The sequence below is a fragment of the Pedobacter sp. P26 genome, assembly GCF_050632135.1.
In the GTDB taxonomy this organism is placed as follows: domain Bacteria; phylum Bacteroidota; class Bacteroidia; order Sphingobacteriales; family Sphingobacteriaceae; genus Pedobacter.
The window spans coordinates 5,593,778-5,651,448 of sequence record NZ_CP192574.1 but is presented as its reverse complement, the minus strand read 5'-3'; the positions used below and the strand labels follow the sequence as shown (position 1 = coordinate 5,651,448).

General features: G+C 38.1%; 53 protein-coding genes and 7 pseudogenes (1 of these 60 cut by a window edge). 28 read left to right on the top strand and 32 right to left on the bottom strand.

Annotated features, from left to right (window positions below):
* From ACQ86H_RS26235 to fumC, 5 genes are all read right to left on the bottom strand, one after another.
* Positions 1-419: the 5' portion of a hypothetical protein gene (locus ACQ86H_RS26235; RefSeq protein ID WP_431292997.1), read on the bottom strand. The gene continues 22 nt to the left of window position 1, outside the view; the window shows 419 of its 441 coding nt (coding positions 1-419); the start codon lies at positions 417-419; its stop codon lies beyond the left edge, outside the window.
* Between the two features lie 121 nt (positions 420-540).
* The gene (locus tag ACQ86H_RS26230; RefSeq protein WP_431292996.1) at positions 541-1,347 is read right to left on the bottom strand and encodes a S1/P1 nuclease; all 807 of its coding nucleotides are present in this window, start codon (positions 1,345-1,347) and stop codon (positions 541-543) included.
* A gap of 2 nt (positions 1,348-1,349) precedes the next feature.
* On the bottom strand, positions 1,350-1,865 hold the full coding sequence (locus ACQ86H_RS26225; RefSeq protein ID WP_138819706.1) for a fumarate hydratase: 516 nt from the start codon (positions 1,863-1,865) through the stop codon (positions 1,350-1,352).
* Positions 1,858-2,220 (bottom strand): hypothetical protein, encoded by a 363-nt coding sequence (locus ACQ86H_RS26220; RefSeq protein WP_138819707.1) that lies wholly within the window; start codon positions 2,218-2,220, stop codon positions 1,858-1,860. The genes ACQ86H_RS26225 and ACQ86H_RS26220 overlap by 8 nt, the downstream gene beginning before the upstream one ends.
* Before the next feature lie 123 nt (positions 2,221-2,343).
* Positions 2,344-3,741, bottom strand: a complete 1,398-nt coding sequence (fumC, locus tag ACQ86H_RS26215) for a class II fumarate hydratase (RefSeq protein WP_431292995.1) — start codon at positions 3,739-3,741, stop codon at positions 2,344-2,346.
* Between the two features lie 185 nt (positions 3,742-3,926).
* Here fumC and rsgA point away from each other — a divergent pair.
* From rsgA to ACQ86H_RS26145, 14 genes and pseudogenes are all read left to right on the top strand, one after another.
* Positions 3,927-4,848: pseudogene (gene rsgA / locus ACQ86H_RS26210) on the top strand (ribosome small subunit-dependent GTPase A).
* 195 nt (positions 4,849-5,043) lie between these two features.
* Positions 5,044-5,997, top strand: a complete 954-nt coding sequence (locus ACQ86H_RS26205) for a Smr/MutS family protein (RefSeq protein WP_431292994.1) — start codon at positions 5,044-5,046, stop codon at positions 5,995-5,997.
* Positions 5,998-6,210: 213 nt separating this feature from the next.
* Complete coding sequence (locus ACQ86H_RS26200) at positions 6,211-6,510, top strand: hypothetical protein (RefSeq protein WP_138819711.1); 300 nt, start codon at positions 6,211-6,213, stop codon at positions 6,508-6,510.
* Positions 6,511-6,649: 139 nt separating this feature from the next.
* Positions 6,650-8,536: pseudogene (gene secA / locus ACQ86H_RS26195) on the top strand (preprotein translocase subunit SecA); the annotation flags it as partial.
* Between the two features lie 174 nt (positions 8,537-8,710).
* A pseudogene (locus ACQ86H_RS26190) lies at positions 8,711-10,126 on the top strand (SEC-C metal-binding domain-containing protein); the annotation flags it as partial.
* Between the two features lie 227 nt (positions 10,127-10,353).
* Complete coding sequence (locus ACQ86H_RS26185) at positions 10,354-10,557, top strand: PEGA domain-containing protein (protein WP_431292993.1); 204 nt, start codon at positions 10,354-10,356, stop codon at positions 10,555-10,557.
* Positions 10,558-11,133: 576 nt separating this feature from the next.
* Entirely contained in the window at positions 11,134-11,577 is a 444-nt protein-coding gene (locus ACQ86H_RS26180; protein WP_138819714.1) for an SPOR domain-containing protein, read from the top strand.
* Positions 11,564-12,746 (top strand): annotated as a pseudogene (locus ACQ86H_RS26175) (M20 metallopeptidase family protein). The gene ACQ86H_RS26180 and the pseudogene ACQ86H_RS26175 overlap by 14 nt, the downstream one beginning before the upstream one ends.
* A gap of 117 nt (positions 12,747-12,863) precedes the next feature.
* A complete protein-coding gene (locus tag ACQ86H_RS26170; RefSeq protein WP_138819716.1) occupies positions 12,864-13,805 on the top strand; it encodes a hypothetical protein in 942 nt (313 codons plus the stop codon).
* Positions 13,806-13,864: 59 nt separating this feature from the next.
* Positions 13,865-15,433, top strand: a complete 1,569-nt coding sequence (locus ACQ86H_RS26165; RefSeq protein WP_138819717.1) for a serine hydrolase — start codon at positions 13,865-13,867, stop codon at positions 15,431-15,433.
* 18 nt (positions 15,434-15,451) lie between these two features.
* Entirely contained in the window at positions 15,452-16,111 is a 660-nt protein-coding gene (locus tag ACQ86H_RS26160) for an SGNH/GDSL hydrolase family protein (protein ID WP_431292992.1), read from the top strand.
* Between the two features lie 182 nt (positions 16,112-16,293).
* A pseudogene (dnaG, locus tag ACQ86H_RS26155) lies at positions 16,294-18,273 on the top strand (DNA primase).
* Between the two features lie 192 nt (positions 18,274-18,465).
* On the top strand, positions 18,466-18,831 hold the full coding sequence (locus ACQ86H_RS26150) for a YraN family protein (protein WP_138819720.1): 366 nt from the start codon (positions 18,466-18,468) through the stop codon (positions 18,829-18,831).
* The gene (locus ACQ86H_RS26145; RefSeq protein WP_431292991.1) at positions 18,809-19,891 is read left to right on the top strand and encodes a glutaminyl-peptide cyclotransferase; all 1,083 of its coding nucleotides are present in this window, start codon (positions 18,809-18,811) and stop codon (positions 19,889-19,891) included. The genes ACQ86H_RS26150 and ACQ86H_RS26145 overlap by 23 nt, the downstream gene beginning before the upstream one ends.
* Positions 19,892-20,174: 283 nt before the next feature.
* Here ACQ86H_RS26145 and ACQ86H_RS26140 read toward each other — a convergent pair whose 3' ends face one another.
* From ACQ86H_RS26140 to ACQ86H_RS26120, 5 genes are all read right to left on the bottom strand, one after another.
* Positions 20,175-20,705 (bottom strand): DUF4251 domain-containing protein, encoded by a 531-nt coding sequence (locus ACQ86H_RS26140; protein ID WP_431292990.1) that lies wholly within the window; start codon positions 20,703-20,705, stop codon positions 20,175-20,177.
* Positions 20,706-20,801: 96 nt separating this feature from the next.
* Entirely contained in the window at positions 20,802-21,098 is a 297-nt protein-coding gene (locus ACQ86H_RS26135; protein WP_431292989.1) for a hypothetical protein, read from the bottom strand.
* A gap of 17 nt (positions 21,099-21,115) precedes the next feature.
* Positions 21,116-21,436: a hypothetical protein gene (locus tag ACQ86H_RS26130; RefSeq protein WP_431292988.1), complete on the bottom strand. Its 321-nt coding sequence runs from the start codon at positions 21,434-21,436 to the stop codon at positions 21,116-21,118.
* Positions 21,437-21,526: 90 nt separating this feature from the next.
* Positions 21,527-21,868 (bottom strand): TfoX/Sxy family protein, encoded by a 342-nt coding sequence (locus ACQ86H_RS26125; RefSeq protein WP_431292987.1) that lies wholly within the window; start codon positions 21,866-21,868, stop codon positions 21,527-21,529.
* Positions 21,865-22,416, bottom strand: a complete 552-nt coding sequence (locus tag ACQ86H_RS26120) for a hypothetical protein (RefSeq protein WP_431292986.1) — start codon at positions 22,414-22,416, stop codon at positions 21,865-21,867. Before ACQ86H_RS26120 ends, ACQ86H_RS26125 begins: the two co-directional genes overlap by 4 nt.
* A 133-nt stretch (positions 22,417-22,549) precedes the next feature.
* Here ACQ86H_RS26120 and ACQ86H_RS26115 point away from each other — a divergent pair, with 133 nt between their 5' ends.
* The 4 genes from ACQ86H_RS26115 (at position 22,550) to ACQ86H_RS26100 (ending at position 26,620) form a co-directional block, all read left to right on the top strand.
* Entirely contained in the window at positions 22,550-23,158 is a 609-nt protein-coding gene (locus ACQ86H_RS26115; RefSeq protein WP_431292985.1) for a ribonuclease HII, read from the top strand.
* 22 nt (positions 23,159-23,180) lie between these two features.
* Positions 23,181-24,383: a glycosyltransferase gene (locus ACQ86H_RS26110; RefSeq protein ID WP_431292984.1), complete on the top strand. Its 1,203-nt coding sequence runs from the start codon at positions 23,181-23,183 to the stop codon at positions 24,381-24,383.
* 357 nt (positions 24,384-24,740) lie between these two features.
* Positions 24,741-25,820, top strand: coding sequence for a glycine cleavage system aminomethyltransferase GcvT (gene gcvT, locus ACQ86H_RS26105; RefSeq protein ID WP_431292983.1), 1,080 nt, complete (start codon positions 24,741-24,743; stop codon positions 25,818-25,820).
* Positions 25,821-25,939: 119 nt separating this feature from the next.
* Positions 25,940-26,620, top strand: coding sequence for a 2-phosphosulfolactate phosphatase (locus ACQ86H_RS26100; protein ID WP_431292982.1), 681 nt, complete (start codon positions 25,940-25,942; stop codon positions 26,618-26,620).
* Here the strand turns inward: ACQ86H_RS26100 and ACQ86H_RS26095 are convergent.
* The 4 genes from ACQ86H_RS26095 to gldB all read right to left on the bottom strand — a co-directional run bounded on the left by ACQ86H_RS26095 (position 26,617) and on the right by gldB (position 30,635).
* Positions 26,617-27,534: a hypothetical protein gene (locus ACQ86H_RS26095; RefSeq protein WP_431292981.1), complete on the bottom strand. Its 918-nt coding sequence runs from the start codon at positions 27,532-27,534 to the stop codon at positions 26,617-26,619. The genes ACQ86H_RS26100 and ACQ86H_RS26095 overlap by 4 nt on opposite strands.
* A 71-nt stretch (positions 27,535-27,605) precedes the next feature.
* Positions 27,606-28,166 (bottom strand): M12 family metallopeptidase, encoded by a 561-nt coding sequence (locus ACQ86H_RS26090; protein WP_431292980.1) that lies wholly within the window; start codon positions 28,164-28,166, stop codon positions 27,606-27,608.
* 546 nt (positions 28,167-28,712) lie between these two features.
* Positions 28,713-29,483, bottom strand: a complete 771-nt coding sequence (locus tag ACQ86H_RS26085; protein ID WP_108197491.1) for a patatin-like phospholipase family protein — start codon at positions 29,481-29,483, stop codon at positions 28,713-28,715.
* A 117-nt stretch (positions 29,484-29,600) separates the two neighbouring features.
* Complete coding sequence (gene gldB / locus ACQ86H_RS26080) at positions 29,601-30,635, bottom strand: gliding motility lipoprotein GldB (protein ID WP_138819731.1); 1,035 nt, start codon at positions 30,633-30,635, stop codon at positions 29,601-29,603.
* Between the two features lie 30 nt (positions 30,636-30,665).
* On the opposite strand from gldB, the gene ACQ86H_RS26075 reads away from it, so the two are divergent.
* Positions 30,666-31,340 carry a porin family protein gene (locus tag ACQ86H_RS26075; protein WP_431292979.1) on the top strand — a complete coding sequence of 225 codons (675 nt, stop codon included), beginning with the start codon at positions 30,666-30,668 and terminating at the stop codon, positions 31,338-31,340.
* Between the two features lie 49 nt (positions 31,341-31,389).
* Positions 31,390-33,030, top strand: coding sequence for an NAD+ synthase (locus ACQ86H_RS26070; RefSeq protein ID WP_431292978.1), 1,641 nt, complete (start codon positions 31,390-31,392; stop codon positions 33,028-33,030).
* A gap of 205 nt (positions 33,031-33,235) precedes the next feature.
* Here ACQ86H_RS26070 and ACQ86H_RS26065 read toward each other — a convergent pair whose 3' ends face one another.
* The 6 genes and pseudogenes from ACQ86H_RS26065 to rsmI all read right to left on the bottom strand — a co-directional run bounded on the left by ACQ86H_RS26065 (position 33,236) and on the right by rsmI (position 37,878).
* Positions 33,236-33,652: an OsmC family protein gene (locus tag ACQ86H_RS26065; protein WP_138819734.1), complete on the bottom strand. Its 417-nt coding sequence runs from the start codon at positions 33,650-33,652 to the stop codon at positions 33,236-33,238.
* 89 nt (positions 33,653-33,741) lie between these two features.
* Positions 33,742-34,260, bottom strand: a complete 519-nt coding sequence (gene lspA, locus ACQ86H_RS26060; RefSeq protein ID WP_246862691.1) for a signal peptidase II — start codon at positions 34,258-34,260, stop codon at positions 33,742-33,744.
* 5 nt (positions 34,261-34,265) lie between these two features.
* Positions 34,266-34,727 carry a DinB family protein gene (locus ACQ86H_RS26055; RefSeq protein ID WP_431292977.1) on the bottom strand — a complete coding sequence of 154 codons (462 nt, stop codon included), beginning with the start codon at positions 34,725-34,727 and terminating at the stop codon, positions 34,266-34,268.
* Entirely contained in the window at positions 34,720-36,174 is a 1,455-nt protein-coding gene (gene lnt / locus ACQ86H_RS26050) for an apolipoprotein N-acyltransferase (RefSeq protein ID WP_431295480.1), read from the bottom strand. The genes ACQ86H_RS26055 and lnt overlap by 8 nt, the downstream gene beginning before the upstream one ends.
* Before the next feature lie 299 nt (positions 36,175-36,473).
* A pseudogene (locus ACQ86H_RS26045) lies at positions 36,474-37,126 on the bottom strand (PH domain-containing protein).
* Between the two features lie 38 nt (positions 37,127-37,164).
* Positions 37,165-37,878, bottom strand: coding sequence for a 16S rRNA (cytidine(1402)-2'-O)-methyltransferase (rsmI, locus tag ACQ86H_RS26040; protein WP_431292976.1), 714 nt, complete (start codon positions 37,876-37,878; stop codon positions 37,165-37,167).
* Between the two features lie 98 nt (positions 37,879-37,976).
* On the opposite strand from rsmI, the gene serS reads away from it, so the two are divergent.
* Complete coding sequence (gene serS, locus ACQ86H_RS26035) at positions 37,977-39,248, top strand: serine--tRNA ligase (RefSeq protein ID WP_431292975.1); 1,272 nt, start codon at positions 37,977-37,979, stop codon at positions 39,246-39,248.
* A gap of 180 nt (positions 39,249-39,428) precedes the next feature.
* Here serS and ACQ86H_RS26030 read toward each other — a convergent pair whose 3' ends face one another.
* The 6 genes from ACQ86H_RS26030 to ACQ86H_RS26005 form a co-directional block, all read right to left on the bottom strand.
* Positions 39,429-39,743, bottom strand: coding sequence for a hypothetical protein (locus ACQ86H_RS26030; protein WP_138819741.1), 315 nt, complete (start codon positions 39,741-39,743; stop codon positions 39,429-39,431).
* Between the two features lie 97 nt (positions 39,744-39,840).
* Entirely contained in the window at positions 39,841-40,527 is a 687-nt protein-coding gene (locus tag ACQ86H_RS26025; protein WP_431292974.1) for an SIMPL domain-containing protein, read from the bottom strand.
* 514 nt (positions 40,528-41,041) lie between these two features.
* A complete protein-coding gene (locus tag ACQ86H_RS26020) occupies positions 41,042-41,494 on the bottom strand; it encodes a cold-shock protein (RefSeq protein ID WP_029277369.1) in 453 nt (150 codons plus the stop codon).
* Between the two features lie 525 nt (positions 41,495-42,019).
* Positions 42,020-42,556 carry a GNAT family N-acetyltransferase gene (locus ACQ86H_RS26015; RefSeq protein WP_431292973.1) on the bottom strand — a complete coding sequence of 179 codons (537 nt, stop codon included), beginning with the start codon at positions 42,554-42,556 and terminating at the stop codon, positions 42,020-42,022.
* Positions 42,557-42,709: 153 nt separating this feature from the next.
* The gene (fabV, locus tag ACQ86H_RS26010; protein WP_431292972.1) at positions 42,710-43,903 is read right to left on the bottom strand and encodes an enoyl-ACP reductase FabV; all 1,194 of its coding nucleotides are present in this window, start codon (positions 43,901-43,903) and stop codon (positions 42,710-42,712) included.
* A 151-nt stretch (positions 43,904-44,054) separates the two neighbouring features.
* On the bottom strand, positions 44,055-45,380 hold the full coding sequence (locus tag ACQ86H_RS26005; RefSeq protein ID WP_431292971.1) for a hypothetical protein: 1,326 nt from the start codon (positions 45,378-45,380) through the stop codon (positions 44,055-44,057).
* A gap of 135 nt (positions 45,381-45,515) precedes the next feature.
* Here ACQ86H_RS26005 and ACQ86H_RS26000 point away from each other — a divergent pair, with 135 nt between their 5' ends.
* Positions 45,516-46,226, top strand: coding sequence for a DUF2490 domain-containing protein (locus tag ACQ86H_RS26000; RefSeq protein WP_138819746.1), 711 nt, complete (start codon positions 45,516-45,518; stop codon positions 46,224-46,226).
* An 85-nt stretch (positions 46,227-46,311) separates the two neighbouring features.
* Positions 46,312-47,202 (top strand): hypothetical protein, encoded by an 891-nt coding sequence (locus tag ACQ86H_RS25995; RefSeq protein WP_246862692.1) that lies wholly within the window; start codon positions 46,312-46,314, stop codon positions 47,200-47,202.
* A gap of 184 nt (positions 47,203-47,386) precedes the next feature.
* On the opposite strand, the gene ACQ86H_RS25990 is transcribed toward ACQ86H_RS25995, so the two are convergent.
* From ACQ86H_RS25990 to ACQ86H_RS25965, 6 genes and pseudogenes are all read right to left on the bottom strand, one after another.
* Positions 47,387-48,184, bottom strand: a complete 798-nt coding sequence (locus ACQ86H_RS25990; protein ID WP_431292970.1) for a hypothetical protein — start codon at positions 48,182-48,184, stop codon at positions 47,387-47,389.
* A gap of 63 nt (positions 48,185-48,247) precedes the next feature.
* Positions 48,248-48,694 carry a DUF1572 family protein gene (locus ACQ86H_RS25985; RefSeq protein ID WP_431292969.1) on the bottom strand — a complete coding sequence of 149 codons (447 nt, stop codon included), beginning with the start codon at positions 48,692-48,694 and terminating at the stop codon, positions 48,248-48,250.
* Positions 48,695-48,703: 9 nt separating this feature from the next.
* Positions 48,704-49,432 (bottom strand): hypothetical protein, encoded by a 729-nt coding sequence (locus ACQ86H_RS25980; protein ID WP_431292968.1) that lies wholly within the window; start codon positions 49,430-49,432, stop codon positions 48,704-48,706.
* A gap of 502 nt (positions 49,433-49,934) precedes the next feature.
* Entirely contained in the window at positions 49,935-50,666 is a 732-nt protein-coding gene (locus ACQ86H_RS25975) for a head GIN domain-containing protein (protein ID WP_431292967.1), read from the bottom strand.
* 102 nt (positions 50,667-50,768) lie between these two features.
* A complete protein-coding gene (locus ACQ86H_RS25970; RefSeq protein WP_431292966.1) occupies positions 50,769-52,475 on the bottom strand; it encodes a M1 family metallopeptidase in 1,707 nt (568 codons plus the stop codon).
* A 59-nt stretch (positions 52,476-52,534) separates the two neighbouring features.
* Positions 52,535-54,349 (bottom strand): annotated as a pseudogene (locus ACQ86H_RS25965) (CocE/NonD family hydrolase).
* 403 nt (positions 54,350-54,752) lie between these two features.
* On the opposite strand from ACQ86H_RS25965, the gene ACQ86H_RS25960 reads away from it, so the two are divergent.
* The 5 genes from ACQ86H_RS25960 (at position 54,753) to ACQ86H_RS25940 (ending at position 57,649) form a co-directional block, all read left to right on the top strand.
* Positions 54,753-55,580, top strand: a complete 828-nt coding sequence (locus tag ACQ86H_RS25960; protein ID WP_431292965.1) for a DUF6515 family protein — start codon at positions 54,753-54,755, stop codon at positions 55,578-55,580.
* Between the two features lie 220 nt (positions 55,581-55,800).
* The gene (locus ACQ86H_RS25955; protein WP_431292964.1) at positions 55,801-56,706 is read left to right on the top strand and encodes an esterase-like activity of phytase family protein; all 906 of its coding nucleotides are present in this window, start codon (positions 55,801-55,803) and stop codon (positions 56,704-56,706) included.
* 2 nt (positions 56,707-56,708) lie between these two features.
* Positions 56,709-56,960 carry an esterase-like activity of phytase family protein gene (locus ACQ86H_RS25950; protein WP_431295479.1) on the top strand — a complete coding sequence of 84 codons (252 nt, stop codon included), beginning with the start codon at positions 56,709-56,711 and terminating at the stop codon, positions 56,958-56,960.
* Positions 56,961-56,984: 24 nt separating this feature from the next.
* Complete coding sequence (locus tag ACQ86H_RS25945; RefSeq protein WP_431292963.1) at positions 56,985-57,161, top strand: HAD family hydrolase; 177 nt, start codon at positions 56,985-56,987, stop codon at positions 57,159-57,161.
* Positions 57,107-57,649 (top strand): HAD family hydrolase, encoded by a 543-nt coding sequence (locus tag ACQ86H_RS25940; RefSeq protein WP_431292962.1) that lies wholly within the window; start codon positions 57,107-57,109, stop codon positions 57,647-57,649. The genes ACQ86H_RS25945 and ACQ86H_RS25940 overlap by 55 nt, the downstream gene beginning before the upstream one ends.
* Positions 57,650-57,671: the final 22 nt, after the last annotated feature.

Genomic DNA, 57,671 nt, shown 5'->3' with positions numbered 1-57,671 from the left:
ATATAAGTAACGGTATAAGGTTTTCCTTCCTTATCAAAAGTATATTTTTGGGTGATATAATTGCCGTTTAAATTTACAGTTTCTGAGTTTCCAAACCCGGTATTTAATGTGATTTCATTTCCGTTTTTCGTCCATTTTGCATTCTGAAAGGAAATCATGTCGCACAAGGAACCTGTAGAGGTAAAAGCATAAGATCCGCCTGGTGAAAAGTTTAATGCATAATTATTGCTTAAACAGGCATCAGGACCAGAAAGTGTCATAAAATTACTGCTCGGTTTTCCGTTTACCGTTAAAGCAGGATTCACAGTTGCCGATTGCAAAGGCCAGTTATACCTTGTAATGTCGTCAATGTTAACGTTTTCTTTCTTTTTACAGGCAAATGCCAGGCAAAGTGTGAAGATAAATAGTAATTTTTTCATCAGTTTATAATTGGTTTTGGTTTGTTACTGATAAAACGGATCCCGTAGTTGAATTGCTACAGTATTACAAAAAAATGCCCAAATGCTGTTTAGCGTTGAGGCACTGGAAATATCAGAAATGTTATCCGTAAATGCCGTTTAATATTTTAGCTAAACGCACGCCACCTTTTAATAATTGCTCGTTAAGGGTATCCACCCAGTCAAAATTGTAACGGTAGCTCAATTTAGCATCTGGTTTCGTGTTTGCGTAAATTTTGTTACAGATACCGTACGATTCATAAATGCAATCTTTCAGGCTGGTGTTCTGCCAGTTGTAAAGCTGCACAGCTGAAGCATGGTTAATGGCTTTTGCATATTCGGTATAGCTTAACTGTTGGTACTCAATCAGCTGTTCATCCCAAACCCGGTGGATATTCGATTTCTCGTTAAACCATAAGACCGAAATGCGATTACCACCCAAATCATCTTTACGGGCAACATGCATCGGCTGGCATAAATCGCCCGCCAGATGCACCAACATGCGTAAAGCCAATTTCTTTTCGGCTGGGGTGCTGCTTGTTTTCTTTAATACAGCAATTAGATCAGGTATTTTGTTGTAAAGGTTAGGCGATTTTTCTGTTTCAAGAAAGTTGTAAACGCCATCTTTGTTCAATCCTGCCGGAAGATTAACAAAATGCCAGTTATACATATAATTATAAGTAGAATCTGATTTAATGAAATCGCCCCAATTGGCCGACATGGCCAAAGTTTCGTAACCTAAAATACTTTGAATAGCCTTGCGTGTTTTTGCCTTTAAATAACTATCAGCAATTTCACCAACCACACGATGGCCGATCGTACCCCAAGCATTTGCCTGAATAGGGAGATATGCTAATAAACCGATAGCTAACGCCGTGGTTAATTTCTTTTTTATTGATGTTAAAATCATTTTTATAATTCTTTTGGTATGCAGGTAATTCTTTGTTTGAGGATTAATTTAATTTCGCGCTGGTCGCTTAAACTCTCTAAGGAGAGGGTATCTGCCGATCGCTTTTTGATCAGGAAATTTTTTTCATATCTGCCGATGCGGTAACAGCCAGATATTTTTTGTTTGTAATTGGCATGTGTAAAAGTAGCGCCAACAAACAGCGTATCGCCTCTTACTACATAAACACCCTTTGCATATTCTTTCCAGATACCGTTATGATAACATGAATCTTCATATAAATTCACTTTACTGTGGGTAATCATATCCATGTAAACCGAATCGCAGGTAAACTTGAAATGATGTTGTGTGTAATTGCTTAATTTATTACTAAAAGCGACTGAATCTTCATTCCAAACACCTTGCATAAAATCTTCGCCTTTACCCTGTATGTTGGGCCGCGGACTACATGCCAGCTGTAAAACAGATAATGTAAAAAGAAAAATGTAACAAAGTCTTAATCCTAATTGCGGTTTACTCATGGTTATAATCGGTGCCTTTAGGGAATTGATTCTGGACTACTGCCTGTTTTTTAACAGTGTTGATAACCAGAATTAAAAGACCCGCTGCAAAACAAAGGCTGGCTATAAAACTGATAATACCTACAACAGCATAATATTTTGAAACTTCTGTATAAGCTAAATTTTGAGATGAAATTAGTAATGGCATCAAAAAGCTGTAAAACAGGGTAATGAGCAGACCAATTCCTGAGCCAATGGTCATTAAAATGGCCTCAACTGAAGATTTTTTTACTAAAAAATAGCAGCAGGTTCCAAATACAATACAAGGCGAAATAATGGATATTAAGCTTAAAAGGTTAGAAAGTATTGAGTTCATATTACCTGTGTTTTTTTATTAACCATATTGTAAAATCGGAACATCATGCTGAACTCGTTTCAGCATCTTAAGTACTGAAAAGATCATGAAATAATTCAGCATCACGACCGTTATGTAATGAGCTTATTTTAAACTTCCAACCATATCTTCAGGGCGTACCCACTCGTCAAACTGCTCACTGGTTAATAATCCCAATTCTACAGCTGCTGCTTTTAAAGTTTTATTTTCTTTATGGGCTTTCTTTGCAATTTTAGCTGCATTTTCGTAACCCACATGTGGATTCAAAGCCGTAACCAACATTAAAGAATTTTGTAGGTGTTTTTCAATTTCAGGTAAATTAGCGGTGATTCCTTCAGCACACTTATCAGTAAAAGAAACGCATGCATCGCCAATTAAACGTGCCGATTGTAATACATTGGCTGCAATTAAAGGTTTAAATACATTAAGTTCGAAGTGGCCATTCATACCACCCACTGAAACCGCAACATCGTTACCAATTACCTGCGCACAAACCATGGTTAAAGCCTCTGGTTGAGTAGGATTAACTTTTCCTGGCATAATAGATGATCCCGGTTCATTATCTGGAATCACAATTTCGCCAATGCCACAACGTGGGCCGGAGCTTAACATTCTTACATCGTTCGCTATCTTCATTAAAGCAACTGCAGTACGTTTTAATGCGCCAGAAAGTTCGACCATGGCATCATGTGCAGCCAGCGCTTCAAATTTGTTTGGAGCCGTAACAAAAGGCAAGCCGGTTAAATCTGCAATTTTTTTAGCCACTAAAACATCGTATCCTTTTGGCGTATTTAAGCCTGTACCCACAGCAGTTCCTCCCAAAGCCAGTTCTGCAACCATAACCAATGCATTTTTAATTGTCCGGATACTGTTATCAATCTGTTGTACATAACCGGAAAATTCCTGCCCTAAAGTAAGTGGGGTCGCATCCATAAAGTGTGTACGGCCGGTTTTTACAATCGTACTAAATTCTTCCACTTTTTGGGCTAAGGTATTTCTTAGTTTTTCTAAACCTGGAATGGTATTTTCCACCGTAAGTTTATAGGCTGCAATGTGCATTGCAGTTGGATAAGTATCGTTTGATGATTGTGATTTATTCACATCATCATTAGGGTGAAGTACTTTTTTATCGTCAGCTAATGAGCCGCCGTTTATTACATGAGCACGGTTTGCAATCACCTCATTGCCATTCATGTTACTTTGGGTACCCGAACCCGTTTGCCAGATTACCAATGGAAATTGATCATCCAATTGGCCAGCAATAATTTCATCACAAGCTTTAGCAATCAAATCAGCTTTTTCTGCAGATAATACACCAAGTTCTGTATTGGCAAGCGCTGCTGCTTTTTTCAGGTATCCAAAAGCATGAATAATTTCTTTTGGCATCGAACCTTCCGGACCGATTTTAAAGTTATTGCGTGAGCGTTCGGTTTGTGCACCCCAGTATTTGTCGGCTGGTACCTGCACCTCGCCCATGGTATCGTGTTCTATTCTGAAACTCATTATATTTTTGATTTTGTTGTCGCAAATTTAGGTTTTTTGCCTTTTAAAGCGTTGTATTTATGTAAGATATTTGGTAGATAACAAAGAATATAGTTAAAAGTGCTTGTTCTTTTGCGTCTACGCAAACTTTTATCCGGCAAGGCCACTTCTACCAATGAAATCATATTCATACCTTTACCGCAAATATGCAGGGATTAGTTATTAAATCTACAGGGAGCTGGTATAGTGTTTTGGCCGATAATGGCGAACGCTACGATTGCCGGATTGTAGGTAAATTCAGGATTAAAGGACTTAAAACTACCAACCCGATTGCGGTTGGGGACAGGGTGAAATTTGATCTGGAAAAGGATAGCGATCAGGGTTTGATAAACGAAATGCTGCCGCGTAAAAACTACATCATCCGCAAATCGATTAACCTGAGCAAACAGGCGCAGATACTGGCCGCTAATCTGGATATGGGCCATGCTGGTGGTTACACTGGCCTCACCTCGTACCTCGTTGGGTTTTATCGACCGTTTTTTGGTTACTGCCGAAGCTTATGATGTTCCAGCTGTACTGGTGTTTAATAAACTGGATCTGTTTAGTAAAGAGGGATTAGAAATTCTTCAGGAGTTTAAAGATATCTACGAAAATATCGGCTATGCCTGTTACGAAGTTTCAGCTTTAAAAGGCATTAACATTCCGGTTATTCAGGAATTGATTACAGATAAAATTACCTTAATATCGGGTCACTCGGGAGTAGGAAAATCAAGTTTGATCAATGCTTTAATGCCCGATCGGGATTTAAGAACTGGTGAAGTTTCAGACTGGAGTGATAAGGGTCAACATACCACTACGTTTGCCGAAATGTTCGAACTGCCGCAGGGAGGTTTTATTGTAGATTCACCAGGTATCAGGGAACTGGGTGTAATCGACATTGAAAAAGAAGAACTAGGTCATTTTTTTAGAGAAATCTTTAAAACTTCGCACGATTGCCGCTTTAATAATTGCAGGCATATTAACGAACCTGGCTGTGCTGTTATTGAAGCTGTAAACGAAGGTGAAATTGCGGTTTCGAGATATGAAAGTTACCTGAGTATTTATCACGGAAACGATACAAGGCATTAATTGAGTCAGAAGTCGAAAGTCTGGAGTCCGAAGATATGATGTGTAATAGTACATTTCTTGATTGTACCAGCGAATTAGATCGAAAACCCCTGCCAAAAAGCTGAAAGACTAAAGGAGTAAATAGCTTCATGCACGACATTTTAACGCAAACAGCTTAAAAATCTTTGTGTACTTTGTGCCTAAAAAATAATAGAAATGAAATTTAAACTGGGAGATTTTGTGCGTTTTGTTGATGAAAAACGTGAGGGTTATGTAACTAAAATTATCGATACGCAAACTTTGGGCGTTACCGATGAAGATGGTTTCGAAATTCCTGTTTCGGTAAGTAATTTAACTTCTGTACATGGTCATGGTTTGGTTGCCGAAGAATTGGATGCGCCAAAACCCATCCAGGTAAATATTCCAAGCATTAATAAAATCGAAAATGGCATTTATGTTGCCGTTGCTACAGATGATAAGGCCGGTAATGTGGTGCATTTTCACCTGCAGAACCATTCGTCAAATATTTTATTGGTCAGCCTAACCACCGAGCGTAAAGAAAAATATGCAGGTGCTTTTCATGGGATAATCGAATCTTATGGCTCCACTTTAGTTTATTCCGCATCATTGGCTGATCTTGATCTTTGGCCGGAATTTAACTTTCAGGTTTTGGTATTTAGCAAAGCTGATGTGAAACCTATCAATCCATTGGTAATCCGTAAGAAGTTTAGGGCAAAAGATTTTAGTATCGAACAAAAGGAATTGCCTCAGTTGAGGAATAAAGGTTGGTTCATCCGTCTGGATGATCTCGTTCCGGTATCCATCGATCCACAGAAATTAAAAGAAAGTTTCTTTAAAACTGCAGATGAAAAACGAACAGTTGAGGCACCCCAAAAAGAAATCGATCTGCACATCGAAAAACTAAGGGACGATCATCATTTCCTGGAAGCAGACGAGATGTTGCAGATACAGATCAATCACTTCCAAAATGCGATGGATGCTGCGGTGGTGCATCATTTCGATAAGATCATTTTTATACACGGTTCGGGGAATGGTACTTTAAGAGATAAAATCCATAAACTGATCAGTAAAAATCCACATGTAAAAACGTACATGGATGCCAGGAAAGAAAAATTTGGCTATGGCGCTACTGAAGTAGTGTTTAAATAACATTCAGTTGTCATCCTGAATGCAATGAAGGATCTCTATTGTGTTGGAAGCATTACGAATGTAGGCAATGATTTTAGTGTATTGGTTAAGGTTATGATATTCCTCGATGCAGGATTCTTCACTGCGCTCTGAATGACAGGAAGATTGAGGTACGCTTTTTGCTAAACTGTAATTTCTTTTTATAAAAGATTAAAACTAGCTTTGCCGCTATTAATGAAACACTTCGTTACCATATCACTTGTATTCTTTAGCTTAACACATTTGGCAAAAGCCGAACGCGTTGAAGGGCTAAGGATATTAAATGAATATTGTAATGAGCACAATATAGGTGTAAACGCTACGGGTAAAAGCTCGGTCCAGCTTAACGAAGACCGTAACCCTTATTTATTATCCTACACCAGGCTGGCTTTAATTGGAACGCAGGCTCCGGTAAAAGTTGCAAAATATGTAAGCGTAAATCAAATTATTGCCGATTTAACAATCAGGAAAAAACCAAAGAATAACAGCCCCTAGTTATCCTTTCCTCAAAAGATCTTTTTACAAGATTTAAGCCCCCATTTATACCAATAACTGCCAAACTGACTTAAGGAAGACAATGGCTTGGTTGTTGTAACACACCATTTTTTTAATAATAAATACGATTTAAAATATAATGTTAGGATTTTTAGCGAAGATTTTCGGAAGTAAATCAGAAAGAGATATAAAGGCTATTCAACCATTGGTTGTCAAAATTAACGAGCACTACAGTAAGCTGTCTGTATTAAGCAACGATGAATTACGTGGTAAAACCATAGAATTTAAAAGCAGGATTTCTGATTTCTTAACCGAGATTGATGGAAAAATTGCCGCTTTAAAAGCTGATGCAGAAAGTGAAAGTTTAGATCTTCACGAAAAAACGGCTATTTACGATCAGGTTGATGCCTTAGGTAAAGACCGCGATACAGAATTGGAAAAAGTGCTTTTGGAAATCCTTCCGGAGGCATTTGCTGTAATTAAAGAAACTTCACGCCGTTTAAGCGAAAACGATTATTTAGAGGTTACTGCAACACAATTTGATAGAGATTATGCTGCAAGAAAAAACAATGTTAAAATTGTTGGCGATAAGGCACAATGGGCCAATAAGTGGGATGCTGCAGGAACTGAAGTAGCCTGGAATATGGTACATTACGATGTACAGTTAATTGGTGGTATTGTATTGCACAGTGGTAAAATTGCTGAGATGGCTACGGGTGAGGGTAAAACCCTCGTAAGTACATTGCCGGCTTATTTAAATGCATTGGCCGGACAGGGTGTACACATTGTAACGGTGAATGATTACCTGGCCCGTCGTGATAGTGAGTGGAATGGTCCTTTATTTGAATTTCATGGTTTAAGTGTTGATTGTATTGATAAACATGAGCCAAACTCAGAAGAAAGAAGAAAAGCTTATGCCGCAGATATTACTTACGGAACCAATAACGAGTTCGGTTTTGACTACCTGCGTGACAATATGTCGCAAACACCAGATCAGTTGGTACAGCGCAAGCTGCATTTTGCCATGGTGGATGAGGTCGATTCAGTTTTGATTGATGATGCCCGTACCCCTTTAATTATTTCTGGTCCGATTCCACGCGGAGATGAACACGAGTTTTATGAATTGAAACCACGCATTGAGCGTTTAGTTAATGCACAAAAGGCTTATGTAACCCAGGCATTAAATGAGGCTAAAAAATTAATCAACGCAGGTAACAGCGGAACGGAAGAAGGCGAAGGTGGTTTAGCCTTATTGCGTGCTTACCGTGGTTTGCCAAAAAATAAGGCTTTAATTAAGTTTTTAAGTGAAAGTGGTGTTCGTGGTTTGTTGTTGAAAACCGAAAACCACTATATGGCAGATCAATCTAAGAATATGCCTAAGGTAGATTCTGAACTGTATTTCTATATTGATGAGAAAAACAACCAGGTTGAGTTAACTGAAAAAGGTATCGAACTGATTACCCAATCGGGCGAAGATCCACATTTCTTTGTATTGCCTGATGTAGGTACTGAGGTTGCCGAATTAGAAAAATCTGATCTGCCTTTAGAAGAAAAAGTGGTTCAAAAAGATGCTTTAATGCGCGATTATTCGGTAAAAGCAGAACGTATCCACTCAGTAAACCAATTATTAAAAGCATATACTTTATTCGAAATTGATGTAGAGTACATCATCGACGAAGGAAAAATCAAAATTGTTGATGAGCAAACAGGTCGTATTATGGATGGTCGCCGTTACTCTGATGGTTTACACCAGGCAATTGAGGCTAAAGAAAATGTGAAGGTTGAAGATGCTACCCAAACGTATGCAACCGTAACCTTGCAGAACTATTTCCGTATGTACCACAAACTTTGCGGTATGACGGGTACTGCAACTACAGAAGCTGGTGAGTTTTGGTCGATCTATAAATTGGATGTGGTAGAAATCCCGACCAACAGAAATATTTCGAGGATTGATGAGCAGGATTATGTTTACCGTACCGTTCGCGAAAAATATAATGCCGTTGCTGAAGAGATACAATATCTGGTTTTCCCATATTCTCATTATGAAACCGAATATGAAATAGATAAAGAAGGTAATGTAAAACAGAAGGATGGCAAGCCGGTTGTTAAATTCGACCAAACTGGCAGACCAGTTCCTAAATTGGATGCTAAAGGTGCGTTAATCCCTGCGGTTAACCCTCAAACAGGACAATTGGAGCCAAAAGCTGGTCGTCCGGTATTGGTAGGTACCACTTCTGTAGAGATTTCAGAGTTATTAAGCCGTATGCTTAAACTCCGCGGAATTAAACATAATGTATTAAATGCGAAAATGCACCAGAAAGAGGCCGATATCGTTGCCGAAGCTGGTCAGGCAGGAACGGTAACCATTGCAACCAACATGGCTGGTCGTGGTACGGATATTAAATTGGGCGCGGGCGTTAAAGAAGCTGGCGGTTTAGCTATTGTAGGTACCGAGCGTCACGAATCCCGTCGTGTAGACAGGCAGCTACGCGGTCGTGCAGGTCGTCAGGGCGATCCGGGTTCATCACAGTTCTTCGTTTCATTGGAAGATAACTTAATGCGTTTATTTGGTTCAGAACGTATTTCTGGCATCATGGTGCGCATGGGTATCGAAGATGGTGAGGTGATCCAACACTCTATGATCACCAAATCTATCGAGCGTGCTCAGAAAAAAGTAGAAGAAAATAACTTTGGTATCCGTAAACGTTTATTGGAGTACGATGATGTGATGAACTCACAACGTACCGTAATTTATGCTAAACGTAAAAACGCTTTATTTGGCGAACGTTTGGATGTGGATATGAACAATATGGTTTTCGATGTTGCTGAAGATATCGTAAGCGAATATAAACAAGAAGCAAATTATGATGGTTTCAAACTGGAAGTAATCAAAAACTTCTCTTTAGATACGGTCATTACCGAAAAAGAATTCTCTTCAACCAATATCCCTCAGTTAACTGAGAAGTTATTTGAAGAAGCAGAAGCATTTTATGCACGTAAATCGGAAGCCATTATTCAACAATCGTTACCGGTGTTAACCCAGGTTTACGAAGAGCGCGGAGAGCATATCGAACAGATTGTGGTGCCGTTTACAGATGGTATCCGTGGTATCCAGGTTGCTGTTGACTTGAAGAAAGCAATCGACAATAAAGGGAAAGAGGTGGTTCGGTCATTTGAAAAAACCATTGTTTTAGCTTTAATCGATGATAGCTGGAAAGAGCATTTGCGCGAAATGGACGATTTGAAGCAATCGGTACAAAATGCGGTTTACGAACAAAAAGATCCATTGGTAATTTATAAAATGGAAGCTTTCAACTTATTTAAAAACATGCTTAATGCAGTAAATAAAGAAGTAGTGAGTTTCTTATATAAAGGCGGTATCCCGGTTCAGCAAGAGCCAGACCAGGTGAGAGAAGCACCAGCTCCGATAAAACAACCAAAGTTGCAAACCACTAAACAGGAGTTTGGCAGAGAAGAGCCAGGCATTGAGTTTGGCGACACACGTGAAGCTGTTCCACAACAGCCAATCCGCAAAGAAGCAACAGTTGGCAGAAATGAACCTTGCCCTTGCGGTAGCGGTAAAAAATACAAAAACTGCCACGGCGCGAATTTATAATCAATACATATAATAGCTTATTAAACCCCGACATTTTTTGTCGGGGTTTTTTTAAAAAACTAAATTTTTAATTCTCCAATTAAGCACTATATTTAGTGACAGTCAATTTGTAATTGGTAGGCAATTTCTTACTGACGAATAAACTTAAAAATGGAGTCTGGAAACCATAAAAAACAGGGCGTAACCGAAAGGCCATAAGAGTAGGAAACACACAAAAACACACACAAATGAAAAGAATTTTTAACATTGCCGCTGTTTCAGCGACATTGCTGCTATCTGGCTGCGCCACTATTTTTACGGGCACAAAACAAACCGTTCAAATCAATTCCAATCCTCCAGCCGCTACCATTGAGGTAGATGGGGTTAAAGCAGGGGTAACACCTATGGCAGTACCCTTAAAAAAGGATTTACCGGACAGACCATCTCTTTAAAACTTGATGGTTACGAAACCAAAACTTTCCAGCCCGTAACTACTTTTAATGCCGTATCTGTGGTAAATCTATTATTCATTCCTGGTTTTATTGTTGATATTGCTACAGGCGCAATGATGAAATACGACCCGACAGTTTACGAATTTACCTTAGAGCAAAAGAAAGCGAATTAAGAATATCTTGTTGGAAATAATGCTAAAAACCCAGGTTTCGTAAAGGAATCTGGGTTTTTTGATTTGCACGATCATCGTGATCAATAGTCATTTCGACTGAAGCGTGCCGATTTTTACGGCAGCGGAATGGAGAAATCTTTGAATTATTATTAACCTATTACCTATTTTTTAAAAGATTTCTCGACTGCGCTGCACTTCGCTCGAAATGACGACATTGCTAAGAGGTTATCTTCTTAAATTTTTCTGTCATTCATAAGCCCTAAAATCTTTTAGATTTTCTCCCAAACGATAACTATTTGCTTAACCCATAAAGAATGCCGATTTTTGCAACGATTTCGGCATTCTTGTTGTTAAGAAGAAGTGAGACGATACATCTCCTCATCAAATGCCAATTATTTTGCTCATGAAAACTACAATAACTTTTATATTTTGTTTATTTCTTACCATAACTGTTTTTGCACAAAAAGGAGAAGTAACAGTTATAAAAGATCCTTTAATCGATAGTTTAATTGCTAAACGTTTAGAAGTTTATAAAACTTCAGGGGAGGTAAAGCCTGGCAAACCGATTGTTTCAGGCTATGGTTACCGCGTACAGATTTTTTATGGATCAGACCGGCGCGAGGTTTTTAACCAGCAGGCACGTTTTAAAGGGCTATATCCCCAGTTAAATACTTACCTCACCTATAAAGAACCTAACTATTACGTTCGGGTGGGCGATTTCAGAAGCCGCTTAGAGGCACAGCGCCTTATCAACGAACTCAGACCAACTTTCCCTACACTGTTTATTTTTAGGGAAAAAATAAATGCACCAACTTTAGATACCACAACAACCAATGATCAAAAATAAAGTACAGGAACTGGCCGCTCACATTTTTAACGATGTAGTAGGTTATCGTCAACATATCCATGCCAATCCCGAATTATCGTTCAAAGAATTCGAAACCTCATTGTTCATTAAGGATAAATTAAAAAAATGGGGCATCGAATATACCGATTGTGCCAATACAGGTGTGGTAGGTTTAATTAAGGGAAACCTGTCTTCTGACAAAGTTATTGCACTACGTGCCGATATGGATGCTTTACCTATCCATGAAGCTAATGATAAACCTTACCGTTCTAAAAATCATGGGGTAATGCATGCGTGCGGACATGATGTACATACCTCTTCACTTTTGGGCACAGCTTATATCCTAAATCAAATGAAAGATAATTTCGGCGGGACCATTAAACTGATTTTTCAGCCTGCTGAAGAACTTTTACCAGGTGGAGCAAGTATCATGATCAAAGAAGGTGTACTCGAAAATCCAAAACCACATCATATTGTTGGTCAGCATGTAATGCCATTGATTGATGCCGGTAAAGTGGGTTTCCGTTCTGGTATTTACATGGCTTCGACAGATGAACTTTATGTTACCGTAACCGGGAAAGGTGGTCATGGCGCACAACCACACCAAAATATCGATCCGGTTGTAATCGCTTCACATATCATAATTGCTTTGCAACAGGTGGTGAGCCGCAATGCTGATCCACGTATCCCATCAGTGCTGTCTTTTGGTAAAGTAATTGCCAACGGTGCAACCAACATTATTCCGAATGAAGTAAAAATTGAAGGAACGTTCAGAACTTTGGATGAAGAATGGAGAGATGAAGCGCACAAACGCATGAAAAAAATGGCCGAAGGCATTGCCGAAAGCATGGGCGGAAGCTGCGATTTCGATATTCATAGAGGATATCCATTTTTAATTAACGAAGAAATTAACGGCAAACGCGAGGGCCTTTGCCGAAGATTTTTTAGGAAAAGAAAATGTGGTTGATTTAGATATCTGGATGGCCGCCGAAGATTTTTCTTTCTACTCACAGGTAACAGATGCCTGTTTTTATCGTTTAGGTACTGGGAATGCAACAAAAGATACACAATATTCAGTACATACACCAAGGTTTGATGTGGATGAAGACGCCTTGAAAATATCAACCGGGTTAATGGCTTATATTGCTTTAAAACAATTAGGGAATTAGAATGGAAGATGTAAATAGGTAAGATGGGTGATGGGGGAGTCAAGTTCCATTATCTATCTTCAATCATCCGTTTTACATTTTCCATCCCACATTTTCCATTTTACATATCTTACTTGCATGAAAAAAGTCTTTCTGTTTTTACTGTTAACATCTCTATTCTATAAAGGTTTTGCGCAGGAAATCAACCGTTTTAATCCAGACACCATTAAAACCATTGTACTCGATTCGGCTGTAAATATTAAGGCCGAAAAGTTAAATGTAGAAACATTTATCAGAAAGGTGATGTATGATACTTCCTTTTATCAGTCGTTTAGGGATATGAAACGTTATACTTTTATTGCCGAAAACAGGATTTACAGCTATGATAAAAAGAACAAAGTTGATGGAAAAATTTACCGCAAAATCCGTCACAACAATAGCGGTCCTTATAAAATGGAATACCTGGTAAAACAGGATACCGGAAAAATTTATAAGAAAAACGGAAAGTACCAGTTATATACCGTAGAAATGTTCGATTACATTTTTATGAATGCTTATAACACTGATTTTGTACCGAATGCGCCAAAACCTGATGGAAAGGGTGGAACAAACGAAAGTTATAAAGACAAATTGAAAACCTTGATTTTTAATCCAGGCAGACCCGTAAAAGTGCCCTTTATCGGTAGTAAAACCGAAATATTTTCGGCCAATATGCGCCAGTATTATGATTATGGCTTCACTAGTGGTACTTATCTCGATTCTATCCCGGTTTATCGTTTCAAGGTTTCAGTTAAACCTGATTTGAGCAGCTGGACAAAAGATGGCATCATGATCAAAGAACTGGTTACCATTTTTGATAAACGGAATTTTAATATTCTTGGCCGTTATGTCGACATGAAATACAGCAATATGTTGTTTGATTTTGATGTACAGATGAATATAGAAATGGGTTATTTCGGAGAAGATAAATTACCAACCAAAATTACCTATCAGGGTAACTGGGATTATCCTTTCAAAAAAGAAGAACGGGCAAGTTTTTTAATTGTACATAAAGATTACAAACTCGAAAAGGGCAAATAAGGATTCAACTATCGCCTAAAAGATTTATTATCTTTAAACGATTATTTAAACCGATTAATATGCAACTTTTTTCTTCTGTAAAATTCAAAATATCCATTGCTTTATTGCTGTTTTTGGGTATCCATGTGCAGGCACAGGTGCTTTCTTCAAAACAGATCGATAGTGTGGTCGAAAAAACGTTAAATACCTTTAATGTTCCCGGAATTGCAGTTTCTGTAATCAAAGATGGTAAAATTATTCATTTAAAAGGTTACGGGGTAAGCTCCATCAGGACCAATAAAAAGGTTGATGAGAATACCCTTTTTGGTGTTGCATCAAATACAAAGGCTTTCACAGCGGCCGCTTTAGGTATGCTGGTTGATGAAAAGAAAATTACCTGGGATACAAAAGTGACCGATATAATTCCTGAGTTTAAAATGTACGATGCCTACGTAACCAGTGAGTTTACCGTCCGCGATTTGCTTACACACCGCAGTGGTTTAGGTTTAGGCGCAGGCGATTTAATGATCTGGCCCGATTCATCAACTGTGGATAAAAAGCAGCTCATTCACAATTTACGGTACTTAAAACCGGTTTCCTCTTTCCGTACCAAATACGATTACGATAACCTGATGTACATTGTTGCCGGAGAAGTGGTAGCAAGGGTTTCTGGAACTACTTACGAAGATTTTATTGAAGGAAGAATTATTAAACCTTTGGGGATGACTAAAACGGCAGCTTCATGGTACCGCTTAAAAGATAAATCGAATGTAATTGACGGACACGCACCTTACGAAGGTAAACTGCTTCCCGTAGGCTTAAGCTTTGGCGAAATCGCCAATGCAGCAGGAGGGATTTACTCAAATGTTACCGATATGAGCAAATGGGTAATGGCGATGATCAACGGTGGTAAATATGGAGAGACCCTTGATAAAAGGTTATTCAGCCCTGCTGTGGCGAGAGAACTCTGGACCCCGCAAACCATTATCGCAGGTGGTAATCCGGCTGCTTTTAGCACTTACGGTTTAGGCTGGTTTTTGAGTAACGTTAATGGTAATTTTCAGGCTACACATACTGGTGGTTTATCAGGTATTGTAACACAGGTTACCATTCTGCCTGAACTGAAACTGGGTATTATCGTGTTAACAAACCAGCAATCCGGAGCTGCTTTTAACTCCATTACCAATTCGATCAAAGATGGTTATTTGGGAATCAAAGGTCAGGACAGGATTAAAACCTACAACGATAACAGGTTAAGAAACGAAAAACAGGCTGATGAAATGGTCGCCAAAGTTTGGAATGATATTGCTGCTCAACAAAAATTATCAACTTCGAAACCTGATGCTAAAAATTACTATGGCACTTTCCGCGATTCGTGGTTTGGCGAAGTAACCATTAGTGAAGTGAACGGTAAAATGCATTTTCAGGCCAAAAATGCGCCAAAACTGAAGGGCGATATGACTTACTATAAGGGAAATACCTTTATTGCAAAATGGTACGACAGAAGTTTGGATGCTGATGCCTTTGTTAATTTCAGTTTAGATAACAATGCTCTGGCCGATGGTTTTAAAATAGAAGCCATTTCTCCATTAACCGATTTCAGTTTCGATTTTCAGGACCTGGATTTTAAAAAGACCGATAAAAAATAACCTAACCAATTATACACGATGAAAACAGTAATAAAAACGAGTATTTTACTAAGCTTTTGCTTAATTGCATTAACCTCAATGACATTTAAACCAAAACGGATTATCTTTTTCGGTGATTCGATTACCCAACAGGGTGTTTCTAAAAACGGATATGTAACCCTGATCAAAAAATCACTAGATTCTACAAAATACGATGTAATTGGTGCTGGTATAGGCGGCAATAAAGTTTATGATCTTTATCTGCGTTTAGAAGATGATGTTTTGAACAAGAAACCTGATTTAGTAGTGATTTATGTGGGTATTAATGATGTGTGGCATAAACAATCTTCCCATACCGGAACCGATTATGATAAATATTTAAAGTTTTATCAGGCTTTGATCAATAAAATACAGGGCGTAGGTAGCAAAGTGGTATTGGTTACCCCATCAGTTGTTGGCGAGAAAAAAGATGGTACCAATGAGTTAGATGCCGATTTAAATAAATATGCTGCCGGAATCAGAGAGTTGGCTGTAAAAAACAACCTTCCGGTATGCGATTTAAGAAAGATTTTCGCAGAATACGAAGCGAAAAATAATTCTGAAGATAAAGAAAAAGGCATTTTAACAGTTGATAGAGTACACCTGAACGAAACCGGTAATAAATTGGTGGCTGATCAGTTATTGCCTTTGGTTAAATAATAGGGGTTTAAACCGCAGAGCCCGCAAAGCATTTCGCAAAGAACACAAAGAAATTTTCTCTGCGTTCTTTGTATTTTTTCTCTGTTATCTTTGTGTTTAAACAAGCCGATTCTTCATTGCGAACCGAAGAAAATATTTTTTACATTAAAAGAAAGGTAAAAGCCCCTTAAGGGGTTTGGGGTATGATAAACCGCGAAACGATAGATAAGATAATGGATACCGCCCGCATTGAGGAGGTAGTTGGGGATTTTGTGCACTTAAAAAACGCGGAACCAGTTTAATTGGTAATTGCCCTTTCCATGGCGAAAAAACACCATCATTTCACGTATCTGTAACTAAGGGCATATATAAATGCTTTGGTTGTGGTAAAGGGGGCGATTCAGTGCGCTTTATTATGGATCATGAAAAATATTCATATCCGGAAGCGCTCAAATTTTTAGCCAATAAATACAATATTGAAGTTGAGGAAACCGAGCTCAGTCCGCAGGATGCTGAAGCACAAAGCGCAAAAGAAAGCCTTTACGTTGTTTCACAATATGCTGCTGCGTTTTTCGTAAAACAGCTTTGGGAAACAGATGAGGGCAGGGGGATAGGCCTGAGCTATTTTAAAGAGCGTGGTTTCAGGGAAGATATCTTGAAAAAATTCGAGGTTGGTTATTCTCCTGACGTGTGGGATGCGATGACGCAAAGCGCAACCAATGCAGGTCATAAATTAGAGTTTTTAGAAGCCACCGGATTATCGATCAAAAACGATAATGGTAAAATTTACGATCGCTTTCGCGGTCGGGTCATGTTTCCCATCCACAACTTTACCGGTAGGATAATCGGTTTTGGAGGTAGAACACTTAAAACCGATAAAAATGTTCCCAAATATGTAAACTCGCCTGAAAGCGAAATTTACCACAAATCGAATGTGCTTTATGGCTTGTTCCACGCCAAAAAAGCCATCCGCGATCTCGATAACTGTTACCTGGCCGAAGGTTATGCCGATGTACTTTCGGTGCATCAGGCCGGTATAGAAAACGTAGTGGCCTCATCAGGTACTTCGTTAACGGTAGAGCAGATTAAACTGATCGGGCGTTTTACCCAGAACATTACCATTTTGTTTGATGGTGATGCTGCGGGTATTAAAGCCTCTCTGCGTGGCTTGGATATGATCCTGGAAGAAGGGCTGAACGTAAAAATCGTTTCCTTCCCCGATGGCCATGACCCTGATTCTTATATGCATCATGTGGGCGCCGGGGCATTTAAAACCTATCTTGAGGAGAATAGAAAAGATTTTATTTTATACAAGGCGAATGTGCTGCTTAAAGATGCGGGCAACGATCCGATCAAAAGAGCAGGTATTATCCGTGATATTGTAGAAAGTATTGCCAAAATCCCTGACCCGATTAAAGCATCTGTTTTTATCCGTGAGTGTAGCAGTTTACTTGAAATTGATGAACATATCTTACTGAGTGAATTAAATAAAATGCGCTCGGCCAAGCTCAAAAAAAGCTTTGATAACAACCAGCGTGCAACCCCTTCATCAAGTCCAAAAACATATTCTCCCGGTGCACCTGAGCCACTTGGCCCGCCTGATGATTTATGGGATGACAGTGCGGGCCCAAAGGGTTACGAGCAGCCCGTAGAAGAGGATGAGCACCAGGAAAAAGAAATTGTGCGCTTGTTGTTAGCTTTCGGGCACGAATTTGTAAACTGGGATAAAATTGATGATATGTACATCGGTTCATTCATCATGCAAAACCTGAGCGATGTAGAATTTGATGATCCACTTTGCAAAAGAATTATCGATTATTATAAATCAGAAATCGACAATGGCAGATTACCTACATCGAACCATTTTGTTAAGCATGAAGATCGGGATATTGCCGATCTTGCGATTACACTTTCTACTTCCGAGTACGCTTTAAGTGAAAACTGGTTAAATAAACATCTGATCTATGTTAAAGATGAATCGATGAATTTAAAAGCGACTATTTTAGGAGGCATTTTTCACCTTAAAAAACGTAAAGTCGAAAAAAATATTGATGAATCTGTTGAAAGAAATTAAAGAAGAAAAGAACGAGGATAACCAGATGATTTTAATGCAACGTTATGGAGTGATTAAAGGTGTAGAGAGAGAAATTTCTAAGTTTCTGGGCTCAGTTATTGTTAAGTAAATTACAAATGACTGGAGTCCTGTAGAGATTTCGTCATCTCGACTGAAGCTTAGCGAAATGGAGAGATCTATCTAAACAGATTTTGCTTCGCAGAGCCTTCGGGTTCTCGACTGCGTTGCACTCCGCTCGAAATGACGGTTTTTCCAGTATGACGATTGTCCAATGAAAAATTCGATCATTCAATAATTAGATATGGCGCTCCATAATGATTTAGGTAAAGAAGGCGAAAAAATTGCCAAACAATATCTCGAAGATCAGGGTTATGAGGTTTTGGATGAAAACTGGACGCATGGTAAGGCAGAGGTAGATTTAATTGTTTATAAAAATGGCATTATGGTTTTTGTAGAGGTTAAATCGCGGAGTTCGGTTGCTTTTGGCGAACCAGAAGAATTTGTACACAAAGCGAAACAAATTCAGATGGAATTGGCCGCTAATGCCTATATTGACATCATGAATCATCAAAATGATATCCGTTTTGATATTATTGCGATTACCTTTACAAAAAATAAAAATTATAAATTAAACCATATAGAAGATGCGTTTTGGCCTGAAGATTAACCCTATTAAAAATTTCTTATTTATTGGAATTGCACTTGCATTCGTGAGTTCTTGTAAAGACCACTCTACCACAACTTACCGTAGCTTTATTTCTCCTTTAACCGGTCTTAATGTACCATCTGGAAATGAATTTGATGTGAAGGTACAGTTTGGATCCGAGCAAAAAGTAGATTCGGTAGTTTATTTGATCGATACCGTTAAAGTAGCTTCAAAAACTGATACTTCAGCCATCAAACTTAAAACAGCGGGTTTAAAATTGGGTAATCACCTGCTAACTGCCAAAATATTTGATGCGGGAAAATCAGAAGATCTAACTTCAAATATTAATGTGCTGGCGGCTCAGGCACCCACTGAATATACTTATAAAGTGATTAAGAGCCTGCCCCACGATACCTCTTCGTATGTAGAAGGTTTAGAATACCATGACGGTTTCTTCTACGAAAGTGCCGGCGATTATGGTCATTCCAGCTTGCGTAAAGTAGATCCATCAACCGGGAAAATTCTTCAGAAAACAGATTTAGATAAGCAGTATTTTGGCGAAGGCATAACCGTGATTGGAAACAAGATTATTCAGCTAACTTATCGCGAAAAAGTAGGCTTTGTTTATGATAAAGCTACCTTCAAAAAACTATCCGAGTTTTCTTACACTACAGGCAGAGAAGGCTGGGGCCTGGCTTTTGATGGAGAGAAAGTATTGAATACCGATGGTTCAAACACGATCTTTTTTCTGAATAAGGATACCTATCAGAAAATTGGTTCGATTGATGTTTTTGATAATAAGGGCCCGATTCAAAATCTGAATGAACTTGAAATTATTGATGGTAAAATTTATGCAAACGTGTATACAACCAATGAAATCATGATCATCAACCCGGAAACGGGGGCCGTTGAAAGCAAGATTGATTTATCTGGATTATTACCAGCTGATTACTTTAAAACCGAAGATGAAAAGGCCAATAATGTATTAAACGGAATTGCTTACGATAAGGCAGGCAAAAGGCTTTTTGTAGCCGGCAAGAAATGGCCCCATATATTTCAGATCGAGTTGATTAAGAAATAATTTAATTATCGATATGTCACATTGAGCTTGTCGAAATGCTTTAATACGAATTTAAGTAGGCCCTTCGACAGGCTACCATTGACAGAATCCACTATTTCGGTCGTCATTCTCGCGCATGCGGGAATCTTAATGCAAGCGTTTTAAGATTATTCATAAGTATTCCCTTGTTTCAAGGGCATTCATGAGCACTCCGTGGTTCCCAATCAAGTTGGGAATGACGATTTCTCAAGGGATTCATATTGATTTTTATACAATAAATATTATCCCTCAGGATGACAAGTACCTAATCCTGTTTCTTCGGCTCGTCTAAATAACCATTAAAAATGATAGGTTGTTTATTCATGCTGCTAGCAGTTAGCGAAGCATAACCATTGGTCGAAATATTAATAGTAAACCGATAATTTTCTCTTGTTACATCCTTAGTATCAATCTGGATAATATAGGTTCCTTTTTTATTTTTCGATTCGGTGTAGGAGAATTTTTTTGAGGTAAATTTAATACCACCTTGTGTCGGATCCATCGGAGCAGAAAAAGACCTTCCAAAATAAGGAAGATATGCAACAATACTGTCTTTAGTAACCTTTACATCGTATTGCGATCCCGTTAGGTTTATTGAAGAGCCTCCCTGGCCGCCTGGCATCATTGCTAATACTCTGTTAACATCATTGTTCGACATTGGCAAGGCTGAGTTGGCAACAAAAGTATAATTTTTATCTGCTACAATTTTTACTGTAGTTTCTTTATTGGTTTGGGCAAAAGAATGAAATCCTATCGAAAGAAATGTAAGGCTCAATATTAAATTTAAACGTTTCATAATGTGTGTTTTAAATGTGTAACAATTTAAAGATGCACAAACCCGAAAGATTCCATAATAGTGCCAAAAATGGAATGTAGTGTAAATTTAACGAATTTAGTTTTTAGATAAGGGGTTGGTCTTTTCTGAATAACCCGATTTATACATAGGATTAGTTTTTTCAGTTTCCGAAGCACCCAGTGTTGTGAATTTATATAACCCTGCAGGAAGGTCATTCAGTTCTATTTCTCCATTTTCGTTTGTCATTAACGTAATTAAACTTCCACCGGGATTTTTACCGCCTTTAACAATTATTCCTCCAATTGGCGATCCTGCCACCCTCGATTTGGGATTAGTGGAAGGTACTGAAATGGTAAATTTATAACTCCCCATGCTGGTATTATTAAATTCCATTTCTCCATTTTGGTTGGTCACAAGTGTAATGGTATTGCCCCCGGGTTTTTACCGCCTTTAACTACAATGCCGCCAATAGGTTGCCCTGCAACAAAACTTACCTCACCAGTTGTCACATCCAGTTTACCCTTAATAGATTTCATGATGCAAGGAAAGTGAGATTCCGGATAATTTACTTTGCAATAATCACAGTAATGCCCCTCAGGTGCCTGTACTCTTGATTGCTGAGTGTTTGTTTCTTTCGCCGTTGATGTTTGTGTTGCAGTTCTTTTAACCTGAGCTAAAACCGTAAATGAAATACCTAGCAGAAATACTGCTACAGCAGCCCGTTTTTTCATAATATTTGATTAGTTAACATAAAATTAATCAAAAAATATGGCTCTTGCTAGTTTTTGAATGTGGAGCAGGACAATAGATTGTGTATGTGATTATTTCTTTTTTGATGCTTTTGCAAAAGGATTGAAGGCCAGGGCAAGGGTAACCCAGAAATCAAGCTCATCATTCCGGCTTAAAACATCTTCTGAAACCGAAATATAACCCTTCATCAGTATGCCGCCCATCACCATTTGTTCCCAGCCATCTTTATGCGATAGCTTTTCTAAAGTGGCTGGGTCAATCCTCACCATGATGCTGTTCTTAGAAACACCAATGCACATTTTACCGTTCACCATAAAAATAAGTCCACCGAACATCTCTTTTTCTGTCACGTCTTCTATATGCATTAACCGTTCGGCCACTCGGAGTGTAAGGGTTTCGTTGTATATTCTCATAAGTCATCTGTATGGTCTATTGAAACAAATTTGATTCCCTTTGAGATAAAGAAATCTTTAAGCATGCTAAATTTTTCTGTACAATTTTCACCTGTGTTTATTTTTTTTGAACTGAACTTCATGCCAAGGCAATCGAAGCAGATCTCAACATAAGCGATTACCTTTCTTTTTTCGTTAAAGAATAATATGGCATTATGAGGATCATAGCAGGCCATTCTATCTATAATTACTCCATATTTTTGGGATATATAGCCATAATTAAAAAATAGATCTGTGAGTTTATCAATATCTGCTTTAGAAAGCCTAATTTCTTCTTTAACCATCTTGCTATCCAAAATACCTTTTTTTACAGGCAAATGGCTTGAAAATTCTGATATCGTATCTTGAAAAGATATTAAGGATACAAATTCTGTTCTATTAAAGGGGTAAAATAGTTTCCTTTGCGCAGTACTATATTTATCTCTATGCATGCAATGGGAGTTCTTCTCCATTAACGAATCCTGCTCTTCAATCGATAAATTTTCTAATTCTTTTATTTGTGCAAACAATGAACTACAAATTAAAAAGAAACAGAAGGTATTTAAGATTTTTAACATGACTGAAGCTTGCTGTGTTTAAAACTAAATTACATCTTTATAAACCATTTTTCAATAATCGTACGTTATTCTTTAAATTTGCAATATGTTATTAAACTGTTATCAGGAAGAATTATTAGAGGCTGGATGTGATGAAGCTGGAAGAGGTTGCCTCGCAGGTCCTGTTTTTGCTGCTGCGGTTATTTTACCAAAAGGTTTTGTGTTAGATGGATTAAATGATTCTAAACAGTTATCGCATGAGCAAAGAGCGCTGTTAAGGCCAATTATTGAACAAGAGGCTTTGGCCTGGGCTGTAGCTTCTTGTGATCATGAAGAAATCGATCGCATTAATATTTTAAATGCCTCTTTTTTGGCCATGCACAGGGCGATTGAACAATTACATACCCAGCCCCAATATCTGGTGATTGATGGCAATCGTTTCAAAACCTATCCGCAGATTCCGCATAGTTGTATTGTTAAGGGTGATGGTAAATATTTAAACATTGCGGCGGCTTCTATACTGGCAAAGACGCACCGAGATGAATACATGACAAATTTACATATCGATTATCCACATTATAACTGGATGCAGAATAAAGGCTATCCCACAATAGCACACCGTAAAGCCGTGATCGAAATCGGATTATCACCCTTTCACCGTAAAACTTTTAATGTAAGCGATCCCCAGTTGGATCTGTTTTCAAAAAACGCCTGAAATTTCGTAATTTCACAGCATTGTGAAAATTCTGTTGATTACCAAGCGGATTCCCTTTCCGCCAAATAGTGGTTACCCTATTGTGGTGTATAATACCATAAAAGGTTTGCTGCAGCTTGGTGCAGATATCACTTTGTTTAGCCTTAATCCGATAAAAGGAAGGATTGATATCGAAGATATCTACGATCCTGTTTTTGAACAGATTAAATATCATACCTGTGATTTAGATACCGATGTAAATGTATGGTCGGCATTTTTTAATATTTTTACGAACGAATCGTACAATGTTTCCCGTTATTATAGCGAAGATGCTGCGCGACAGTTAGAAAATCTCTTACGGGAAAATGTATTCGATATTATTCAATTTGAGGGGCTTTTTGTTGTTCCTTATCTGGATGTGGTGAAGGCAAACAGTAATGCCAAGCTCATCTATCGGGCGCACAATATCGAATTTACCCTTTGGGAACGTCTTTCTCATTCAGAAAAGTTTCTCATCCGGCGCAAGTATTTAGCTTTTTTAGCCCAGCGGCTTAAAGCCTATGAAACCGATCAGATTAACCGTTTCCACCATATTTTTGCCATTAGTGAACCCGATCGGCAGAGTATATTAATGTTTGGCTGCGAAATTCCGATGTCGGTTTTTCCGGTTGCCATCGATTTAGAAAAATATAAAGTAGATAAAAGTAAAACCAGTTTTCCTACACTGTTTCATTTAGGTGCAATGGACTGGAGGCCAAATCAGGAAGGCTTAGAATGGTTTTTAGATGATATCTGGCCCGATATTGAAAAACTGAATAAAGACCTTCGTTTTTATATCGCAGGGAAAAATATGCAGAAACACTTCTTCGAATACGATTCAGAAAATCTGATTGTAGAGGGAGAAGTTTTTGATGCGGTAGAGTTTATGAATTCTAAAGCAATTATGATTGTTCCTTTAATTTCCGGCACCGGAATGCGGGTGAAAATTATTGAAGGCATGGCCATGAAAAAATGCATTATTGCCACCACTACTGCCGCAGAGGGAATTAATTGCAGGCACGGACATGATATTTTAATTGCTGATTCTGCGGATGAATTTTACCGGTCGATTTTACAGTGTATCATTAACCCGAAACGTTGGGTAGAAATAGGAGAGAACGCTCGTAAGACTGTCGAAAACGACCATGGTGTGCATTTAATCTCCAGTAAAATGCTGAAGATTTACGAAGAATTGGTGAGTGCATAGGTGGATTTCAGATTTGACGACTTTAATAGGTATCAAGAGTGAAAGTTGTCAACTCTAAAATGTAGTCAGATAGAAGCTAAAAAAGACGAATTCTATATTCCGTTCATCCTTTCGACTGGAGCGAAGTGAAATCTAATGCAACTTATAGATTTCCCGGCTACGCTCAAAATGAAGATTCCGCCGGACAATAATGACTTAGTTAAAGTGGTTTCAGTCCAAAAACTCCTTAAAATTAAGCTCAGAATTTTGTCTTTTTCTTAGTACTTTTGCACCCCAAGAAGATTAACGAATAAAGCTGTCATAATTCAAAGAATATCAGCTATACTGGCTTCATTATCATAAAAATAGAATTTACGGATGAAAAACACCGCATTAACAGAAAAACACATCGCTTTAGGCGCTAAAATGGTTCCATTTGCAGGTTACAATATGCCTGTTACTTACGAAGGTATTAATGCTGAACATGCAACTGTTCGAAATGGTGTAGGTGTTTTTGATGTAAGCCACATGGGCGAATTTATTCTTAAAGGTGAAAACGCTTTGGATCTTATTCAACGCGTAACCAGTAACGATGCTTCTAAATTATATGATGGAAAAGTTCAGTACTCTTGCCTGCCAAATCAAGATGGCGGGATTGTAGATGATCTTTTGGTTTACAAAATAGATGATAAAAGCTATATGTTGGTGGTAAATGCATCAAACATTGAAAAAGACTGGAACTGGATTCAACAATTCAATTCGAAAGATGTTGAGATGCACAATATTTCTGATCAAACCTCTCTTTTGGCCATTCAAGGACCAAAAGCGGCTGATGCTTTACAAAGCTTAACAGATGTTGATTTGGCTTCAATGGAGTATTATACTTTTGTAAAAGGTACTTTTGCTGGTGTTGATAATGTGGTTATTTCTGCAACTGGCTATACGGGAGCTGGTGGCTTCGAGATTTATTTCGAAAACCAATATGCTGATCAAATTTGGGATGCTATTTTTAATGCGGGTGCACCGTATAATATTAAGCCAATTGGCTTAGGTGCCCGTGATACTTTGCGTTTGGAAATGGGTTTCTGTTTATACGGAAATGATATTGATGATACTACTTCACCAATTGAAGCTGGTTTAGGTTGGATTACTAAATTTTCTAAATCTTTTACCAATTCGGAGGCATTATTGGCGCAAAAAGAAGCTGGTATTCAAAAGAAATTGGTTGGTTTCGAAATGATCGACCGTGGCATCCCGCGCCATGATTATGAAATTGCTGATGCTGAAGGAAATATCATCGGTAAAGTAACTTCTGGTACCCAGGCGCCTTCTTTACAAAAAGCAATCGGTATGGGCTACATTGCAAAAGATTTCACTAAAGAAGGAACTGAAGTTTTTATTTTAATCCGCAATACGCCAATTAAAGCTAAAGTGGTTAAGTTTCCTTTTTATAAATAGGATTTGAGACAATAGATATGAGATTTGAGACGGTTTGGCCGCTAAAATCTCATATCTCATATCTCAAGACTCATATCTCATCGCATGTCAAAAAAATAGAAGTTTGTTTAACGCCAGCCTTGATCGATCTATATGATATCGAACAAAGCATTGTAGTGGTTATCGATATTTTGAGAGCGACCTCCTCTATTACTTATGGGATAGATAATGGTGCTGAAGCGATTATTCCAGTGGCTCAGGTGGAAGATTGTTTAAGCTATCGCAATAGCGGATTTTTATTGGCAGCAGAACGAAATGGAGAGGTAGTTGCAGGCTATGATTTCGGCAATTCGCCATTCTCTTATACTCACGAAAAAGTAAACGGGAAAACGGTTGTTTTAACCACTACCAATGGTACAAAAGCTTTGCATCTGGCACAGAAAAGGGCCTGTCAGGTTGTAATTGGATCTTTCCTAAATTTAGATTCTCTTTGTAACTATTTAAAAAGCCAGGATAAAAATGTGCTTTTGCTTTGTGCCGGTTGGAAAGATCAGTTCAATTTAGAGGATACTCTTTTTGCTGGTGCGGTGGTAACCAATCTCCGTCAAAATTTCGAACATTTTGATGATTCCAGTGTAGCTGCAGAAGATTTATATTCTTTGGCTAAAGCAGATCTGAGAAAGTATCTTCACAAATCATCGCATAGCCATCGCCTGGCTCAGTTGAATATAGAGGAAGATGTTGTGTTCTGTTTGCAGCTAAATCTGTGCAAAACAATTCCGGTATTGGAAGGCGAACGTTTGGTGGCCTTAAAAAATTAAAAGCTGAAATTTAATCCTAATAATATTGCATTTTTTCTAAAATTAGCACCATTAAATTGAGTTTCCTCTGTTGCCCGGCTATTAAAATAAGCTTTATCTACGCCAGAGTAAGTGTTGATATTATTGATCTCATAGTCAACTTCTACCCGTAAACTTTCGCTTACCGGTACAGCAAGATTGATATCGCCACTTAATGAAAAGGAATTTGCCTTATGTGTAAAGCTTACAGGTTTTGCAAAATCAGGAATTAAATTCCAGTTGGCTTTTGCTGAATAAGTATAAAAACCGCCTAATACTTTAGCACTTATGCTGAATTTCTGCATTTTAAGAACGAGTTCTGCTCCAAAATCGAAGCCTTTATATCTTGCTTCGTATGTAGAGTTTAAGCCTTTGCTGTCGGGGTTATTTGCACTTTCTAACAGATGAAATTTTTGTTGATGGTATGAAAGTCCGGCAATTGGATTGATGTTAAAATCGCCAAATTTTAGCAGTTGGTAACTGAGCTGTAAACCGGCATCATATAAGTAACCTTTATTTGCGTTGAGCAGATCGAAATAAAAAGCATTTTGCCTGTTATCATCTGTATAATCGGTATCCTCTGCCTCGCCCTTAGTTATGCTGCTGTATTGGTTGGTGGCTTTAACACTGAACCGCCCGGTAATACTGTATTTGATGTCTAACCCAAAACCAGGCCCTTTAAGATTTTTCCAGATCAGTTCTGATAGTACATTCGGACTGGTTCCGGCCGCATTGCCGGCAATAGACCAATCGAATTTAGATTGCTGGAGACCGATATAAGGTTTTACGCTCCACTTGTGAGGGTTGTCTTGTGCTGATACAACTTTACAGAATAGGATCAGGATTGAGCAGACTAAAAACTGTTTGAAGAAGGAAATCCGCCAAGCGACCAGCATATCTGTTTTTATTTTATAGCAGTAAAATACACATAGTGGCCAGTTATACCACTATGTGTAATAATTATTTTCTAAAATGGATATACCGAGGCGATAAATGATTTATCGGTGGCTGATAATACAGCATTCCATCCCACCTCGAAATCACCGATAGTTAATTCGTTTGGAACCGAATAGTGCATGATCGAATTTTTATCATATGCACTATAATTGGTTTGTGTAGTACTGTATTTTGCAAATAAGTTATTGTCTACATCTGCCTGACTCCAATAATTTGGTGCTGCAGCATAATAGGCATAAACAGCAGGTTTATCCCAAGGTATAGCTACTAATGGGTGTTGGTGCTCATGGATCAATCCTAAAGCGTGACCGAATTCGTGGATAACTACGCGACTATATTCAGAATCTGCTGTGCTTGCAGTTAACCAGCCATAGTTCATGGTAGCACCTGTGCTGGGAGTTGATTTTCCGATGTAAGACCAGGATCCATCTCCACTAACAAAACTTACCCTGATTTTGGCTGTATTATCGTTTGTTACAAAGTTGAATTTGATGTTGGCGTATTGTTCCCATGCCTTCGCGTATTGGATTACTTTAGCTCTGATAGCTGCTGTACTTCCGTTTAAGCTCACTTTAATCGTAGTTCCCGGAGTCCATTTTGTTGACTTTAGAACGGCGCCTCTTGGGATAGTACCATCTAAAGATCTTTCTGTACAGATCTGAATGTTACCAAGCGGATTAACAGCAGCTATTTCTGGTTTCTCTAAATCTGCAGTTTCTGCAGGTCTTTCTTTTTACAAGCGTATAATACTGAAGACAGCGCAAGGGCAGTTAATAAGGTTCTATTTAATTTAAAAAATTTCATGTTTAGGTTTTTTAGGTAAATAATGATCTGATTTTTAGCTGAAAAACAAGTCAGAAAATAGTGAAGACAGGAATTCTTCTTCTTTGGAAAAGAATAATTTGGTTGAAAAACATAGGTAGACATTTAGGTTTAGCTTACCTCACATTTGTGAAGTATAATCCTAAAGTAAAATATTATTGTGTTACCACCAAAAGAAATGTAATATTTTTATTTCATAATTGTATTTTTTATATGATATTTAAAAGTATAAAAAATAAATAATAATGTAGTTTTAATATTACATTTTTACGAAATTTGGTTTTTTGATTACCTGTTACTTTGTAATTAATTCAGAGATTGTTGGACTATTTTTAATGGTAATTAAGGCTTCCTCGTGTGCAAGCCAGTAAATATCCTCTGCACGTTTCATGTCGAATGTACTAATGGCGCCTAAACCTTTTGGTTCGATTAACACATTACAGAATTTAGCCTTTCTTTCCATATCATGATTGATAGACATGATGCCCGCACGGCCCATTAAATTGGTGATACCTGTAATTTTATCAACTGGTTTAAGGTGGTTACAGGACGAGCCTATAATGAAATCGCACTCATCCATTAAAGGTTCGACCGGGAAATTATTTAAAATGCCGCCATCCACATACATCTGACCATCAATCATAATGGGTTTAAAAATGCCAGGTATACAACTGGAGGCATGAATGGCTCTGATTAGCGGCCCTTTTGTAAAATAAACCAACCGGCCTTCGCTAAAATTTACAGCAGCAATGGTTAGTGGTATTTTTAGCTTTTCAATTGAATCTTCCGGAAAATATTCCTTTAAAATTAAAGCGGTATTTTCGATATTAATTAAGCCTAGTGAACCTACTGCCGGGCGTACAAAGCGCCATAGCTTCGTTTTGAGGAAAATATTTAATCCCTCTTCGGGATCTATACCAGCAGCAAAAAAGGCTCCGGCTATCGCTCCTGCACTTGTTCCGCTAATGTGACTAAAGGTAATGCCCAAATTGCTAAAGGCTTTTAAAACGCCTAGATGAGCTATTCCCCTAATTCCTCCACCCGATAATACAATGCCAACTTTCATAGATTTAATTTAGGATGATTACTTAAAAGTTCAACTGATCAATTTTATTGCTTAATTGTTGTATTGTTAAATTGTTTTGGCCCTTAAAACTGATGACTAAAAACTGCAAACTGATAACTATCGCTGTTGTTTAGGTTTATACTTCGATTGATTTAAAATTTTCTGCGCATCGTTATCTGCCATTAATTGTTGCAAAGTAACATCAGGATGAATTTTCATATATTTCTTAACAATTTGCCAGCCCATCCATACACCCAATTTTGGTGCCGAATCTCTATTTTCGCCTAAACCTGGCGTAAATGGCCCTTCTGATAAAAATACCTGAATTTTTTGATAGTCGGTTTCATACAGGTAATTGTTCTCTAAAAAATATGCCCAAATATCTCCTTCAAAATTTTGTGCCCAGTCTAATTGCTGTTGCGTATATCCGATTTTGGTAGAATCGCCTAAATTTTCAGGCAAAACCTGGTCAAGAAAATATAAAATCTTTCCCTGGAAAATCATTTTAGATAACAGTGTTCTATTATCATCAGGCTCAGCAAAAAGTTCTTCGTGGGCATACGTTTCGGCTACACGGGGCACAATATATTCAGGTGCAAACCTTCGGGAAAGATATAAGGGTACACTTTGCACAATGGCCCTGTAAAATTTGCTGTCTTTACCCAGAAACATATCTAAACCAATGCCCAGATAATTATCACCTACGGGCATTTGGTAAGCAAAACCCGAAGCAAAAGAAATAAATTTTGGAATCTTCGCTTTCGGGTAATAATATTTAATGTATTTAAAAGTTTCGTTTAATCCCTCTTCCTGAACTTTTAAGTTTGGGAAAACGCTATCAACTTCTTTGCTTAAATCGGTATAGGCCTGATCGTGGTATAAATTGGTCAGCGATTCGGTGTTGGAATATTTACTGTCTAAAATCCGATGGATAAAATCATCATAAAACACACCATACTTTGAAGTTAGTTGTTTGTTTACATCAATCGCATTTTTGTTTTTTCCGTTAAACAGCTCTTTATCAAATCTTTCAATTTTAATGTTTACCTGTATATTACTTACATCGGGCCTGTTGCTATGTCTGCAGGAAATAAATGTGATGGCAAAAAGAAAAATTAGATAAATTTGCCAGTGTTTTACGTTATACATCATGTATCACAAATATATATAAACACCTATAGCATGAAAAGAATATCGACCATTTTAATTTTGTCTGTTTTAAGTTTTGGCGCATGGGCGCAAAACTCTCCTTTAACCAGTTACGGCTTTAGGCTAGGTTTAACTGCTACCCCGACTTTTGGCTGGATTAAACCGGAGCAGGGAAAAACAGAAGGAATAGCTTTGGGCTTTTCTTATGGATTAATTGGTGATTTTAATTTTGCTCCAAATTATAGTTTTTCAACTGCACTAACCATCACCTCTGTTAACGGTAAAAGTACAGAAGCCAATGTTTTACCTTATTATGCAGCCAATAGCAGTACAGCACCAAAAGCTTACGATTTAAAATATAAACTACAATACATAGACCTGCCATTAACCATTAAATTAAAAACCGTAAAGACTGATGGGAAACGTTGGTATGGCCAGTTTGGGTTGTCTAATTCAATCAACATTAGTGCAAAACAAGATGCGGTTACAGGTGGATCGGTTGTTGGCGATAATTTAAATGTGTCTGATAACATCAAACTTTATCGTGTCGGATTAATTATTGGTGGAGGTGGCGAATTTGATATTTCGGGCAATACCAGCATCGTTGCCGGTTTAACTTTTAATAACGGTTTCACTAATATTGTAACAGATAAAGCCAGAAATGTTAAAAATCATTACCTGGCGCTTAACTTCGGCGTATTCTTTTAATCGTGTACATTGTCTTGATACTCACTTCTCATCACTTGATACTACAACCATGAAAATAGCACTAGCACAACTTAATTACCATATCGGAAACTTTGAGGCCAACACTAAAAAAATAACCGAAAATATTCAATTGGCTAAAGATAAAGGAGCTGATCTGATTGTGTTTGCGGAATTAGCTATTTGTGGATATCCCCCAAGAGATTTTTTGGAGTTTGATGAGTTTATCGCACTGTGCGAAAGTGCTGCTCAGGAGATAGCCGGGCATTGTACAGATATTGCTTGTATTGTCGGTTTGCCGATAAAAAATGAAATATTACAGGGGAAAGACCTGTATAACGCAGCCTATTTTATCGAAGCAGGAAAAGTTAAGGCAGTTGTTAAAAAAGCACTATTACCAACGTACGATGTATTTGATGAATATCGCTATTTCGAACCTGCCACGCAATTTAACTGTATCGATTTTAAGGGTAAAAAAATTGCCTTAACCATTTGCGAAGACCTGTGGAATATCAACGATAATCCATTATATGTATCAAATCCAATGGATGAGTTGATTAAGGAGCAGCCAGATGTAATGATCAATATTGCAGCATCTCCTTTTTCTTATACCCATGATGATGAACGTATTAAAGTATTGTCTGATAATGCAAAGAAGTATAACCTGCCAGTATTTTATGTAAACCAGGTGGGAGCACAGACTGAGATTATTTTTGATGGTGGTTCTTTGGTTTTCGATGCTGATGGAGCTGTGAAAGCAGAGATGAAGTATTTTGAAGAAGATCTCCAGGTTTTTGATTTAGAAGAGGTTGAAAGTGTGCGTAATAAGTACCCTAAATCGGAAAGATTAACAGATATTGAGCAGATTCACGATGCATTGATTTTAGGCATTAAAGATTATTTTAGGAAATCTGGTTTTAGTAAAGCAGTTTTGGGCTTATCCGGCGGAATTGATTCTGCTGTGGTTTGTGCCCTGGCCTGTAGTGCGTTAGGGCCGGAGAATATAATGGCTGTTTTAATGCCTTCTAAATTTTCTTCCGACCATTCCGTTCAGGATGCTTTAGATTTGGTTAACAATATTGGTTGTATGCACGAAATTGTGCCAATTAAAGAAGTTGCAGAAGCATTTGATCATATACTGGCACCAGCTTTTAAGGGCTTGCCTTTTAATCTTACCGAAGAAAATATCCAGGCCCGTATCCGTGGCATCATTAACATGGCGATGAGCAATAAATTTGGTTATATTTTATTGAATACCTCTAATAAAAGCGAATGCGCAGTAGGTTATGGTACCTTGTATGGAGATATGTGTGGTGCGATTGGCGTCATTGGGGATGTATATAAAATGCAGGTTTTTGAACTGGCCAGGTACATTAATAAGGAGAGGGAAATTATACCGGTTAATACTATTGTTAAACCACCTTCAGCAGAATTGAGGCCTGATCAGAAAGATTCTGATTCGTTGCCTGAATATGAAATCTTGGATAAAATATTATACCAGCACATCGAAAAGAAACAGGGGTCAAAAGCCATTATTGCGCAGGGTTTTGATGAAACATTGGTGTTGCGTATTTTAAAGATGGTAAATGTCGCTGAGTTTAAACGTTACCAAACACCACCTATTTTAAGGGTATCGCCTAAAGCCTTCGGTATGGGAAGAAGAATGCCGATAGTTGGAAAATATATGGCTTAGGTTGCTTGATTGATCAATTGCTGAGGTTGTTAAATTGTAAATTGCCAATTGAGAACTGTTAATTGGTTAACGGTTAATTGTTTAAGCTGTGAATTTGTAGACGGGTCGTCATCTCGACTGAAGCGCAGCGGAATGGAGAGATCTATTTCTCGACTGCGTTGCACTCCGCTCGAAATGACGATCTATTACCGGTCCGCCATCACAATTAAGCTAAAGTTGCATCGACTGTAATGGTTGTATTCAATAATTTAGAGATCGGGCAGTTTTTCTCCGCATCGGCTACCAGCTCATTAAATTTTTCTTGTGTTAAATCAGGTACAGAAGCCGTTAAAGTTAAATGCGATTCAACGATTTCTCCTTTTGATGGATCAAGGTTAATTTCACATTTAGTTTCCAGTTTATCTGCTGTAAATCCTGCTTCAGTTAAGTTTGCAGATAGTTTCATGGTAAAACAGCCTGCGTGTGCTGCAGCAATTAATTCCTCCGGATTTGTACCAACACCCTCTGCAAAGCGAGAATTAAAAGAATATTGAGTATTATTTAAAGTAGTGCTTTGTGTAGTGATGTTACCATTACCTTCTTTAATAGAACCTTGCCATACGGCTGTTGCATTTCTTTTCATGATTGGATTTTATTTTAAAATTGTTTAACACCTAAAGATAAAAATATGTTTGTTTAAAGGTGACAATTCTTTGTTAAGAAATAATGTGATTATTCAAGTTTTTCTATTGGTTCTTCTTTAACCATCTTGCTTCTTAACGATTGAAAAAGTAATATGCCAACACCTATCATAATCGAAATATCAGCAAAATTAAAAACACCTGTTTGGAAGAGGTAAAAATCTATGTGCATAAAATCGGTAACTGATCCATGTACAATCCGGTCATATAGATTGCCAATGCCGCCACCAATCAGAAAACACAAAGCAATTTGCATAGTCATTTGTAAATTACGTTTGGCAAAAAGAAAATATAACCCGTAGCCCAAAAATAATAACGGTAAACCTGTTAAAATAATTAGTCTGAAAATATAGGGCATATTATCGCCAAGACTTAAAAATGCACCACTGTTTTCTACTTTCATCAAGGTAAAATGGTCTTTTATAATGCTGATATGCTCATACTCACTAATTTCGTTACGGACAATTTTTTTTGAAATCTGATCACAGCCAAAATTTAAAGTTAATAACAAGAGCAGTATCGACCAGCGGAAGTTTTCTATTTTTTGCATAATTTTTATCTGATAATGTCGGCATCAATAGGTACGTAACCTAAATGCCTGCTTAACGACATGATTTGCCCTTTGTGATGAAACTCGTGGGTAACAACATGGGTAAACAATTGCAATGGGTTTACCTTTAAAATCTCTTCATTTCTGTGCAACTCCATTTCCTGCAGCTCATTTCCTTTAAATTTTTCGATAAATAAGCCAATATATTCATCTGCCTGGCTAAAATAAGTCTGGCAATCTTGTAAGGTCTGGTAATTTTCGAAAGGTAAAAACTCCTGTTCAATACCTAAGGCTCTTTCGCCAATCCACGCGCAATAGGTTTGACAGATATGAACCAACAAATTTCTGATGGAGCCTCTGCCAAACGAACTGTTGTTAGTTAAGAAATCCTGTTCTGAAATGCCCCTGATATAATTTAACAGGATATCTCTGGATGATAAAATGAAATCGTATTGTTCTTTAAACATGGCCTGGTTTCCTGATCCATTTTCTAAAAGGAATGATCAAAGCTAAAAGAATGGCTGTAAGACTGAAGAATTTTGCAATAATATCTCCACTTTTTACATAAAAGGTAATCTCGTCGTTCAGGTTGATGTTGGCTTTTAGCGCAGTTCTGGTCCACCATTTAGTGCTTTGTATTACATCCCCACGTTGATTGATGAAGCACGAAATTCCGGTATTGGCCGAACGCGCTACATCGCGATGGGTTTCAATAGCTCTTAGTTTGGCATACATTTCATGCTGATCTTTTCCTGAGGTATTTCCCCACCAGCCATCATTTGTAATAATAGCAATGAATTGTGCACCTTCTTTAACCTGCTCACCGATCCAGTCGCCCCATAAACTTTCGTAACAAACCACAGGAGCAACTCCGATACCGCTTTGGGCATAAAGCACACTTGGCTTATCTTGCCAGCCCCATCCGCCAACAGTTCCCCCTAATTGAGCAAAAACATCGTCTAAAAATGAAAATACTTTTGGGAAAGGCATTTTTTCTACCCCGGGAACCAATTTGGATTTATGGTAGAATTGAACATTTGCAGAATTTTCTACCTGCATCGCTGTATTAAAATTGTCGAAATAAAGGCCTTTCTGGTTATCAAATTTAGCTGTTATTGTTTTTTTATCCTGATAAATTTTAATGCTTTCTATACCAGTGATCAATGTTCCATTTTTATACTTTGATAAAAAGCTTTGTAGGTTGATGAAATCATTATTGCTTCTGATTCTATCTTCATCTGCGTAATTTGGAATGGCAGTTTCCGGCCAGATAAAATACTCTGTATTGGGCTGCCCGATCGAGTCTGACAGGTGTGTCAATATCCTGATTTGTTCGGCTGGTGGAATATTTTCCAGTTTCTGGTAGGGATCGATATTCGGTTGAACCACCACTACATTACTTGGGGTGCCTTTTTGTTCTGCTGTAAAGTATTTGGTTAGTGAAACGCTGATGGGTATAATCACCACCAAAGCCCAGATTCCTGCAGTTCTAAATCTTAAATAACCAGTCTGGGATTTGAATTTTTTGTAAGCTTCAAAAGCGAGAATATTGCTTGCTAAAATCCACAGCGAACCTCCGTAAATGCCAGTATAATCGTACCATTGTGCTAGCTGGTGCATTCCTGCTAAACCATTCCCTAATGTCATCCAGGGGAAGGCTAAATCCCAGGTTTGCTGCAGATATTCTAAAGCAATATAAAATGCGATTAATCCAAGATAAGCGATCTTTTTATTTACATATTTGCCCAACCTGTAGTATAACCAAAAAGCAAAGGTCATTAACAGTGCGCCCAATCCATAAGGGATTAGGGAGACAGGTAACGCCACTGCCGGGCCATTATAAGCGCTTATCGCATTATATACCCAATAAATTGATGCCGTATTCCAGGCTAAAAAAGTTAAACCTGCAGTCAGGAAAATTTTTTTCCTTGTTTTTTTTCTGCATTACCTGAAATGGAATCGAGCGCAATGAGTAAAGGTACCAAACCGATTAACAGCAAAGGTGTAGTAAAAGGCATTGGCGGCCATGCTAGCCAGAGTATAAGTGCACTTAAGAGGGCGAGGAGGTAAGTTTGTTTAGATTTCATATAAAATTACTTGTCATTCTTACGCAGGAAGAATCTCTAAGCGACAAAGAACTGACCTTTTTTTGTTAATGTAAGTACAGTGCAACTGTATTAAGGATGCTTCGTGCCTCAGCATGACAGTATGAATTACAAACTATCTAAAATATTTGCTTTTTTAGCTTCATATTCTTCCTGGGTAATCAGGTGTTTATCGTACAAGGTTTTAAGCTTGCGTAATTTTAAAGTGGTTTCATCTTCCGGCTCTTCTACAACTTCAGCAATTTGGATAACAGGTTCTATAGGTTCCGGAGTTGGTTCGTAAGCAGGAATTTCGGCTAAAGGCTGTGCATTTAAGTTAATGGGAGAGGCCGTTGCACGGTTTTCTTCCAGTTTTTGCTGGCGCAACATTTCCTTATACTCTTCTAATTGTTGGTTTGCAGCCTGATGTAATTTACGTGCCTGAACTTTCGGAATAAATTCAGTTACGATATTTTCGCCATGTTGTGGCACACAGATAAATTTAGAACCAAAAATTCTTCTTTAAATGAAACCTCTTTAATGCTTTTCCACGAAATATCCTTGAAATTCATCGTTAAGCCCAAATTACCAGGTTCGCAATAAAAAATGCGCTTGTTAGAAATCGCGATGCTGTCTGGTAACAAGTTTACTGCAGGTTTTTTCTGTACCGCTAAATATAAAAGTTCTTCGCCTGTGGTTAAAAGGTCATTTAATTTTCCAATAACTTTTTCAACCGCTTTTGGGTCTTGTTCGTCACTCAGAAATCTATCTATGCTAATCATAATAATTTTAAATTGTTGTGTTTGTTACGTTTTTAATGCTACTCTTCAGTATCTTCATATTTGTTTTTGCTTTTAACATTGGGTTTCCCCGCTATGCAAATTACAAATTCTCCTTTTAAAGTATTGTTTTCAAAATGTGATTTTATTTCTGCCAAAGTACCTCTTACAGTTTCTTCGAACATTTTGGTCAGTTCTCTGCTTACCGATGCCTGCCTGTCGGCGCCCAAATACTGCGCAAATTCCTCTAAAGTTTTTAATAAACGGTGCGGACTTTCGTAAAGTATAATGGTGCGGTCTTCTTCGGCCAGTTTTTTAAACTTTGTTTGTCTGCCTTTTTTTACCGGTAAAAAACCTTCGAAACAAAATGCATCTGCTGGTAAGCCCGAATTAACCAAAGCAGGTACAAAAGCCGTTGCGCCAGGTAAACACTCTACAGCAATATCATTTTTAATGGCCTCGCGTACCAGGAAAAAACCCGGATCGGAAATGGCTGGTGTTCCGGCGTCAGATATCAGAGCAATTTTTTGTCCTTCGTTTAAAAACCTGATAATTTCTGAAGTGGCTTTATGTTCATTATGCTGGTGGTGTGAAAAAACTCTTTTATCGATGCCAAAATGTTTCAGCATTGGGGCACTGGTACGGGTATCTTCAGCGAGAATCAGATCGCATTCTTTTAATATACGGATTGCCCTAAAGGTCATATCCTCCAAATTGCCTATGGGCGTTGGTACGAGAAATAGTTTGCCATCCATATTTCGGTTTGCAGTTTACAGTTAACGGTTTACAGTTTTTTCCAAACTCCTTACCCCAAACTCCAAACTCTTGCTATCTTTGCTTAAAAAATTAAATAATGCTGCAAGTTAACTATATCCGTGAAAATAGAGAGAAAGTTTTAGAACGTTTAAGTATCCGTAATTTTAAACAACCAGAACTGGTAGACGAAATCATTAAAATTGATGAGGACCGCCGTTCTACACAAACTTCCCTGGATAATATTTCTGCTGAAGCTAATGCAGCTGCCAAACAAATTGGCGATTTAATGCGTACTGGTAAAAAGGCGGAGGCGGAAGCGATTAAAGCACAAACTGCTTCTCACAAAGAAAATATCAAGAATCTCAGCGATAAATTGAATGAGTTGGAAGTTGCTCAACACAATTTAATCGTTCAGTTGCCAAACCTACCGTACCATTTGGTAAAACAAGGTTCTACAGCAGAAGACAACGAGATTGTTTTAACTCATGGTGAGCCTGCACAACTTCCAGCTAAGGCTTTGCCACATTGGGAATTGGCGGCAAAATACGATATCATAGATTTCGAGTTGGGCGTAAAAATTACTGGTGCCGGTTTCCCGGTTTATAAAGGAAAAGGAGCAAGATTACAACGTGCACTGATCAATTTCTTTTTAGATCATGCCACTGCAGCGGGTTATAAAGAAATGCAGGTACCTCATTTGGTTAATGCGGCTTCAGGTTTTGGTACCGGACAGTTACCTGATAAAGAAGGACAGATGTATCATTCAACTGTTGATGATTTATATTTAATCCCAACAGCTGAAGTTCCGGTAACGAATTTATACCGTGATGTAATTGTTAAAGAAGAAGATCTCCCAATTAAAAATACGGCTTATACACCTTGTTTCAGGAGAGAAGCAGGTTCTTACGGTGCTCATGTACGTGGTTTAAACCGTTTACACCAGTTTGATAAGGTTGAGGTGGTTCAAATCACCCATCCGGATAAATCGTACGAAACGCTGGAAGATATGAGCCTGTATGTTCAATCTCTTTTACAGGAGCTGGGTCTGCATTACCGCGTACTGCGTTTATGTGGCGGCGATATGGGCTTTACATCTGCCATGACTTACGATATGGAAGTTTGGAGTGCTGCACAAGAGCGTTGGTTAGAAGTTTCTTCTGTATCAAACTTCGAAACTTACCAGAGTAACCGTTTGAAACTACGTTTTAAAGGAAAAGAAGGCAAGGCACAACTGGCGCACTCTTTAAACGGAAGTGCATTGGCTTTACCGCGTATTGTGGCTTCGATTTTGGAAAACTACCAAACGGAAAACGGCATTAAAGTTCCGGAAGCTTTAGTGAAGTATACTGGGTTTGATATTATTGACTAGGGAAAACTAACGAAGTTTCAAGGGGCTGTGTTGATGTAACTTCGTTATATGCCTAAAAAGACTTACGAAGTTTTCTGCACACAGCACTTTTAAACTTCGTAAGAAATTATTCCTCATAAAAAAAGCTTTGCACTGCTGCAAAGCTTTTTGTTTTTATAGATAGATGAGTTTTTATAATGATTATAAAATCAGGATCAATAATAAAATGATGATGATAATCGCACCAACTGAAAGGTAAACACCTCCAGAAACGGCACGGGCCTGGCCTTTTAACTCTCTTAACTCGCTGCGTAAAGCTTTACGTTCAGCTCTTGTTAAGTTCGATTTGTCCATGTCTCTGATTTCTTCAACACGGGTTTTAATTTTTTCCAGTTTCACTGCCTGTTCTGCAGTTAATTCTGTTGGGTTTTTCGCAGGTTTATCAGCTGCCTGAGCTGAATTAAAACTAATGCCTAAAGCAAAAAACAAGGCTAACGTGTAGATGAATTTTTTCATAATATCTAATTTTTAGTGTTCGACCTATACGTAACAAAAAACCTACCAAAATGTTCTGGTAGGTTTTTAAAAGCATTAATTTAAGCGTTAAAAAATTTTATTTGATCTCAAAAATGGCATTTACCGTAAAATTCAGCTTAATCTTTTTGAAATCAATCTCTGGAGCGCCAGCCGCATCAGACATTTCAGCTTTCATCGCAAAATTTCTGTAAACCGGTTGTATAACATTGTCTCCACTATCCTGTATTTCAATTACAGCCCCTAATTTATCACCTAAAGCCTCAACCATATAAGCTGCTTTTTCTTTTGCCGCCAATAAAGCTTTAATTTTAAGATCTTTTTTCAAGCTCTCAATTTTAGAATAATCGTAGCTTTCAATATTGGTATTGGCAATTCCTTTGGCATCAATAGCTTCTAATATGGCATTGAACTTGTTCAGATCGCTCACTTTTAAACGATATTGTTTGCTGGCCAAGAAATCGGGATTTTTCTTTTTCTCTGTTTCATAGTTCCAGCTGCTTAAATTGCTAATGGTTAAATTTTCTTTTGCTATACCTGCTTTTTGAACGGCAGCAAACAGTTGTTTTTCCAGTTCAGTAATGTCTACTTTTTTCTTTCCGTTTAAATACTCTTTAAGTGAAATGCCGATGTAGATAATATCGGGGGTGACTTCTGTTTCTGCAGTTCCGCTTACATTAATTTTTCTACGTAAATCTACTTGTTGGGCCATCGCTGTTGATAAACCTAAAAATGCAACCAGTGCAAGTGCTATTAACTTTTTCATAATTTGTAGTGTTTTTAATTGTTATGAAGCTTGCATAAGCTTTTTTTATTTAGCTTTTGTTTGCTTATGCAGGTTTCATAATTTGTATTTCCTTTGTGTGTACTGTAATGATGTAAACGCTGTGCAAATTCCACACCGGGATTATATCTTTTTTATTTTTATAAACGATAGCTGCTTCGTAAAAGCTACAATTTCGTTACATAATAATCCTATGTCATTTACATACAGTAAGATAAATTAAGCATTAGTATCCCGAAGAAAAATAGAATAAGATAATATTTGTTACCCATCTAAATTGTTCGGGCCACTGCACAAGGTAGAAATGTATCTGGATTATTTATTTTCTAAAAAGGATGTTCAGAAAATAAGTAAGATGAATAAAATTATGCGCAAGGTTTTATGCTTAAATAGACGGAATTATATATGGTTATAAAACCTAGCGCAGCAGAGTTTTCTGCAGAATTTTAATCATGTTTTGCAATATGGAACTGCAAAGAGAATTGGATTTAGGTCATTAAACCTTTGATACTTTAACAGCAGTTGGTCCTTTTTGGCCCATTTCTACTTCAAACGTAACTTTATCACCTTCTTTAATCTGGGTGATTAAACCGTTTGCGTGAACGAAAATACTGTCTTGTGTTTCAGTGTTTTTAATAAAACCGTAACCTTTACTGTCGTTGAAGAAAGTAACTGTTCCTTTTTTAACAGGATTTTCATCAATGATGTCCTCTTGTCTTGAAATACCAATCTGAATATCTTCTGTATTAATTACTTTCTTTTTCTTCGGATCTGGTGGAGTAGAAGAGATGTTTCCGTTTTCATCAACGTAAGCCATCATATCTTCAAGTGCTAAACCTTTTTTGGCATTAGCCTGACGCTCTTCTTTTTTCTCTTGTTTGTCTTTTTGTTTTTTTAATCGTTTTTTTTCGTTCTCTTTTTTACTGTATGTTGCCTGAGATTTAGCCATATTTTATTTAATTGTTTGTTTTGAAGGGTGAGTGGAATGGAGAATTATACAAAGATAACAATACTTAAGGATAAACACGATTTTATTCGGTTATGCTCTTGTCATTATGGTAATAACGGATAATATAAGGCAAGATGTTTGCCAGAAAAAAGCGGATAGATCGATATTTTTTAGATTTCTCGACTGCGTTGCACTTCGCTCGAAATGATGGCACCTCAGGACGGTTTACCTCCGTGGCAATTGTTTCTCTATTATTTTACCACAGATGAAAAGGACTAACACAGATAAGTGAATAACATCTGTGTTAATCTGTACAAGTCTGTGGCTAAACTTTAAATGAATTAATTTTCGAGTGTGATATTATAGATACTTAGGTGTAAATCCTTCGACTCCGCTCAGGATAACATAACGAATGGGAGATAACGCATATAGTTGACGATGATGTAGCTAACCACGGATGAAACAGGATGAGCACAGATAAGAAATTAATATCTGCGTTTATCTGTGCAATCTGTGGCTAAAATTTTAATGTATTGTTTCCCAGTTAACCCTATCAATTTGGTAAACGAAATTCCATTTTACCGGTTCACCATAGTAAGCAACCTCGATTTCGGAAATCTTAATTGCTCCAAGCTTTTCTGATGCTTTTTGCGAACGGAAATTCATTGCTCCGATGTGCAATATTATTTTATCTACAAATTGAAATGCATAATCAAGCATTAATGTTTTTAAAGCCTTGTTATGTCCTTTGCCCCAAAACTCGCGTGCAATAAAGGTATAGCCAATCGCAACTGAACTGTCTTCCTCATCGAGCTCATAATACCTGGAGCTGCCTGCAATTTTATTGGTTTCTTTTTCATATACAATAAAAGCGCCTTTCGATTCCATTGCGCCCTTAAAGAAATTTCCGAAAACGTCTCTCTTATAACGGTCTCTGTTGGGGTGCTGTTCCCAGATTAACGGATCGGAAGCTACAGCAAAAAGCGCGTCAAAATCAGACTCTTTTAACGGAACTACTTTAATTAAATCGTTTTCTAGTGTGGGCTGTAAATCGAAATTCATATCGTTTGGATATAAAAAAGGCTGGCTATAGGGCCAGCCGTTTGTAAGTATGTTTTAAAATTCGTCATTTCCACGCACGTGGAAATCTTGAAGCTTCTTGCATTAAGATTCCCAATCAGGTTGGGAATGACGCATCTCTTATGAATTAGTTATCTAATTTACTAAACCTTCAATTTCTACTACTTCCTGTGCATCTTTTTGATAGTCTACTTTATCAATTTCGAAACCGAATAAGCTTAAGAAGTCAGATCTGTAACCTGGCAAATCACCTATCGCTGGTAAAGTTTCTGTAGTGGCTTCTTTCCAGAGTTCGGCAACTTTAGCCTGGATATCTTCACGCATTTCCCAATCGTCAATCCTGATTCTTCCTTTTTCATCAGTAGGAACCGGACTACCAGTATATAAGCGATCTGCATATAAACGTTGGATCTGCTCAATAGTACCTTCATGAACACCTTCCGCTTTCATTACTTTGTACAACAATGAAATATATAAAGGAATTACCGGAATAGCCGAGCTGGCCTGGGTAACCAATGCTTTATTCACCGATACATAAGCTTTGCCACCAATATCTTTTAATTTATCGCTGATTGTGAAAGCGGTTGCTTCTAAATCATCTTTAGCTCTTCCAATGGTGCCTTTGCGGTAAACCGGTTCGGTTAAAGCTGGTCCGATATAAGAATACGCTACCGTGGTTGCACCTTCCGCCAGTAAATTTTCAGCCTTAAGGGCATCAATCCACATCAACCAGTCTTCGCCGCCCATTACGGCAACGGTATTGGCAATATCTTCTTCGGTCGCTGGTTCGATGGAGATTTCAGAAACGTTACCGGTATGGAAATCAACAGTTTTGTTAGTATAAGTACCGCCGATAGGTTTTAAAGTAGAACGGTGCAATACTTCTGTCTCAGGATGTTTCCTTACCGGAGAAGCCAGGCTATAGATCACTAAATCAACCTGACCAAGATCAGCTTTGATCAGTTCGATGGTTTTTTCTTTGATTTCTTTTGAGAAGGCATCGCCGTTGATGCTTTTTGCATATAAACCAGCGGCATGGGCTTCTTTTTCAAAAGCTGCACTATTGTACCAGCCTGGTGAAGCCGTTTTGCCTTCAGAAGGTGCTTTTTCAAAAAATACGCCAATGGTAGAAGCGCCAGATCCATAAGCGGCAGCAATACGTGAAGCTAAACCGAAACCGGTTGAAGCGCCAATTACCAATACTTTTTTAGGACCATCAATAGCTCCTTTTGATTTTACATATTCAATTTGATTCCTTACGTTTTGTGCGCAACCATCAGGGTGTGCGGTTAAACAGATAAAGCCCCTCATTCTAGGTTCGATAATCATCTTATTCTTTTGATTTTACGTTTTGTAATGTTTAAAAATTACGACTTTTTTTAAGAATTTCTGATTCTTAAAATGGTCAAATCTTTAACGAAGATAAATTTTTAATTGTTTAAGACTAAATGAATTTTAAATAATAAGCTTTTACAATTGTTTAATTCGTTTTAGATCTAAATTCTATATTTAGCATATTATCTCTTTTCATATCGGTGTCCAGGTAAACTATCCGTGTTTTATCGCCATAGTAAATACAAAGCACTGCTGTATTTGGTGGGACACTACCTAAATTATCTGCCCGAAACAGTAAAGTATTTTTGCCTGGTTGCAAGGTTAGATAAAACCGTTTGGATGTTTTTTTAACTGCAATTTTTTGATGAACCCATTCGTCATTAAGTTTTAAAGATACACTATCTCCATCTTCTACCTGGCCGTCCCAAATTTCAAGTTCTATTTGCTTGTTTTCAGCTTGCATATTTGCAATAACATCGGTGCTTCTGTCTATGGGTTTTTCCGTAGAAATTTTTTTCTTTTGCATATCTACAGGTTTACTGCTTAAGCGTTGATTATCTGCTAACAGGGGTTTTGAATATTCGCTGTAAAATTTAGCCACCAGAAAAGTTGCAAACGCGTTTGAGCGGTTTGAAAAATCAAAACTATACATGTTTTCGCTAGTTTTAACAATTAAATTCCCAGTATTTGGTGGCTTGCGACCATAATTATCTGCAAAAAGTGCAAGCGTATTCATTCCTGTATCTAAATGAAGTTCATAGCTAAATTTTTTCTCATCAATGGCATGTTTGTTTAAAATTATCCTGCCATTTTGAATCAGTGTTATGGTGTCTGCATCTATAAGCTCTTCATCCTGTATGGCCAGGGTAACAATGCTATCTTTTGTGGTGATTGGATCGTAAATTCCATAATAAATATTATTCTTTCCGGTGGGAGCCACTATCCTTGGAATATGAGGATCTGTCCAGGGCACTGAATTTGTTTTTGTTAAGGTAATCTTTTCTCGATATAAAAGATCCCTCATATTTACTTTTGAGCTTTCGTAAATTTCATCGCCTTCATCTAAACCCCGCATAAAAAGTCCAAAATTATCGATCCACATCCGCTCCAAACTTAATTGTGCTTGTCCGGTTTTGGATTTGCCAAGCGTAAGTACGCCATTTAGGTATGGCATCCACTGTTTAATTTTGAAAGGAGTTTCAATAATCGGGTACTTATTTCGACCAATGCCCAGCTGGGTACTATTTTTTTGAACAAGCAAGAGCTCATAACTAAATATAAAATCACCATTTGTAATTTTTAAGTTGGCCGGATAAAGCATCTTTTCAGTTGCTTTGCCAATCTTCATTTGCATATTAATTGGTAAAGCCGTAGGATAAGGACGATACTTAAAATCCCAGGTACCCGTAAAGTTCTGAGCTTTTGCTCCGGTCGAAATCACGAGTAACAAAATTCCTAAAAGAAAACGCATAAGATTTTCAATTGAATTAAACTTTAAAGATAAGCGTGTAGCCTCTTTCTTGAGGATTAATTTAAAGTTAAATTATTTGCTTTGTTCATTTTCTATTAATTTAGCGCCACACAGATAAAACCGGTTTATCTTTTTATGAAAAAAATATTATTATCTGCCGCGATGCTTCTCATCATGGCATCAGGAAAGTTACATGCGCAAACCCAATACCAGAATTCGGGTTGGTTTATGTTTTTAAACAATACTAAATTTAATGATAAATGGGGATTACAGTTCGATCTTCAGATCCGTTCTGCCGATGATTGGGGTTATGTGCGCAATACTTTGGTAAGGCCTGCGCTGCAATATTTTATTAATGATAAAAGCAATGTTGCGTTGGGCTATTTGTGGCAAACCACACAGCCAAGGTTAATCGGTTCGAATAATAATTCTTTAAATGAGCACCGCATTTTTGAACAGTATATCTACAACCATAAAATTAGCTCGGTATTTGCCAGTCACAGGTTTAGGTTGGAACAGCGTTTTATCGAAAGGTTAAATAACGATAACCTTTTTTCGCAGAGGTTCCGTTATTTCTTCAGGTTCATCCAACCGCTACAAAAAACGCAGCCTGCTTTTACCAATGGCGCTTTTGTGGCTTTGCAGAATGAGATTTTTTTTAATCTTCAGAACAAAAGTGAACTTAATAATAGTCTGTTTGATCAGAACAGGGCCTATCTTGCTTTGGGATACCGTTTTTCGAAAAAGTTTGATATTGAAGCTGGTTATATGAACCAGGCTTCTCATGGACTAAGCAATAATACGATTAACAATATTATCCAGTTGGCCATTTACACGAGGTTTTAATGTTTTAAAGTCATTTTTTGTCCAACAACTCTGGCGAAATGTTAAACCTGTTGTAAATGATTGGTCTTTTTGCTCAATTTGCCGCGTGAAAAAAATTACCATTCTATTTTTAGCACTCTTGTTTGGCAAGCGGATGCAGGCACAAGAGGTTCAAAGCTCAACCACAGATCATACGCCAACTTCGAAAAGCTTGTTTAATCCGGAGCATAAAAGAAATTTTTCGCGTAAAGGCAATTTCTTTTTTCACTGGGGATATAACAGTTCCTGGTATGGTAAAAGCGATATCAGGTTTCAGGGACCGAACTACGATTTTACAATGAAAGATGTAGTTGCACATGATCGTCAATCAAAATTAAGCTGGGACTATTTAAACCCGGGATTAATCACTGTACCACAGTATAATATCCGTGTAGGGTATTTTATTAAAGATAATTATAGTATTTCCATTGGCTGGGACCACATGAAATATGTAATGGATATTCCACAAACTGTTGCCATTACCGGACATATCGGAGCTAATATTACGCCTGAAAATGTGGCTACTGGTGCACTGGCAGGCGATTATAATGGGCAGCTTGTAAATGTTAAAGAAAGCATGCTTACTTATGAGCATACTGATGGTTTTAACTATGCCAATATCGAGGTCGAACGTTATGATGATATCTGGGTAGCACCAGGTGGAAATACTTCATTAACTTTAGAAACGGGTTTAGGCGGTGGAATTATGGTGCCACGTTCTGATGTACGTTTGTTTGGCCTGGGCAGAAACAACCACTGGAATATTTCTGGCTATGGCGTTTCGGCTAAAATCGGTCTTAAGTTTTATGTCTGGAAAAATGTTTACCTGCAGAATACCACCAAATTTGGGGCAACCAATTTAACCAACGTACACACCACGGGCTGGGATGAATACGATAAGGCAAGCCAAAAAATTAACTACATCGAAAATATGTGGTTAATCGGGGTTCAGTTTTAAAAGATGTTGAAGGAGGCTAAGCCTCCTTTTTTGTTTTTATGTGTGGCCAGTGGAAGTTGTGCATTACAGTTTTTCCGCACATTAAAAAGATAAACGCAGATTGTTGTTTTTTGACTTGTTGGTTAAAAATTGCCACGGAAATACAGAAAGCACGGAGAATATTATATGATCTAATTTATCATTCTTAGTGGTTGTCTTTTATTTTGGCTAAATACTTCATTACAGCATTTTCTGCTTTCTGGTTATACTTAATGTCTTTATCGAACAGTTCAAGTCTTAGTTTTTTATAAACCTCAATTGCATTTTCTAAAGCAGTAATTAAGGAGGCATTATTGTATTCGGCAATGGTACCTTTAGGTAAGTTAAAATCTTCGGCAGGGAGTTGCGATTCTACTTTACGCACACCTCGTGGTAGGTTGTTGTTTTTAATATGGAGTAATGGACCAAATACTACCATCCTTAAAAAGCTAAAGAAATCCATCGCTTCCATGTATTCGCCTCTGCCGATTTTTAACAGTGCATAATGCATCCAGGTCCAGAAACGATCTTCGATCCATTGGTTATCCGGATGAGGGAATTGAGCTTCGGTTTGATCAAGAATATGTTGTAATTGATGATCACGATCAATCAATAATGCAGGATCTTCTACTCTTGAAGCAAATTCATCTAGGGTTAAAAATTTGATATCGACATGTAAAAGTGGATTATCGAAAAGACAGATTAATACCCGGGGTTCACCAACGTGCTCGCCTGTAAATGCAGAAATCATTTCGCCAAGGCGATTGGCATATTGGAGCATTTTTAATTGGTCTGCTGACACTCTTTCTTTGGTAATGAGGATCAGGTCGAGGTTTGAAAATTCGTCGATTTCATTGCTAAGACAGGAACCACCTACGGCTAAACCAATAACAGATTCATCATTTTTTAAGATTTTGGTTGCCTGTAAGGCGAAGGTATGTTGTATCGTGAAGGGCATTTTCATTAATGTAATTTATTAAAGAAGATTGCTTAATGCTTACGCTTCTGTTTGCAATGACGGATTGAATTAAGCATCCAGCAGCCTTCTGTGGTAATTAATCTGCCCCAGGTGATAAGTTAAATGGGTGGTGAGGTGAACGAGGAAAAATTCAGTAGAAGTTTTTTCTTCAAATACCAGTATTGGATACTCGCCATCCATCTGCTCGCTACTTACCTGATTCAAACTTTCGCTAACAACGGTAATGGTTGCTTCAATCATTTTGATCAACTCTTGTTTCGGGATATCCTTTAAAGAAAATTCCAGTTTGCGGTTACGGATATAGTTGGTGCCACCTAAGGTTGCACCAATGTAAGTATTCAAGTTACCGATAAGGTGCAGGCACAGGTTTCCGGCCGAATTTGCAATATCGCGATCTATTCGCCAAAGATTTGCCTCGTTTTGGTAAGATTCGATTTCGGATTTCAGCTTGGTAAGATCCCGGTTAAAAAGTTTTTTTAGTGTTTCGGTAAGCATCTATTGCAATTAAGGAGCGATTTTTTTCGCAGGTTGTGATAATATTTCTTTTCCAGCTTTACTAATCACCAATTGTGCAGGAGGAGCACTTTTTTCGCCCATTACGATGATGAAACAGGTATATAAATTGTCGCCACTTTTAAACTGGTAATTATGATTTCCGCCGCTGCCATCAGGTGTAAATTTGCCATTAGTTAGAATTAATTTGGGCTTATCGCTCATTTTACTTTTTATTGGCCATGAGGCATAGCGGTAATTGTTATTACCAAGGTCATCAATCCTGATCCGGTACTGAGCCGTTTCGAAAACGAGAACCGGTTGTGCAAAATTGCTAATTGAGGGGTGAAGGCTGCTTTTATCAATATTAATTAACCTGGCTTGTTCTTTGGCTTCTAACCTCGATTGGTGATTAACGGCAATTAATTTTCCATCCGTATCAAGCCATAATTCGCCGTTTAACAACATAATGCCGCGCCAGCCAACGTCATTCCAATCGGTTTCAATCTTCGAAGTAATAATCTTTTTGATTAAATTATCATCAAAAACCTCTTTATACCGCTTTATAAATTCCTGTTTATTTTTAATAGGCGGAATAGGGTAGGTCCTGTTTAAAGGATATTTAATTTTGCTGCTCAGCTTTTCTACATTTCCACTTTTAACGGCGTTGATAAAGCCGATAACTACCGGTCGGTATTTTTTATCGAGCGTTTGTTCCTGCGCATAGGCGAAGTTGATCATACTGATCAATAAAACAGCTATTACTATTTTTTCATGGAGAAGGTATAGGTAAACGAAGATAATTGTTTCGAAGCAAAAACAGATCAATATGTTTTTTGTGTGCCAAAGAAAATATTTTTTTGGAGCGCAGGGTTTGTGCACAACAATAAGTTTCTTCCCGTTTTACGCTTTTACGCTTCAATCCTCGTGCCTCTGTCGTTGCAGGGTACCGCTTCAACCAAGACCAGGTGGGCAGAGCAGTAATTCATTTTTAGGGTTTGCAACGCACAGACCTCCGTTCCTAAACCTGATTGGAATGGAAAGCCCACAGCCGTTGGAGGACTTGAAATGAAAAGCAGGGCTGAAGACCGCCAAATGCTGTTAACGGTCATTTTCTGTATATATAGATTATACACAAAGAATTTATGGTTTTTGAAGACACGAACCATAGCGAAGGAATGAAGTGCACAAAAAAACGCCCCGAATTCTCCGGGGCGTTCCTTGTATGATGATGAATCTGATTTTACATTTTTCTTACACCACCTGAACCGATAACAGTTTTATCGATAGTTGGATTGCCAGAATAATTAACGCTTCCTGATCCGCTGATTACAGCCCTGATGCTTTCGCTAACTGCAATATTTACAGTTCCTGATCCGCTGATGGTACTGGTTAATGTTTTTGTTGAAAAAGATTTACCGGAAAATGTACCTGAACTGCTGATGACCACTTTGGCGCGATCGGCACCGCCAGTGATGTTTATGGCTCCTGAACCGCTAATTACACCACTATAATCATCTACATCGGCTGCTGCTTTAATGTTACCAGAACCGCTTACGGTGGTGGTCAGGCTACCGGTGCTGATCTTTCCGTTAACGGTTAAGTTACCATCACCACTTACGGTTAAGCTGGCCAGTTCTTTTGCTGTTACGTAAGCTGTAATTTTTTTGCCTTCGTATTTTCTAGACCAGCTGGTGATGCTGGTTTGTGGGCGGATGATTAAAACATTGCCTTTTACTTCAGTAACGATTGAGGCAATTGCCTCTGCATCGCCTTCTAAACGGCAACTTTCGGTATTACCTAAGGTTACAATTACGTTGATTGGCCCTGCTGAAGCAACACCGTTAAAATTTTTAACATTACGTTCGTCATTCTTTTTGTTTGCAGCGTGGATAAGGGTGCCGTCTTTTGCAATTGCGTTAATGCCAGCGGTAAGTGTTAATGATGCCAATAATATTGCAAATACTTTTTTCATGGTTATAGATTTTATTTTTTTAGATGAATAATGAGCTTTTCTTATAAGACGGTTGTTTTTAAGAAAAGTTGCACAAGTTGAAAATTATCGTTGCTGGCTGACTTACGAAGTCGGCCGAGCTATAGGCCCAGAGAAACTTTGTAAATCTGGGCGGAGATTACCCTTTTTGAGGTTAACATAAAATAACGGATCCTGTTTAAAATTATCTGTGTTTATACTGGCATCAACCTTTACGGTTTTCCAATCGTTTGTCGGTTTAATTAAAGTGTAAGCACCGGTTTTTAAAGTTACACGTACAGGCATGTCGAAATCTTTAACATCGGTTATCCAGCGGTACGACAGGTTGCCATTATCAATTTTATATTCCAGAACCGGTATTTTGGTATAACGTAAATACTGGTCGAAAATCTTGCCCAATTTTAAACCGCTCTGATTAGAGATGTAATTTTCGATCTGGGCAGAAGTTACGGTCTGATGATAAAAAGTTTTGTTTAATCCGCGGAGAATCTGTCTGAATTTCTCGTCGTTATTAACGAGCTGACGGATAATGCTAATCATATTTGCTCCTTTTGGGTACATATCGCCTGAACCTTCCTTATTAACACCATAAGGACCGATGATAGGAATGTCGTTACGGATAATTTTTTGTAGTCCGATTACATATTCATCAGCAGCTGCTTTATTTTCGGTACATTCGGTAAACAATACTTCCGAGTAATTGGTAAAAGCTTCGTGTATCCACATATCGGCGATATCTTTTGAGGTGATGCTATTCCCGAACCATTCATGGCCGCTCTCGTGTATGGTGATGAAATCCCATTTCAAGCCATGGCCGGTGCCACTTAAATCTTTACCCAGATAACCTGGTTTAAATTGATTGCCATAAGCAACGGCGCTTTGATGTTCCATACCTAAATGTGGTGCCTGAACAAGTTTGTAACCGTCTTGGTACCATGGGTAAGGACCGAACCAATATTCGAAACATTTTAGCATGGGTTTAACATCGGAATCCCAATGCGGGCGGGCCTTGGCACTGTCGGTTTGTAAAGCCCAGTAATCGATGCTGAGTTTACCATTTTCTCCATCGTAACTATCTTGCCAATGGGCATATTTGCCGATGTAAAAAGTTACATCATAGTTATTGATGGGGTTGCTCACAAACCAGTTGTATTGTTTATAACCATCAGGTTTATCGACGGTATTTCTCAATCTTCCGTTTGATATTTCCTGCAGAGTTTTAGGTATGCTGATGCTGATCAACATGCTGTCTACCTCATCACTTTGGTGATCTTTATTTGGCCACCAAACACTTGCGCCCAGCCCCTGGCAGGCTACAGAAACAAAAGGATTACCTGCAGCATCTTTTTTGAAGATAAAACCACCATCCCAGGGTGGGGTTTTGGCCACCGTAGGGTTACCCGAATAAAAAACCGTGAATTTATCTTTACTTCCTTTTTTAACTGCTTTGGGGAAGGTTACAAAAACAGCATTATAATCCCTTGTGAAAGGTAAATCAGTACCCTTATATACTACTTTTTCTACTTTGAGGTTGTCAAAAAGATCGAACTGTAATTTATTAAAATCTTGCGTAGCGGTAAAGGCAAATTCGTTGCTTCCGGCGATTGATTTCTGATCGATATCGATTTTTACGTCTAAATGGTAATAGTTAATATCGTAACAGGTACGTAATGGAGTGAGGGTTCCACGTAGGCTATCGGCCCGGGAGTTCACCTGATTTTTGCCAAGGATCTGTGCCTGTGAAGCTGGAATGCTGAAAACAAGCGCGAAAAGGATAAATAATTTTTTCATTTGTTTATTGGTTGACCGACGCTTTCGGTTCGTGGCGACACGAACCGGGGCAGATGGATTTATTTCAACACCGAAACGGTAATGAACGAGGTGTTGTGCACATCGTGATAAATTTTGTGTGTTGCTTTTTGGAAATCCTGTGGCTCTGCCTGGTAAATATCCATAAATTTCTGCGGATTGCGATCAGCTAAAGGGAACCATGAATTTTGAATCTGGATCATGATCTTATGTCCTTTTTGAAGGTATGCGCAACATCTGGCAAGGGATAATTTACTTTGGTAACGGCGCCAGGAACAAAAGCTTCAGGTTTTTCGAAACTGTTGCGGTATTTGCCACGCATGATCTCTCCACGTACCAGCATCTCGTAACCACCCATGATTAAGTTTTTTGGATTCGGTACCGGGTTTGGTGCATCTTCGGGATAAACATCGATCAGTTTTACCACATAATCCGCATCTGTTCCGGTGGTAGAAACCACAAGATTGGCCAGCACTGGTCCGGTTAGGGTGATATCTTCTGTTAAGGCATCAGTCTGATAAGTTTTAACATCCGGGCGACGGGCGGCAAAGCGCTGATCGTCGATCATATATTCGCGGGTACGTTTGGCCTGGATACCATCCTGATAAGGAACGGGATTGTTGGGATCACTTACATATTCGTCCCAGCTATCGGTTCTGCCAACTTTTTCGAAAGTTAATTTTCCGTTTGGCTGTAAATACAGGTTTTTGGTTTCAACGTCTTGTGGTGGCTCAGGTATTGAATTTTTTCCATTCATTACTGCCAGTTACAAATATATTGGCTTCTGAAGGTTTAAAATCGCCTTCGCCTTTTAAATAATGTTTAAAGAAAGGCAGTTCGTACTGTTGCTGATAATCGATACTGGTGGTTTTGCCAAAGTTGATGTCGCCAAGGTAAGAGCCATCGCTGCGTACCCAGCCACCATGAAACCATGGACCAGCTACCAGGATATTATTAGCACCAGGATTTTGTTTCTCGATGGCTTTGTAAGTGGCAAAGGTTCCATAAGCATCTTCAGCATCGAAAAAACCACCTACTACCATTACCGCAGGTTTTACATTGGTTAAATGTGGGGTAATTAAACGCGATTTCCAGAAGGTATCTAAATTTGGATGTTTAAATAAATCGTTCCAGAATTTAATGCTGTCTGCAAAATAACGGTCTTTCAAATTTTTAACTGAGCCGGCTTCTAAGTAGAAACGGTAATTGTCCTGGATAGGGAACTGAAAACCTTTGGGGCCTTGATCTGGTGTAATGGGTTTAGGACGGGGAACGCCAAAACTGCCCATAAAACTGAATGCATCCATTAAAAATAAAGTGCCGCGGTGGTGAAAATCATCACCTAAATACCAATCGGTAACCGGTGCCTGTGGCGATACGGCTTTTAAAGCGGGGTGCGCATTTGGCAATGAAGTGGTAGAGTAAAACCCCGGGTACGAAATACCATAAATCCCGGCTTTTCCGTTATTGCCCCTTACATTTTTTATTAACCAATCAATGGTATCATAAGTGTCTGTACTCTCATCAATAGCCGTTTTACCCTTTTTTCCCACCACTTGAGGGCGGATATCGGCAAAGGTGCCTTCGCTCATCCAGCGGCCACGCACATCCTGGTAAACAAAAACAAATCCTTCGCGCATCATGGCTGGGAAATTGCCGAGGCTAAGCTTATATTTATCTTCGCCGTAAGGGGCAACAGTATAAGGCGTACGATTGATTAAAAACGGATATTTTTTGGATTGATTTTTGGGTATATAAATGGAAGTGAATAACTTAACTCCATCGCGCATGGGAATCAGGCGCTCTATTTTGGTGTAATTTTCTCTCACGTAAGCCGAATCGGTTTGTTGAGCCATTAATTCATTAGAAATAAACAGACAAAATAAAAGACTGAAAATTCTGGTAAGGTTCATTCAAGCTGGTTTTTAGGAATAAAATTTAAATATAGCTGATTAACGATTGATAAGAAAAAATAGCTCGTAAAAGGTTTGTTAAAGATGTATAATGGAAGAGGTGTGATGGATAATGGATTAGTCCGAAAGTCGGAAGACCGGGGGCAGAAGTGTGTTGTGCAAGCCTTAGTGATAGGTAATCGAAAATAAGTAATGGATGAGGCATTGTGTCTTTTCTATTGCGTATTTTTATACAGGTTAACCCTTTATTCGTCATCACTTTATCAAAATTTAGTTAAATCTTGTTAAGGGATAATCTTTTAAGAATTTTAACCGTCATATTGATAATCGAATTAAACACAAAAAAATGAATAGGTTATTAAATAAAGGATTGGTTGTTTTCGCTGCAGCAGCGATGATAGCAACCTTGAGTATCGAAAGTGTTTCTGCACAGCGGCCAAGTAGGGGCGGCGGTGGTTCTTTCGGCGGAGGCAGATCGGGCTCAATTGGCTCATCAAGAGGTGGTGGCTCTATTTCACGTCAGCCATCTATGCGAGCGCCGGGCAGAGGTAGCTTTTCTTCGGGCATTCGTTCTGGTAGACCAGGTTATGGTTATAACCGACCAGGTTATCATCCGGGATATGGCAGGCCGGGTTATGGTTACAGATTTGGTTACGGAAGACCTTATTACAGGCCATATTACAGTTATTACAATTTCTACAGGCCGTTTTTAGGTTTCAGGATTGGCGTGTTGCCTTATGGCTATTATCCATTCTGGTATGGTCCAACGCAGTTTTATTATTCTGGTGGATTGTTTTATCAACAAAATAATGATCAATACGAAGTGGTGACGCCACCTGTAGGTGCTGAAGTTCCGAATTTACCATCAGATGCCAATCAGGTAACCATTAATGGGGTAGACTATTACGAATATAAAGGTGTTTACTATACTCAAAAAGAGAATGCCGATGGTAAAACGGTATATGTAGTGGCTGGAAAAGATGGCGTTTTAAATACAACTGATGGTCCGGTTGATACGCATAATATCGGTGATATTATTAACCAGTTGCCAGAAGGATGCAGAGAGGTGACCATTAAAAATGAAAAATATTTTGTTTCGCCTGATGATGTGTATTACGAAGAAATTGTAGATGGAACGAATATTACTTACCGAGTAATTGGTAAGTTGTTTTAAGTATAATTATTTGGTTTTAGCGTGAAGTCGAATGTTATCATCCGACTTTTTTATTTTGAAAAAATGCTTAATTGTAAGGTTTCTGTCGTTATATTGATGTGTGTCAGATGGTAACATCTAACACCATAAAATAGATTATTCTGTGCTCATCAGCCTCCGTGGCAAAAACTATAAATTGTTGCATCAAAAAAACATATTTTTGCAACTTAAACATTTCGATTTGAAACCCATACGCCAGTTCTTCTTTGTTTATGCGCTTTTTGCTGTTGTATTCTCCTCCTGTTCGGTAACCAAATATGCTGCAGTTAAGCAAGTAGAAACCAGTATTTCGTCGGTTAAATTTCTGCATGAATACGTGATGCCTTTAAACTTAAATTTCCAAAATTCTGTAGTAGGTGGTTTATCGGGAATTGATTACGATGCAGCACAAAACCAGTATTACCTGATCAGTGATGATCCCTCGCAATTTAGCCCGGCAAGGATTTACACTGCACAGATTAATCTCAAGGAAAATAAAATCGATACCATCCGGATTACAGGAGTTACCTATCTATTACAGGAAAACGGAAAACAATATCCCAAATATGGTACGGATAAAAGTGTAAAACCAGATGGGGAGTCCGTTCGTTATAATCCGGTTACCAAACAATTGATCTGGAGCGGCGAAGGGGAAAGGTTGTTTAAAAACGGCGATACAACCATTGTTCAACCCGGTTTAACTTTTATTTCTACCACCGGAAAATTTTTAGATACCATTCCGCTGCCAAAAGGTTTTTATTTTACCAAAACGGAGAGCGGTCCACGGAAAAATGCATTGTTTGAAGGGTTAACCTATGCCGATCAATATAAAACATTATATGCCAGTTTAGAGGAGCCTTTATATCAGGATGGCCCACAGTCTTCTTTCGGTTATGATAAGGCTTTAACGCGGATTTTAAAGTTCGATGTGGTGACTAAAAAGAATGTGGCACAATACGCCTATAATCTTGGTGCTTTACCTGTTAAACCCACAGTAGACAATGACTGGAATGTGAATGGAATTTCGGAAATACTAGCCATTAACAATCACACACTTTTGGTTATGGAAAGGGCCTGGGCAAAGGGGCACGATGACCATACTTTTTAAAACTGTACCTGGTTGATCTGAATGGCGCAAAAAATGAGATTGATAATGCATCGTTCCTTAAAAATCCGCCTAAACCGCTTAGCAAAAAACTACTTTTCGATTTTGATACTTTAAGCAGGCACATTGATAATTTTGAAGGGGTAACTTTCGGTCCAAAACTTGCAAACGGACACCATTCTTTGATATTTTGTGTAGATAATAATTTTGGAAAATCGCAGGTGCAGCAGTTTTTCCTTTTTGAGATAATCCCATAAGCTAATTTCAGTTAAAAATTTATAATGAGTAAAATAAAAGCATTGCTTTTCGATTTAGACGGTACATTAATTGATTCGGAGAAGTTTCATTTCGATTGTTGGAATAAGTTTTTGTGTGAATACGAAGTTACGCTGGATTTTAAGGATTGGTTAACAAATTACGCTGGAATCCCTTGCCTAAAAATGCAAAAACCATTATAGACCGCTATAAAATTGATGAAGATTTAGCCAGCTTCATTGACAGAAGAGAAAAGATAACTTTTGATGGTTTTAGAACGACCGATATTGAGTTGATGCCTTATGCCTTAGAATTTGTGCAGTTTGCTTACGAAAAGGGACTTACACTTGCGGTAGTTACAGCCAGTCCTAAAATTGATGTTGAAGCTGTTTTTGAACGCAATGGTTTGGCCAAATATTTCAGCTTGTTTATCACCCGGACCGATGTAAGCAAATCAAAACCCGATCCAGAAAGTTATAACCTCTGCGTGGAGCGGTTGGGGATAGCGAAAGAAGAATGCATCGTTTTTGAAGACACCTTGAATGGTGTTAAATCGGCCTTAGCTGCCGGTATTACCTGTTACGCCATACAAAATAATGTGCGTGCACATCAAAAACTGAAAATCGCTGATGAGCTGTTCCTTAGTTTTGCCAATGCCAAAGAATTTATGCTGCAAAAGGAATTGATTTAGTTCTTGAAAATTATCTAGCTTA

Coding starts and splice junctions, on each gene's coding strand:
- ACQ86H_RS26230 (WP_431292996.1), bottom strand. CDS start 1,347: ATGATTTTAACATCAATAAAAAAGAAATTAACCACGGCGTTAGCTATC.
- ACQ86H_RS26225 (WP_138819706.1), bottom strand. CDS start 1,865: ATGAGTAAACCGCAATTAGGATTAAGACTTTGTTACATTTTTCTTTTT.
- ACQ86H_RS26220 (WP_138819707.1), bottom strand. CDS start 2,220: ATGAACTCAATACTTTCTAACCTTTTAAGCTTAATATCCATTATTTCG.
- fumC (WP_431292995.1), bottom strand. CDS start 3,741: ATGAGTTTCAGAATAGAACACGATACCATGGGCGAGGTGCAGGTACCA.
- ACQ86H_RS26205 (WP_431292994.1), top strand. CDS start 5,044: ATGAAATTTAAACTGGGAGATTTTGTGCGTTTTGTTGATGAAAAACGT.
- ACQ86H_RS26200 (WP_138819711.1), top strand. CDS start 6,211: ATGAAACACTTCGTTACCATATCACTTGTATTCTTTAGCTTAACACAT.
- ACQ86H_RS26185 (WP_431292993.1), top strand. CDS start 10,354: ATGAAAAGAATTTTTAACATTGCCGCTGTTTCAGCGACATTGCTGCTA.
- ACQ86H_RS26180 (WP_138819714.1), top strand. CDS start 11,134: ATGAAAACTACAATAACTTTTATATTTTGTTTATTTCTTACCATAACT.
- ACQ86H_RS26170 (WP_138819716.1), top strand. CDS start 12,864: ATGAAAAAAGTCTTTCTGTTTTTACTGTTAACATCTCTATTCTATAAA.
- ACQ86H_RS26165 (WP_138819717.1), top strand. CDS start 13,865: ATGCAACTTTTTTCTTCTGTAAAATTCAAAATATCCATTGCTTTATTG.
- ACQ86H_RS26160 (WP_431292992.1), top strand. CDS start 15,452: ATGAAAACAGTAATAAAAACGAGTATTTTACTAAGCTTTTGCTTAATT.
- ACQ86H_RS26150 (WP_138819720.1), top strand. CDS start 18,466: ATGGCGCTCCATAATGATTTAGGTAAAGAAGGCGAAAAAATTGCCAAA.
- ACQ86H_RS26145 (WP_431292991.1), top strand. CDS start 18,809: ATGCGTTTTGGCCTGAAGATTAACCCTATTAAAAATTTCTTATTTATT.
- ACQ86H_RS26140 (WP_431292990.1), bottom strand. CDS start 20,705: ATGAAACGTTTAAATTTAATATTGAGCCTTACATTTCTTTCGATAGGA.
- ACQ86H_RS26135 (WP_431292989.1), bottom strand. CDS start 21,098: ATGGAATTTAATAATACCAGCATGGGGAGTTATAAATTTACCATTTCA.
- ACQ86H_RS26130 (WP_431292988.1), bottom strand. CDS start 21,436: ATGAAAAAACGGGCTGCTGTAGCAGTATTTCTGCTAGGTATTTCATTT.
- ACQ86H_RS26125 (WP_431292987.1), bottom strand. CDS start 21,868: ATGAGAATATACAACGAAACCCTTACACTCCGAGTGGCCGAACGGTTA.
- ACQ86H_RS26115 (WP_431292985.1), top strand. CDS start 22,550: ATGTTATTAAACTGTTATCAGGAAGAATTATTAGAGGCTGGATGTGAT.
- gcvT (WP_431292983.1), top strand. CDS start 24,741: ATGAAAAACACCGCATTAACAGAAAAACACATCGCTTTAGGCGCTAAA.
- ACQ86H_RS26095 (WP_431292981.1), bottom strand. CDS start 27,534: ATGCTGGTCGCTTGGCGGATTTCCTTCTTCAAACAGTTTTTAGTCTGC.
- ACQ86H_RS26085 (WP_108197491.1), bottom strand. CDS start 29,483: ATGAAAGTTGGCATTGTATTATCGGGTGGAGGAATTAGGGGAATAGCT.
- gldB (WP_138819731.1), bottom strand. CDS start 30,635: ATGATGTATAACGTAAAACACTGGCAAATTTATCTAATTTTTCTTTTT.
- ACQ86H_RS26075 (WP_431292979.1), top strand. CDS start 30,666: ATGAAAAGAATATCGACCATTTTAATTTTGTCTGTTTTAAGTTTTGGC.
- ACQ86H_RS26070 (WP_431292978.1), top strand. CDS start 31,390: ATGAAAATAGCACTAGCACAACTTAATTACCATATCGGAAACTTTGAG.
- ACQ86H_RS26065 (WP_138819734.1), bottom strand. CDS start 33,652: ATGAAAAGAAATGCAACAGCCGTATGGCAAGGTTCTATTAAAGAAGGT.
- lspA (WP_246862691.1), bottom strand. CDS start 34,260: ATGCAAAAAATAGAAAACTTCCGCTGGTCGATACTGCTCTTGTTATTA.
- ACQ86H_RS26055 (WP_431292977.1), bottom strand. CDS start 34,727: ATGTTTAAAGAACAATACGATTTCATTTTATCATCCAGAGATATCCTG.
- rsmI (WP_431292976.1), bottom strand. CDS start 37,878: ATGGATGGCAAACTATTTCTCGTACCAACGCCCATAGGCAATTTGGAG.
- serS (WP_431292975.1), top strand. CDS start 37,977: ATGCTGCAAGTTAACTATATCCGTGAAAATAGAGAGAAAGTTTTAGAA.
- ACQ86H_RS26030 (WP_138819741.1), bottom strand. CDS start 39,743: ATGAAAAAATTCATCTACACGTTAGCCTTGTTTTTTGCTTTAGGCATT.
- ACQ86H_RS26025 (WP_431292974.1), bottom strand. CDS start 40,527: ATGAAAAAGTTAATAGCACTTGCACTGGTTGCATTTTTAGGTTTATCA.
- ACQ86H_RS26020 (WP_029277369.1), bottom strand. CDS start 41,494: ATGGCTAAATCTCAGGCAACATACAGTAAAAAAGAGAACGAAAAAAAA.
- ACQ86H_RS26015 (WP_431292973.1), bottom strand. CDS start 42,556: ATGAATTTCGATTTACAGCCCACACTAGAAAACGATTTAATTAAAGTA.
- fabV (WP_431292972.1), bottom strand. CDS start 43,903: ATGATTATCGAACCTAGAATGAGGGGCTTTATCTGTTTAACCGCACAC.
- ACQ86H_RS26005 (WP_431292971.1), bottom strand. CDS start 45,380: ATGCGTTTTCTTTTAGGAATTTTGTTACTCGTGATTTCGACCGGAGCA.
- ACQ86H_RS26000 (WP_138819746.1), top strand. CDS start 45,516: ATGAAAAAAATATTATTATCTGCCGCGATGCTTCTCATCATGGCATCA.
- ACQ86H_RS25990 (WP_431292970.1), bottom strand. CDS start 48,184: ATGAAAATGCCCTTCACGATACAACATACCTTCGCCTTACAGGCAACC.
- ACQ86H_RS25985 (WP_431292969.1), bottom strand. CDS start 48,694: ATGCTTACCGAAACACTAAAAAAACTTTTTAACCGGGATCTTACCAAG.
- ACQ86H_RS25980 (WP_431292968.1), bottom strand. CDS start 49,432: ATGATCAACTTCGCCTATGCGCAGGAACAAACGCTCGATAAAAAATAC.
- ACQ86H_RS25975 (WP_431292967.1), bottom strand. CDS start 50,666: ATGAAAAAAGTATTTGCAATATTATTGGCATCATTAACACTTACCGCT.
- ACQ86H_RS25970 (WP_431292966.1), bottom strand. CDS start 52,475: ATGAAAAAATTATTTATCCTTTTCGCGCTTGTTTTCAGCATTCCAGCT.
- ACQ86H_RS25960 (WP_431292965.1), top strand. CDS start 54,753: ATGAATAGGTTATTAAATAAAGGATTGGTTGTTTTCGCTGCAGCAGCG.
- ACQ86H_RS25945 (WP_431292963.1), top strand. CDS start 56,985: ATGAGTAAAATAAAAGCATTGCTTTTCGATTTAGACGGTACATTAATT.